The 57,671-nt window shown below is 37.4% G+C and carries 57 protein-coding genes (1 of these 57 running past the window's edge); 47 read left to right on the top strand and 10 right to left on the bottom strand.

Features of this window, described 5'->3' with window-relative positions:
• The 13 genes from infA to sspO form a co-directional block, all read left to right on the top strand.
• Positions 1-83: the end of a translation initiation factor IF-1 gene (gene infA / locus ACHABU_RS18865; protein WP_379498137.1), read on the top strand. 136 nt of this gene lie to the left of the window's left edge; only the last 83 of its 219 coding nucleotides appear in the window; its start codon lies beyond the left edge, outside the window; the stop codon is at positions 81-83.
• Positions 84-114: 31 nt separating this feature from the next.
• Positions 115-228, top strand: coding sequence for a 50S ribosomal protein L36 (gene rpmJ, locus ACHABU_RS18860; protein WP_010095733.1), 114 nt, complete (start codon positions 115-117; stop codon positions 226-228).
• Positions 229-251: 23 nt separating this feature from the next.
• Entirely contained in the window at positions 252-617 is a 366-nt protein-coding gene (gene rpsM / locus ACHABU_RS18855; protein WP_435766511.1) for a 30S ribosomal protein S13, read from the top strand.
• A gap of 21 nt (positions 618-638) precedes the next feature.
• Complete coding sequence (rpsK, locus tag ACHABU_RS18850) at positions 639-1,028, top strand: 30S ribosomal protein S11 (protein WP_435766510.1); 390 nt, start codon at positions 639-641, stop codon at positions 1,026-1,028.
• Positions 1,029-1,228: 200 nt separating this feature from the next.
• Positions 1,229-2,173, top strand: coding sequence for a DNA-directed RNA polymerase subunit alpha (locus ACHABU_RS18845; protein WP_435766509.1), 945 nt, complete (start codon positions 1,229-1,231; stop codon positions 2,171-2,173).
• A gap of 45 nt (positions 2,174-2,218) precedes the next feature.
• Positions 2,219-2,572, top strand: coding sequence for a 50S ribosomal protein L17 (gene rplQ, locus ACHABU_RS18840; RefSeq protein WP_435766508.1), 354 nt, complete (start codon positions 2,219-2,221; stop codon positions 2,570-2,572).
• 336 nt (positions 2,573-2,908) lie between these two features.
• Complete coding sequence (locus ACHABU_RS18835; protein WP_435766507.1) at positions 2,909-3,748, top strand: energy-coupling factor ABC transporter ATP-binding protein; 840 nt, start codon at positions 2,909-2,911, stop codon at positions 3,746-3,748.
• Complete coding sequence (locus ACHABU_RS18830) at positions 3,724-4,593, top strand: energy-coupling factor ABC transporter ATP-binding protein (RefSeq protein ID WP_435766506.1); 870 nt, start codon at positions 3,724-3,726, stop codon at positions 4,591-4,593. The genes ACHABU_RS18835 and ACHABU_RS18830 overlap by 25 nt, the downstream gene beginning before the upstream one ends.
• Positions 4,590-5,387, top strand: a complete 798-nt coding sequence (locus ACHABU_RS18825; protein ID WP_435766505.1) for an energy-coupling factor transporter transmembrane component T family protein — start codon at positions 4,590-4,592, stop codon at positions 5,385-5,387. The genes ACHABU_RS18830 and ACHABU_RS18825 overlap by 4 nt, the downstream gene beginning before the upstream one ends.
• A gap of 22 nt (positions 5,388-5,409) precedes the next feature.
• Positions 5,410-6,171, top strand: a complete 762-nt coding sequence (gene truA, locus ACHABU_RS18820; RefSeq protein ID WP_435766504.1) for a tRNA pseudouridine(38-40) synthase TruA — start codon at positions 5,410-5,412, stop codon at positions 6,169-6,171.
• Positions 6,172-6,337: 166 nt separating this feature from the next.
• The gene (rplM, locus tag ACHABU_RS18815; protein ID WP_379498130.1) at positions 6,338-6,775 is read left to right on the top strand and encodes a 50S ribosomal protein L13; all 438 of its coding nucleotides are present in this window, start codon (positions 6,338-6,340) and stop codon (positions 6,773-6,775) included.
• A 19-nt stretch (positions 6,776-6,794) separates the two neighbouring features.
• Complete coding sequence (rpsI, locus tag ACHABU_RS18810; protein ID WP_435766503.1) at positions 6,795-7,187, top strand: 30S ribosomal protein S9; 393 nt, start codon at positions 6,795-6,797, stop codon at positions 7,185-7,187.
• A 153-nt stretch (positions 7,188-7,340) separates the two neighbouring features.
• Complete coding sequence (gene sspO, locus ACHABU_RS18805; RefSeq protein ID WP_379498129.1) at positions 7,341-7,496, top strand: small acid-soluble spore protein O; 156 nt, start codon at positions 7,341-7,343, stop codon at positions 7,494-7,496.
• A 161-nt stretch (positions 7,497-7,657) separates the two neighbouring features.
• Here the strand turns inward: sspO and ACHABU_RS18800 are convergent, their stop codons facing one another.
• The 3 genes from ACHABU_RS18800 to ACHABU_RS18790 are packed head-to-tail and all read right to left on the bottom strand — an operon-like array spanning position 7,658 to position 10,435.
• Complete coding sequence (locus ACHABU_RS18800) at positions 7,658-8,953, bottom strand: TRAP transporter large permease (RefSeq protein WP_435766502.1); 1,296 nt, start codon at positions 8,951-8,953, stop codon at positions 7,658-7,660.
• Positions 8,953-9,438 carry a TRAP transporter small permease gene (locus ACHABU_RS18795; protein ID WP_435766501.1) on the bottom strand — a complete coding sequence of 162 codons (486 nt, stop codon included), beginning with the start codon at positions 9,436-9,438 and terminating at the stop codon, positions 8,953-8,955. Before ACHABU_RS18795 ends, ACHABU_RS18800 begins: the two co-directional genes overlap by 1 nt.
• Positions 9,431-10,435 (bottom strand): TRAP transporter substrate-binding protein, encoded by a 1,005-nt coding sequence (locus tag ACHABU_RS18790; protein ID WP_435766500.1) that lies wholly within the window; start codon positions 10,433-10,435, stop codon positions 9,431-9,433. The genes ACHABU_RS18795 and ACHABU_RS18790 overlap by 8 nt, the downstream gene beginning before the upstream one ends.
• A gap of 334 nt (positions 10,436-10,769) precedes the next feature.
• Here ACHABU_RS18790 and uxaC point away from each other — a divergent pair, with 334 nt between their 5' ends.
• Positions 10,770-12,167, top strand: coding sequence for a glucuronate isomerase (gene uxaC / locus ACHABU_RS18785; RefSeq protein ID WP_435766499.1), 1,398 nt, complete (start codon positions 10,770-10,772; stop codon positions 12,165-12,167).
• Between the two features lie 81 nt (positions 12,168-12,248).
• A complete protein-coding gene (gene gndA, locus ACHABU_RS18780) occupies positions 12,249-13,655 on the top strand; it encodes an NADP-dependent phosphogluconate dehydrogenase (protein WP_435766498.1) in 1,407 nt (468 codons plus the stop codon).
• Positions 13,656-13,824: 169 nt separating this feature from the next.
• Here the strand turns inward: gndA and ACHABU_RS18775 are convergent, their stop codons facing one another.
• Positions 13,825-15,039 carry an ROK family protein gene (locus ACHABU_RS18775; RefSeq protein WP_435766497.1) on the bottom strand — a complete coding sequence of 405 codons (1,215 nt, stop codon included), beginning with the start codon at positions 15,037-15,039 and terminating at the stop codon, positions 13,825-13,827.
• 291 nt (positions 15,040-15,330) lie between these two features.
• Here ACHABU_RS18775 and ACHABU_RS18770 point away from each other — a divergent pair, with 291 nt between their 5' ends.
• From ACHABU_RS18770 to ACHABU_RS18670, 21 genes are all read left to right on the top strand, one after another.
• Positions 15,331-16,167, top strand: a complete 837-nt coding sequence (locus ACHABU_RS18770) for a LarC family nickel insertion protein (protein ID WP_435766496.1) — start codon at positions 15,331-15,333, stop codon at positions 16,165-16,167.
• A gap of 112 nt (positions 16,168-16,279) precedes the next feature.
• Positions 16,280-16,687, top strand: a complete 408-nt coding sequence (gene mgsA / locus ACHABU_RS18765) for a methylglyoxal synthase (protein ID WP_435766495.1) — start codon at positions 16,280-16,282, stop codon at positions 16,685-16,687.
• A 213-nt stretch (positions 16,688-16,900) separates the two neighbouring features.
• Complete coding sequence (locus ACHABU_RS18760; protein ID WP_435766494.1) at positions 16,901-18,166, top strand: lactate racemase domain-containing protein; 1,266 nt, start codon at positions 16,901-16,903, stop codon at positions 18,164-18,166.
• Between the two features lie 18 nt (positions 18,167-18,184).
• Complete coding sequence (locus tag ACHABU_RS18755) at positions 18,185-18,955, top strand: SDR family oxidoreductase (RefSeq protein WP_435766493.1); 771 nt, start codon at positions 18,185-18,187, stop codon at positions 18,953-18,955.
• A 114-nt stretch (positions 18,956-19,069) separates the two neighbouring features.
• Complete coding sequence (locus ACHABU_RS18750) at positions 19,070-20,548, top strand: gluconokinase (protein WP_435766492.1); 1,479 nt, start codon at positions 19,070-19,072, stop codon at positions 20,546-20,548.
• A gap of 27 nt (positions 20,549-20,575) precedes the next feature.
• Positions 20,576-21,322, top strand: coding sequence for a nickel pincer cofactor biosynthesis protein LarB (gene larB / locus ACHABU_RS18745; RefSeq protein ID WP_435766491.1), 747 nt, complete (start codon positions 20,576-20,578; stop codon positions 21,320-21,322).
• 48 nt (positions 21,323-21,370) lie between these two features.
• Positions 21,371-21,838 carry a nickel insertion protein gene (gene larC, locus ACHABU_RS18740; RefSeq protein ID WP_435766490.1) on the top strand — a complete coding sequence of 156 codons (468 nt, stop codon included), beginning with the start codon at positions 21,371-21,373 and terminating at the stop codon, positions 21,836-21,838.
• Between the two features lie 125 nt (positions 21,839-21,963).
• Positions 21,964-23,337 carry a hypothetical protein gene (locus ACHABU_RS18735; protein ID WP_435766489.1) on the top strand — a complete coding sequence of 458 codons (1,374 nt, stop codon included), beginning with the start codon at positions 21,964-21,966 and terminating at the stop codon, positions 23,335-23,337.
• A gap of 146 nt (positions 23,338-23,483) precedes the next feature.
• A complete protein-coding gene (locus ACHABU_RS18730) occupies positions 23,484-24,347 on the top strand; it encodes an AraC family transcriptional regulator (RefSeq protein WP_435766487.1) in 864 nt (287 codons plus the stop codon).
• Positions 24,344-25,489: a Gfo/Idh/MocA family protein gene (locus ACHABU_RS18725; RefSeq protein ID WP_435766486.1), complete on the top strand. Its 1,146-nt coding sequence runs from the start codon at positions 24,344-24,346 to the stop codon at positions 25,487-25,489. The genes ACHABU_RS18730 and ACHABU_RS18725 overlap by 4 nt, the downstream gene beginning before the upstream one ends.
• Positions 25,490-25,570: 81 nt before the next feature.
• A complete protein-coding gene (locus ACHABU_RS18720) occupies positions 25,571-26,581 on the top strand; it encodes a Gfo/Idh/MocA family protein (protein WP_435766485.1) in 1,011 nt (336 codons plus the stop codon).
• Entirely contained in the window at positions 26,578-27,438 is an 861-nt protein-coding gene (locus tag ACHABU_RS18715) for a sugar phosphate isomerase/epimerase family protein (protein ID WP_435766484.1), read from the top strand. The genes ACHABU_RS18720 and ACHABU_RS18715 overlap by 4 nt, the downstream gene beginning before the upstream one ends.
• Positions 27,439-27,971: 533 nt before the next feature.
• Complete coding sequence (locus ACHABU_RS18710; RefSeq protein WP_435766483.1) at positions 27,972-29,045, top strand: Gfo/Idh/MocA family protein; 1,074 nt, start codon at positions 27,972-27,974, stop codon at positions 29,043-29,045.
• A 93-nt stretch (positions 29,046-29,138) separates the two neighbouring features.
• Entirely contained in the window at positions 29,139-30,062 is a 924-nt protein-coding gene (locus tag ACHABU_RS18705) for an AEC family transporter (protein ID WP_435766482.1), read from the top strand.
• A gap of 208 nt (positions 30,063-30,270) precedes the next feature.
• On the top strand, positions 30,271-31,467 hold the full coding sequence (locus ACHABU_RS18700) for a multidrug effflux MFS transporter (protein ID WP_435766558.1): 1,197 nt from the start codon (positions 30,271-30,273) through the stop codon (positions 31,465-31,467).
• A 465-nt stretch (positions 31,468-31,932) separates the two neighbouring features.
• Positions 31,933-33,408, top strand: coding sequence for an MFS transporter (locus ACHABU_RS18695; RefSeq protein WP_435766481.1), 1,476 nt, complete (start codon positions 31,933-31,935; stop codon positions 33,406-33,408).
• 289 nt (positions 33,409-33,697) lie between these two features.
• Positions 33,698-35,191: an MFS transporter gene (locus tag ACHABU_RS18690; RefSeq protein ID WP_435766480.1), complete on the top strand. Its 1,494-nt coding sequence runs from the start codon at positions 33,698-33,700 to the stop codon at positions 35,189-35,191.
• A 287-nt stretch (positions 35,192-35,478) separates the two neighbouring features.
• Positions 35,479-36,666 carry a hypothetical protein gene (locus ACHABU_RS18685; RefSeq protein WP_435766479.1) on the top strand — a complete coding sequence of 396 codons (1,188 nt, stop codon included), beginning with the start codon at positions 35,479-35,481 and terminating at the stop codon, positions 36,664-36,666.
• Between the two features lie 383 nt (positions 36,667-37,049).
• Positions 37,050-38,087, top strand: a complete 1,038-nt coding sequence (locus tag ACHABU_RS18680) for a TRAP transporter substrate-binding protein (protein ID WP_435766478.1) — start codon at positions 37,050-37,052, stop codon at positions 38,085-38,087.
• Positions 38,088-38,149: 62 nt separating this feature from the next.
• Entirely contained in the window at positions 38,150-38,647 is a 498-nt protein-coding gene (locus ACHABU_RS18675; protein ID WP_435766477.1) for a TRAP transporter small permease, read from the top strand.
• 4 nt (positions 38,648-38,651) lie between these two features.
• The gene (locus ACHABU_RS18670; protein WP_435766476.1) at positions 38,652-39,932 is read left to right on the top strand and encodes a TRAP transporter large permease; all 1,281 of its coding nucleotides are present in this window, start codon (positions 38,652-38,654) and stop codon (positions 39,930-39,932) included.
• Between the two features lie 235 nt (positions 39,933-40,167).
• Here ACHABU_RS18670 and ACHABU_RS18665 read toward each other — a convergent pair whose 3' ends face one another.
• Together ACHABU_RS18665 and ACHABU_RS18660 are read right to left on the bottom strand one after the other, a co-directional pair.
• Positions 40,168-42,462, bottom strand: a complete 2,295-nt coding sequence (locus tag ACHABU_RS18665) for a glycoside hydrolase family 3 N-terminal domain-containing protein (RefSeq protein ID WP_435766475.1) — start codon at positions 42,460-42,462, stop codon at positions 40,168-40,170.
• A gap of 465 nt (positions 42,463-42,927) precedes the next feature.
• Positions 42,928-44,136: a helix-turn-helix domain-containing protein gene (locus ACHABU_RS18660; RefSeq protein WP_435766474.1), complete on the bottom strand. Its 1,209-nt coding sequence runs from the start codon at positions 44,134-44,136 to the stop codon at positions 42,928-42,930.
• A 146-nt stretch (positions 44,137-44,282) separates the two neighbouring features.
• On the opposite strand from ACHABU_RS18660, the gene ACHABU_RS18655 reads away from it, so the two are divergent.
• The 4 genes from ACHABU_RS18655 (at position 44,283) to ACHABU_RS18640 (ending at position 48,974) form a co-directional block, all read left to right on the top strand.
• The gene (locus ACHABU_RS18655) at positions 44,283-45,671 is read left to right on the top strand and encodes a glycoside-pentoside-hexuronide (GPH):cation symporter (protein ID WP_435766473.1); all 1,389 of its coding nucleotides are present in this window, start codon (positions 44,283-44,285) and stop codon (positions 45,669-45,671) included.
• A 132-nt stretch (positions 45,672-45,803) separates the two neighbouring features.
• Positions 45,804-46,970, top strand: a complete 1,167-nt coding sequence (locus ACHABU_RS18650) for a GNAT family N-acetyltransferase (protein WP_435766472.1) — start codon at positions 45,804-45,806, stop codon at positions 46,968-46,970.
• Between the two features lie 106 nt (positions 46,971-47,076).
• Positions 47,077-47,751, top strand: coding sequence for a hypothetical protein (locus ACHABU_RS18645; RefSeq protein WP_435766471.1), 675 nt, complete (start codon positions 47,077-47,079; stop codon positions 47,749-47,751).
• A 2-nt stretch (positions 47,752-47,753) separates the two neighbouring features.
• The gene (locus ACHABU_RS18640) at positions 47,754-48,974 is read left to right on the top strand and encodes an efflux RND transporter periplasmic adaptor subunit (protein WP_435766470.1); all 1,221 of its coding nucleotides are present in this window, start codon (positions 47,754-47,756) and stop codon (positions 48,972-48,974) included.
• Positions 48,975-49,664: 690 nt separating this feature from the next.
• Here the strand turns inward: ACHABU_RS18640 and ACHABU_RS18635 are convergent.
• On the bottom strand, positions 49,665-50,516 hold the full coding sequence (locus ACHABU_RS18635; protein WP_435766469.1) for a YihY/virulence factor BrkB family protein: 852 nt from the start codon (positions 50,514-50,516) through the stop codon (positions 49,665-49,667).
• Positions 50,517-50,654: 138 nt separating this feature from the next.
• On the opposite strand from ACHABU_RS18635, the gene ACHABU_RS18630 reads away from it, so the two are divergent.
• From ACHABU_RS18630 to ACHABU_RS18620, 3 genes are read left to right on the top strand one after another with little or no spacing between them, the layout of a single operon-like run.
• On the top strand, positions 50,655-51,134 hold the full coding sequence (locus ACHABU_RS18630; protein ID WP_435766468.1) for a DUF948 domain-containing protein: 480 nt from the start codon (positions 50,655-50,657) through the stop codon (positions 51,132-51,134).
• Positions 51,135-51,136: 2 nt separating this feature from the next.
• Positions 51,137-51,592, top strand: a complete 456-nt coding sequence (locus tag ACHABU_RS18625) for a DUF948 domain-containing protein (protein WP_435766467.1) — start codon at positions 51,137-51,139, stop codon at positions 51,590-51,592.
• Complete coding sequence (locus ACHABU_RS18620) at positions 51,579-51,800, top strand: hypothetical protein (RefSeq protein WP_435766466.1); 222 nt, start codon at positions 51,579-51,581, stop codon at positions 51,798-51,800. The genes ACHABU_RS18625 and ACHABU_RS18620 overlap by 14 nt, the downstream gene beginning before the upstream one ends.
• Before the next feature lie 95 nt (positions 51,801-51,895).
• On the opposite strand, the gene ACHABU_RS18615 is transcribed toward ACHABU_RS18620, so the two are convergent.
• A complete protein-coding gene (locus ACHABU_RS18615; RefSeq protein WP_435766465.1) occupies positions 51,896-52,342 on the bottom strand; it encodes a DUF948 domain-containing protein in 447 nt (148 codons plus the stop codon).
• A 159-nt stretch (positions 52,343-52,501) separates the two neighbouring features.
• Between ACHABU_RS18615 and cwlD the strand changes: the two genes are divergently transcribed.
• Both cwlD and ACHABU_RS18605 read left to right on the top strand, forming a co-directional pair.
• Complete coding sequence (gene cwlD / locus ACHABU_RS18610; protein WP_435766464.1) at positions 52,502-53,224, top strand: N-acetylmuramoyl-L-alanine amidase CwlD; 723 nt, start codon at positions 52,502-52,504, stop codon at positions 53,222-53,224.
• 90 nt (positions 53,225-53,314) lie between these two features.
• Positions 53,315-54,373 (top strand): Mrp/NBP35 family ATP-binding protein, encoded by a 1,059-nt coding sequence (locus ACHABU_RS18605; protein WP_435766463.1) that lies wholly within the window; start codon positions 53,315-53,317, stop codon positions 54,371-54,373.
• Between the two features lie 57 nt (positions 54,374-54,430).
• Here ACHABU_RS18605 and gerD read toward each other — a convergent pair whose 3' ends face one another.
• Entirely contained in the window at positions 54,431-55,066 is a 636-nt protein-coding gene (gene gerD, locus ACHABU_RS18600; protein ID WP_435766462.1) for a spore germination lipoprotein GerD, read from the bottom strand.
• A gap of 160 nt (positions 55,067-55,226) precedes the next feature.
• Between gerD and ACHABU_RS18595 the strand changes: the two genes are divergently transcribed.
• A complete protein-coding gene (locus tag ACHABU_RS18595) occupies positions 55,227-55,886 on the top strand; it encodes a KinB-signaling pathway activation protein (RefSeq protein ID WP_435766461.1) in 660 nt (219 codons plus the stop codon).
• Between the two features lie 55 nt (positions 55,887-55,941).
• Here the strand turns inward: ACHABU_RS18595 and pdaB are convergent, their stop codons facing one another.
• Positions 55,942-56,697, bottom strand: a complete 756-nt coding sequence (pdaB, locus tag ACHABU_RS18590; RefSeq protein WP_435766460.1) for a polysaccharide deacetylase family sporulation protein PdaB — start codon at positions 56,695-56,697, stop codon at positions 55,942-55,944.
• 388 nt (positions 56,698-57,085) lie between these two features.
• Between pdaB and ACHABU_RS18585 the strand changes: the two genes are divergently transcribed.
• Positions 57,086-57,307, top strand: a complete 222-nt coding sequence (locus ACHABU_RS18585; RefSeq protein ID WP_435766459.1) for a hypothetical protein — start codon at positions 57,086-57,088, stop codon at positions 57,305-57,307.
• The last annotated feature ends 364 nt before the right edge of the window (positions 57,308-57,671 follow it).

Here is a 57,671-nt window from a genome sequence, read left to right as displayed (position 1 = left end):
GCATATTACCGGGTGATAAAGTAACGGTTGAACTTTCTCCGTATGATTTAACCAGAGGGCGAATTACGTACCGTTATAAATAAACGAGCTCCGATATAAAAGGAGGTAAAGATGATGAAAGTAAGAGCATCTGTTAAACCAATTTGCGAAAAATGCAAAGTCATCAAACGCAAAGGCAAAGTAATGGTGATTTGTGAAAATCCGAAACACAAACAAAAACAAGGCTAAAAAACAGGAGGTGCTTATGTTCTATGGCACGTATTGCAGGTATTGATATTCCACGTGATAAACGTGTAGTAATTTCACTCACTTACATTTATGGAATTGGAAAAGTTACCGCACAGAAAGTCCTTAAAGAAGCAGGCGTTTCTGAAGACACTCGTGTACGTGATTTAACAGAAGAAGAGTTAGGTAAAATCCGTCAATCGATGGAAGAGTTTAACACGGAAGGTGATCTTCGTCGTGAAGTTTCACTTAACATCAAACGTCTAATCGAAATTGGTTCTTATAGAGGTATTCGTCACCGTCGTGGTTTACCAGTTCGTGGACAACATACGAAAAACAACTCACGTACTCGTAAAGGTCCACGTCGTACAATGGCTAATAAGAAAAAGTAAAGTAAGGAGGTAAGCTAATCAATGGTACGTAAAACGAATACACGTAAACGTCGTGTGAAAAAGAATATTGAGTCGGGTATAGCACATATCCGTTCTACATTTAATAATACAATTGTTACAATTACAGATACTCACGGTAACGCTGTTGGATGGAGTTCTGCTGGTGCATTAGGCTTCAGAGGTTCTCGTAAATCTACCCCTTTTGCAGCTCAAATGGCAGCTGAATCTGCTGCAAAAACAGCAGTTGAAAATGGCATGAAAACATTAGAAGTTACCGTTAAAGGCCCAGGTGCTGGTCGTGAAGCTGCAATTCGTTCACTTCAAGCGGCAGGTTTGGAAGTTACTGCAATTGTTGATGTAACACCAGTTCCTCATAATGGTTGCCGCCCACCAAAACGTCGTCGTGTTTAATTATACCGTATAGAATTTGTCACCCTGTCTATAATGGGTTATGATAGCTTAAATATAAAGCAACGATCTAACAGCATCCAAGACAGAATTGTACGAAAGAAATACAGGTAGCGCAGAAACGCCAACTGCCTTATTTGAGGAATTTCGGTTAGACAAATGTCTAGCCGGGGTTTCGACGTTTTAAAGGAGGGTTTTATTGAATGATCGAAATAGAAAAGCCAAAAATTGAAACGCTTGAAATCAGCGATGATGCTACATTTGGAAAATTTGTGGTTGAACCGCTTGAACGTGGATATGGTGCCACTCTTGGAAACTCCTTGCGTCGTATCTTATTATCCTCACTTCCAGGTGCTGCAGTTACTACAGTCCAAATTGACGGAGCACTGCATGAGTTTTCAACGATTGATGGTGTTGTTGAAGATGTAACAACAATAATTTTGAATCTGAAAAAACTTGCTTTAAAAATTTATTCTGATGAACCAAAAACATTAGAAATAGATGTACAAGGCGAAGGAAAAGTTACAGCTGCTGATCTAACTTATGATAGTGATGTAGAAGTAATGAATCCTGAACTGCAGATTGCTACGCTAAACAGTAAAGGCAACTTGCATGTGAAATTAACAGCTGAACGTGGCCGTGGTTATCGTCAAGCTGAAGTAAACAATAGTGAGGAACTACCAATTGGCGTTATTCCGGTTGATTCTATCTTCACTCCAGTATCACGTGTAACTTATCAAGTGGAAAATACACGTGTAGGCCAAGTGGCGAACTATGACAAATTAACATTGGATGTTTCAACTGATGGTAGTATTCGTCCTGAAGAAGCCGTTTCTTTAGGTGCTAAAATTATTACAGAACATCTTAATATATTTGTTGGTTTAACGGATGAAGCACAGAATGCTGAAATCATGGTAGAAAAAGAAGAAGATCAAAAAGAGAAAGTCATGGAAATGACAATCGAAGAACTTGATCTATCTGTAAGATCATACAACTGCTTAAAACGAGCTGGAATCAATACTGTTCATGAACTTGCCAACAAGTCTGAAGAGGATATGATGAAAGTACGTAATTTAGGCCGTAAATCTTTAGAAGAAGTAAAAGTAAAATTAGTGGACCTAGGTTTAGGTTTACGTGATGATGACTGATTTATACAGTCACCTTTAACGTTTCAAAAAAGGGAGGGATAGTCCGTGGCTAGAAAGTTAGGACGTACAACAGACAATCGTATGGCGCTACTTCGCAACCTTGCATCTGATTTAATTATTCATGAACGGATCGAAACAACAGAAGCAAAAGCGAAAGAACTTAAATCTACAGTAGAAAAAATGATTACACTTGGAAAACGTGGTGATCTTCATGCACGTCGTCAGGCTGCAGCATTCTTATACAACAAAGAGGCAGATGAAGAAAATAGTGTTCTTCAAAAACTTTTTGATGACGTTGCTGTACGTTATGAAGACAGACAAGGTGGATACACTCGTGTTCTTAAACTAGGTGAACGCCAAGGTGATGGAGCAAAAATGGCAATCATTGAATTGGTTTAATCAGGCTACATGCGGCAAGGGCAGGACTCAATCTCTCTCACGAGGTTAATCCAAGCCCTTTTTTTGTAGATTGAAAGGCGGAGACGACCGATTAGAAGCGAAGGCATAAGCAAGGGATCACAAGTGCAGGTGGGTTTTCCTGCACAGTGTATCTATTGCTTATGACCGCAGCTTCTGGGAGTCAGAGCTGGATCTAGTAAGAAAAGTGAAAGTGCGCGTTCAGCGGCGTTGTCTTACACGAAATGAGATTTACACCTTATTCTTATTCATAATTGAATACATAATACATACATATTTTTTCCTGGATGTCAGCATAGTGGTAGAGGAGGTTTCATGATGAGTAAGAAATTAGTTGAGTTTAGAAATGTATCTTTCAAGTACGGAGATAAAGAACCCTGGGTATTAAGAAACTGTTCATTTGAAATCTATGAAAATGAATGGGTTGCTATTATTGGACATAATGGTTCAGGAAAGTCAACAATAGCCAAATTATTAAACGGATTATTATTCCCTCAGGAAGGCGAGATTATCATAGATGGACAGCAAGTAAATGAAGATTCCATCTGGAATATTCGGAAAGAAGTAGGAATGGTTTTTCAAAATCCGGATAATCAATTTGTTGGAGCCACCGTACAGGATGATGTTGCTTTCGGTATGGAGAATCGAGGATTTCCAAGAGAAGAAATGCAGAAAAGAATTACAGAGACCTTATCTGCGGTACGTATGCAGGACTATCGCCTAACTGAACCACATCGACTATCAGGTGGACAAAAGCAGCGCGTTGCTATTGCGAGTGTGTTGGCAATTTCTCCGAAAGTACTCATTTTAGACGAAGCTACCGCTATGCTGGATCCGAGTGGACGTAAAGAGATTATGGATACGGTCGGGGGGATCCAGGAGAGTAATGGATTATCCCTTATAACGATTACACATGACTTACAGGAAGTGGTTCAAGCTGAACGCGTTATTGTAATGAACAATGGTGAGAAATGGAAGGAAGCTTCCCCAAGGGAGATCTTTTCCGAAAAAGATGCATTGCGCAAAATTGGTTTGGATGTTCCTTTCGTAGCTATCCTGGCAGAAGAGTTAAAACTAGCAGGTGTTAGCCTGAGGGCTGCACCGTTAAATCAAGATGAATTGTTGGAGGACCTATGGACATTACATTCAAGAACGTAACCTATATCTATCAACAAAATACGCCGTTTGCACATAAAGCGATTGAAGATCTTTCCTTTCAAGTAGAGTCAGGATCGTTTGTTGCAATTATTGGGCATACGGGATCAGGTAAATCAACGCTTATTCAGCATTTAAATGGCCTCTCTGTTCCAACTGAGGGAGAAGTTATAATTGGTGACTATCGACTGTCAAAAGATCATAAACCAAAGGATATGAAGGAATTACGAAGCCGGGTAGGTGTCGTCTTTCAATATCCAGAGCATCAACTATTTGAGGAGACGGTTGCAAAAGACATTGCATTCGGGCCCCAGAACTTTGGTGTTTCCGAAGGCGAGATTCAAAAGCGGATAAAAGAAATCATTCCCGCCGTAGGGCTTAATGAAAGTGTCCTTGAACGATCTCCGTTTGATTTAAGTGGTGGTCAGATGCGTAGAGTAGCAATTGCCGGGGTACTGGCTGTAAGTCCTGATGTACTCGTGCTTGATGAACCGACTGCCGGACTCGACCCAAGGGGACAAAAGGAAATCATGGATATGTTCTATAACCTACACAAGGAACAAGGCTTAACGACCATTCTAGTTACACATAGTATGGAAGATGCTTTAAAATATGCAGATCAGGTGCTTATTCTCAACAAAGGGACAAAGTTCATGGAAGGTACTCCGGAAGAAGTTTTTAACGAAAAGGAAGCACTTCAGAGTGTCCATTTGGATGTACCTGAGATGGTGCAATTTTTAAATAGATTCCAGGAAAAATTTGGAACAACTATACCATTTAAAAAACAATCGGTAAAAGAAATTGCACAATCGATTCGGCATATTATTGAAGGAGCTGAATCTAGATGAACAATTCATTGATTATCGGACAATATGTACCAGGGGAGTCATTGGTACACCGCTTGGATCCGAGGACCAAAATTACGATCATCTTTTTCTTTGTATTTATTGTCTTTTTAGCCAATAATGTTGCGAGTTATAGTCTATTAACTATTTTCGCACTGGCATGTATGTTTACCTCTAAAGTTCCTATCCGCTTTATTATAAAGGGTCTGACACCTGTATGGTTTTTAATTATATTTACTTTTATATTGCACTTATTTGTTACAAGAGAAGGCACCGTTATATTTGAGTTCTGGATTTTTGAATTTTATTCTGGTGGCCTTATTCAAGGAATAGCAATTTCTGTGCGATTTTTCTTATTAATTCTTGTGACTTCGTTATTGACATTGACAACTACACCGATTGAAATAACGGATGCGATAGAAGATATGCTTCATCCATTGAAAAGATTTAAGTTTCCAGTTCATGAATTGGCATTAATGATGTCTATTTCTTTAAGGTTCATTCCTACTTTGATGCAGGAAACGGATAAAATTTCAAGAGCACAGGCATCCCGTGGTGTTGATTTCAAAACCGGTCCGATCAAAGAAAGAATTAAAGCTGTTGTACCACTCTTAGTGCCGTTATTTGTTAGTGCATTTAAACGTGCAGAAGAACTGGCAATGGCAATGGAAGCAAGAGGCTATCAGGGGGGCGAAGGTCGTTCAAAGCTTAGAGAGTTAAAAATAGAAAAGCGTGATGTTCTTATTTTTATTTTGTTTGCTTTTGTAATAACGGGGTTACTTCTTGTTAGGTCGTAAAGTTTAGAAAGGCTGGTTGATAATGGCAAGATTAAAATGTGTTGTTAAATATGACGGTTCCGGATTCTACGGATTTCAAGTTCAACCACAAAATCGAACCGTACAGGGGGTTCTGGAGAGAGTCCTTAAGGAGATGCATAAAGGGGCTGAAATACGTCTGCAAGCTTCAGGACGCACTGATACTGGCGTACACGCCATTGGACAAGTGATACACTTCGAATCGACGTATGATATTCCCGAAGAAAACTGGAAACGCGCTCTAAATACGCTTCTCCCCGATGATATTTATATTCAAGAGGTTATCAAGGTATCTGGAGAATTTCATGCAAGATACAGTGTTTCCGAAAAAGAATATCATTATTTTGTTCGGAATGCAGTGGAGCCGGATGTATTTTCGCGTAACTATACGTACCATTTTCCATATGAAATCGATATTGAAAAAGTAACGGAGGCTTGCCGTTATTTGGAAGGGACACATGATTTCACAACCTTTTCTTCAGCAAAATCGACTATTAAGGGAGAGAAAGTTCGAACACTTTATCATGCATCCTGTATAAAGCAGGGCAATGATATAGAGTTTATTTTCCGTGGTAGCGGGTTCTTGTATAACATGGTCCGGATAATGGTCAGTGTTCTTCTGGATATTGGTCAAGGACGAAGAAAACCTGAAGACATTCCTATTCTATTGGAAAAGAGAGATCGCCAACAAGTAGGGAAAACAATATCTCCAAATGGCTTGTACCTATGGAAAGTGAAGTATAATAAAGAATACAAATTAATATAAGGGATTAAATCTCTCAAGCCCTTGACAAATCGCTGTAATTTGTTATATTATGATATATGGCATTTTATTTCTAAACCATGATTAGCCCCGGAATCTAATTATGTTAAGAATATAAAAAACGAATGAAAATAAAAATGAATTATTGATATATGGAGGGAAATCTATCATGCGCACAACTTTCATGGCGAATGAATCAAATATTGAACGCAAATGGCTTGTTGTGGATGCTGAAGGCCAACGTCTTGGTCGTCTAGCAAGTGAAGTTGCAGCTATCCTTCGCGGGAAGCAAAAACCAACTTACACACCACACGCGGATACTGGTGACAATGTTATCATTATCAATGCAGAGAAAATTGAATTAACTGGAAACAAAATTAACGACAAAATGTACTACCGTCACTCTGGCCATCCAGGTGGATTAAAAGAACGTAATGCTGACGAAATGCGTACTAAATACCCTGAACAAATGCTTGAGCTTGCTATCAAAGGCATGCTTCCAAAAGGTCCATTAGGCCGTAAAATGGGTAAAAAATTACACGTATTCAGAGGCGCTGAACATACACATCAAGCACAACAACCTGAAGTTTACGAACTTCGCGGATAATTAAGAGGAGGTTAATCAATTGGCACAAGTAGAATATTACGGCACAGGTCGCCGCAAAAGCTCAACAGCACGTGTACGTCTAATACCAGGCACAGGTAATACCACAATTAATGGTCGCGATGCAAGAGACTATTTCCCATATGAAACTCAATTGTTGATTTTAAATCAGCCATTAGTAACTACAGAAACACAAGGAACTTATGATGTTTTAGTTAACGTTCATGGTGGAGGATTCACTGGTCAAGCTGGTGCAATTCGTCACGGTATCTCTCGTGCGCTTCTTGAAGCAGATCCAGAATACCGTCCAAGCTTAAAGAGCGCAGGATTCTTAACTCGTGATTCACGTATGAAAGAGCGTAAAAAATACGGTCTTAAAGGCGCACGTAAAGCACCTCAGTTCTCAAAACGTTAATTCTATTATCGTTTCAAAGACTCTCACCTTTTGGTTGAGGGTCTTTTTTTGTTCAAAAGATTGATGAAAGATATAAATTGTTTGGATGAGGTACTACATCAGACACATACTATGATGGCTAGCAGACAAAATAAGGGCATGGAGGTGCTTTTTATGAGTAAAAGAGGTAAGAATAAGCTGACGGATGGAATGAGTGATGAACAAGCCGTAAGAGGGAAATTATCTAAGGAATTTGATCATGAATTTGCCAATGAACCTTTGACTCCAGAAGAAAAGTTCAATAACAAGAAGACGAAGAAAAGACAATAATGATTAAGAACTCTCAGACCTTATGTTTGAGAGTTCTTTTTATCTTTGTTCATTTGACAAAAAACGGGAAGTGACAGTGATCGGTTTTCTGTTGGTAACTTATAATAAAACCGCTTTGGGGGCCAGCCCAAAGCGGTTTGTGTTAGTTATGAGATGAAATACTATAGTCCAAATAAATTTGGAAGGAACAAGCTTAATTGTGGGATAAATGTTATAAATAACAGAACCACAATAACTACTGCAAAGAACGGAAGCAGGGTTTTAATAACTTGTTCAATTCTAACGTCTGCCACAGAGGCACCAACAAATAGTGCACTACCAACAGGTGGTGTCATGTTTCCAATACATAAAGCAAAACATAAGACGATTCCAAAGTGAACAGGATCCATTTGGAACGTTTCTGCTACGGGTAAAAATATCGGTGTAAATATGAGTACGGCAGGTGTAATATCCATAAATGTACCGACAAGAAGCAGAATTACTAGCATGATAAGTAGTATTCCGATTTGATTATCTGTTATAGATAACAGCAGATCACTGATTAACTGCGGTAAGTTCATATAGGACATAATCAATGAAAATAATGCAGAAGCGGTAATTAGGAATAGAATCATCCCAGTAATTTCAATGGTTTCCTTTAATATGATTGGAATATCCTTTACCTTTAAGCTTTTATATATCAATGAGAGTACAGTGGAATAAAGTACTGCAACGGCTGCACCCTCTGTTGCTGTAAATATACCGGCAATAATCCCACCAATAACGATAACGATTAATAGTAAACTTGGAATAGCACTCCAGATAATATAGAGCACGTCTTTAAAGGATGGCAAGCTTGATACCGGATAATTTTCTTTTTTGGCCATGAAATAAGCAACAATCATTACCCCGACCCCCCAAAGAATCCCAGGTATATAGCCAGCCATAAATAATGCTGCAATCGAAGTACCGCCACTGACAAGTGAGTATACGATTATTACGGAACTTGGTGGGATGATTAGACCTGTCGGTGCAGATGCAATATTTACTGCTGCAGAGTACGTTCTTTTATATCCTTGATTATCTTGCATCGGTGTCATAATACGCCCCATTGCTGCTGCAGATGCAACACTAGAACCGGCAATCGATCCAAAGAGCATATTCCCGACTACATTCGTATGTGCAAGAGAACCGGGAAGTTTTCCAACAAGTATCTTGGCAAAGTTAACTAATCGGAACGCGATTCCACCCGTACTCATAATAATCCCTGATAGTACGAATAACGGAATGGCAAGCATTGTAAAGTTATCAATTCCAGTAACCATTCGTTGGGCCGAGGTCATGATTGCTACATCAAATGGTAGCACGAGTAAAAAGGTCAATACGGAACTGGCAATGATTGCGATTGCAATTGGAACCCCAAACCACAATAAAAAGAGGAAGCTGGCAAATAATACGATCGCTGCAATTGTTTCCATTATACTCCAACCTCCTGATTATGGTTTTCCTTACTAGTTAACATGCTGTGAATCGTATAAATAATAATTAATATCCCGCAAACTGGTAATGCGGCATAGACGATTCCCATAGAGATTCCAGTTGCTGCAGCAGTTTGTGCAGAAGTTAATAGCACAACTCTTATTCCGCCATAAACCATAAGAATTCCAGTAATTAAAATAATCAGTATATCGGTCATTCGTTCAAATAAAATAACTGTTTTATCCCCTAATTTTTCTCTGAAAAATAGGATGGCAATATGTTTCTTTGCTCCAAATACATATGCAGCTGTCATTAATCCAAACCAAATTAGTAAATATCTTGTTACTTCTTCCGTACCCGGAGACGAAATATTAAATACATATCGCGCCAATATTTGCCATAAGGAAAGGATAACCATCATAATCAGCAAAAAGGATGAAAACGTTAAAAGTGTTTTATCTAGCTTGTCTTTAAATTTAATCATTTGCTTTCCCTCCCATAATTAGCTGATAAATATCTTTTGTTTTTTCATCATTGGCATAAGCTTTATGAAGCGGTTGCACAGCTTCGATAAATGGTTTCTTGTCTACTTCAATAAATTGCACGCCCATTTCATTTTTGGCTGTTTCTGTTTGCTCTTTTATTGCCTTTGCCCATACATCTTCATGGTAGGTGGTTGATTCATCTGCTGCTTCCTGGATAAGAGCTTGTTCGTCTTCGGAAAATTGGTTAAATCGTTCGGCATTCATAATCAACATATCCGGGACGATTTGGTGGCCTGTATACATATAGTACTTGGCGACTTCCCCGTGATTATTTCCGACTAAGGCGGTTTCATTGTTCTCGGCAGCGTCAATGATTCCAGATTGTAGAGATGTATATACTTCACCATAAGCCATTGCTGTCGGTATCCCACCTAAAGCTTCAATCATGTTTACACTTGTCTGGCTTGGCTGTACCCTCACTTTCAATCCACTCATATCTGATAGATCATTTACTTCCCTGTCCTTTGTATAAAGATGACGCATGCCAGCATTATAATAGGTTAGTCCGATAAAACCAATATCCTCTGTATTTTGATAAATTTTATCAGTAATTGACTTCGTGTTCATTACGTGTTCGAATTCTTCATATTCTTCAAAAACATATGGCAGACTAAAAATAGAGTAATCGGATTCAAATCCTTCCAAGGCACTGGCACTCACTTTTGCAACATCAACTGCTCCTGTTTGTGTTAGTTCAATTACTTCTCGTTCACTTCCCAACTGTCCATTCGGGAAAATATCCACTTGGATTGTGTCATTTGACTTTTCCTCTACCAATCTCCCGAATTCAACTAATGAAAGGTGTACAGGATGGTCTAGTGTCTGATTATGTGCAAGCTTTAACTCCTTTGTAACTGAATCACCTGACGCGTTTTGACAACCCGCAATAATCATTATAAATAATGAAACCGCTATTATTCTTAGTGTCTTCTTCATCTTTTAACCTCCCTAGGTGTGTATAATTGTAGTTATAAATAATAGTTCCCTAATTGATCTCAAGTTAATTACATAAATAACTATATTTTAGGTAGATAACGTTTAATTTTTGCCTAATTATAGATCTTATCACTCTAACTTTCAGATTAATTGGTAAACATATAATAAAACGCTTGAAATATAAAACGTTTACATATATTATGAAGTAAGTATAATATATATAGTTTGTTTTGTAAACAAACTAATTGTTTGCCTAGAACTTTAAAAATGAGGTTCTATTATAAATGGATTAGGGAAAAATCATTATATAATAAAAGGGAAGGGATGATTGAAAGTGAAGACCTTTATTACCGACGATTTTTTGCTTTATAATGAAACTGCGAAAGAGCTTTATCACAATACAGCAAAGAATTTACCAATTATTGATTATCATAACCATTTAAACCAGCATGAAATTTTAGAGGATAAGAATTACTCGAATTTGTCTCAAGTTTGGCTAGGTGGAGACCATTATAAATGGCGTGCATTACGTGCAAACGGACTAAGTGAGGATTATATCACTGGTGATAAGAGTGATTATGAGAAGTTTATGGCATGGGCAAAAACAGTGCCTAATACAATCGGAAATCCACTCTATCATTGGACACACTTAGAGTTATTAAGATATTTCGATATTGATCAAGTATTTAATGAGGAATCTGCACCAGCTATCTGGGAAGAGGCAAATGAGAAGTTGGCTGGCCCTGAATTTTCAACAAGATCATTATTAAGAAATAAAAAAGTTGAATTTGTTGGAACAACGGATGACCCTACCGATGATCTTGCAAGCCATCAAGCATTAGCTAAAGAGAATCAAGCTTTAACTGTTTCACCGTCATTTAGACCGGATAAAGGGTTAAGCATTGAAAATGATGACTTTTTAGCTTGGGTAGGGAAACTGGAACAGGCAACAAATACGACGATTGAAACTTACCGTGCCTTTTTAGATGGATTAGCTAGTCGTGTAGAATACTTTGATGAAAATGGCTGCAGAAGCTCTGATCACGGTATCAATGTCATGTTTTATGAAGCTGCAACTGAAAGTGAAGTTGCTAACATTTTCCTTAAACGTTTAAATGGTGAAACATTATCCGAAAAAGAAGTGGAACAATTTAAAACTTACACATTGGTGACACTCGGTGAGTTGTATGCAGATAAAGGCTGGGTTATGCAATTACACATCAATCCATTGCGTAATAATAGTACAAGAAGGTTTAAATTGATAGGACCGGATAGTGGATTTGATTCTGTTGGTGATCAACTGCTAGCGAATAAATTATCGAATTTACTTGATGCGATGGACATCAATGATAAACTTCCGAAAACTATTTTGTATAGCTTGAATTCACGAGATAACAATATACTTGCAGCAATGGCCGGTAATTTCCAAACTAGTGAAATACCTGGTAAAGTTCAATTTGGAACTGCATGGTGGTTTAATGATACAATTGACGGCATGGAAGACCAAATGAAGACACTCGCAAATATGGGGCTTATTAGTAATTTTGTCGGAATGCTTACAGACTCCCGTAGTTTTCTTTCATTTCCTAGACATGAATACTTTAGAAGAATTTTGTGTAATTTATTAGGAACATGGGTAGAGGAAGGCAAAGCACCAAAAGATATGGCATTACTTGAAACATATGTAAAAAACATCTGCTATGAAAATGCAAAACGCTACTTTGGAATATAAGGATTTCAATTTCCGTCCATTATTATGTATAATGTAAATGATTCATTTCAAATAAAGTAGCGAAGAGAGGAAATGATATAAATGACACAACAAATCGGTGTAATTGGATTAGCCGTTATGGGTAAAAATTTAGCTTTAAATATTGAAAGCAGAGGGTACTCTGTTTCCGTATTTAATCGTTCCTATAACAAAACAGAAGATTTTTTGACAAATGAAGCGAAAGGCAAAAACTTTGTCGGATCTGAGACAATCGAGGAATTCGTTAATTCACTTGAAAAACCACGTAAAATCTTACTAATGGTAAAAGCAGGTCCAGCTACAGATGCAACGATTGAATCTTTACAGCCGTATCTTGAAAAAGGCGATATTTTAATAGATGGCGGCAACACATTGTATGAAGATACAATCCGCCGTAATAAAATGCTTGATGAAACAGGTATTCACTTTATCGGAACTGGAGTTTCAGGTGGAGAAGAGGGTGCACTTAATGGACCTTCTATGATGCCTGGTGGTCAGAAAGAAGCGTATGAACTTGTAGCGCCTATATTTGAAGCTATTTCTGCAAAAGTTGATGGTGATCCATGTGTGACCTATATCGGGCCAAATGGTGCTGGTCATTTCGTGAAAATGGTTCATAACGGAATTGAGTATGGCGACATGCAATTAATTGCAGAAGCATATGATATTTTAAAAAATGTCCTTGGTATGGAAGCACAGGAGTTACATGAAGTATTCACCGAATGGAACAAGGGCGAGCTAGACAGCTATTTGGTTGAAATTACTGCGGACATCTTTACAAAAATAGATGATGAAACAGGTAAACCAATGGTTGATGTCATTATGGATAAAGCTGGTCAAAAGGGAACTGGAAAATGGACAAGCAAAAATGCATTGGATCTTGGGGTACCACTACCGTTGATTACAGAGTCTGTATTTGCTCGCTTCATCTCTTCATTGAAAGATGAGCGTGTAAAAGCAAGTAAAGTATTGAGTGGACCACAAACAGGCGCTTATGATGGTAATCGCGAAGAATTAATTGAAGCGGTTCGTAAAGCACTTTATATGAGTAAAATGGTTTCTTATGCACAAGGATTCGCACAATTGCGTGCAGCTTCCGAAGAAAACAACTGGGATCTTCAATACGGAGATATCGCTATGATTTGGCGTGGTGGATGTATTATTCGAGCTAACTTCTTACAAAAAATTAAAGATGCTTATGATAGGGAACCGGCATTGGCTAATTTAATGCTTGATCCATACTTCAAGGAAGTAGTGGAAGGCTATCAATCAGCATTGCGTGAAGTTGTTTCCGTTGCTATTAAAAATGGTATTGCAGTTCCTACATTCTCAAGCGCAGTAGCTTACTATGACAGCTACCGTACGGAAGACTTACCAGCAAACCTAATCCAAGCACAACGTGATTACTTTGGTGCACACACGTATCAACGTAAAGACAAAGAAGGAACTTTCCATACAAACTGGTTCTAAAAAAATCAAATTTAGATTTAAAAAAGGAGCATTCCCTTGATAGATGGGAGTGCTCCTTTTTTGGCAAGTAAGAAAGTATAAACTTTCTTACTTGCATAAGTGCAACTAAGGCATTCGCCGAAAAGGCTTGGCGGATACCAAGTTTTCTAACTAACTTAACTAGAAAGCTTTAATTATTTAATATCTCTATTTTATGATTTGTATATGGAATATGTTTTTCGGAATCAGAAAATATTAATTCAGGGACTTCAAAGAAATTTTGAATTGCTATCGCACATGCTCCCATTATGCAGGCATCTTTCCCAAGCGTTGATAGTACGATTTCACCATATTGACTTACAGAAGAAACTAAATTCCCCTTGATCTTTTCGATTACATTCGGGTACGTTTGTAATACTTCACTGTTGAGTACAATTGTTTCCGGGTTATATAAATTAATAATGTTATTCAGACCAATGGATAAATATTTAATAAATATTTCCATTTCTTCATAAACAATCGGATTCTTTTCGTTTACTAAATTATAAAATTCATTTTGTGTAATAACCGGTTTATCAAGTCTCTTGGCAATTTGTTCATATAAACGAGGCTCTGCTGCATAAAGTTCCCAACAACCATAGTTTCCACATTTGCATAATGCCCCGTCGGGAGAGATAATCATATGCCCCATTTCACCGGCATAACCATGATAACCTTTGTGTATATGCCCATCCACCATAATTCCAGCACCAATACCAGAGGATAAGATTATATTAAGCAGGTTGTCACTTTTATGGTAGTGATAAACTTTTTCTGCATAGGATGATAAATTAGCATTATTATCAATGTGAATATTTAAATCGAAATTTATTTTTTCTTTTATATCAGATTTAAGACTTTTGCTATGCCATTTATATCTTGGAATGAAAAAAATGTTTTCTTCTTTGTTTACAGTTCCATGAATGCCGATTACCGTACTGATTAACCCGTATCGACTATGACTGCAATTTTTATGGTACTTCTGAATCTGCTCTACGAGTAACAGGACGATTTCTTCATAATTTTCACTGTCCAAGAAAATTTTTTCGTGATGGACAGGATATCCGAGTAAATCAGACAAGGTATACTGAATTTCTTTATAATCCAAGTCGATTCCTAGTACATAACCTACATCACGTTTGATGGAAAGCATAATTGGTCTTCTTCCAACTGCGTTATGCTCCTGTTGCGTTTCATAGATTAAATCTTCCTCTAGTAAAGCAGCAACCTGAATAGAGATAGTTGCTTTGTTTAACCCAGTAATTTTTGCTAGTTCTGCCCGGGATATCATACCATGTTCAATAATTGTTTTTAAGATTAGACTCCTATTAATTTTCTTTATGTAAGCCCCATCACCCGTAACCATAACTTGACCCACCCCAATCTAAATTATAAAATAAATGTAAGCGCTTGTTATAACTATTATTAATATACTATAAATTCAAGCCACTTTAAGGAAAAGAAGATTTATTGACGTCCTGTGTATAATAGTGATATTCTTTTCTTGAACTTATGGTTTGTCTATTAAACAAAGTAATATACTAAAATAGTACATTAAAACGTTCCGTATTCAAAATGAAAAGGTTTACATAATTATGAGAGCAAGTATAAGAAATTGCAATATATCTATATTATAACAAAAAAAGGAGCAATTGGAATGAAAATTCTATATTTTGATTGTTTTTCTGGTATAAGCGGGGATATGACAATTGCATCACTCGTTGATGCGGGTGGGGATCCTATATACATGGAGAATGAATTAAAAAAACTTGGTATGGACGATGAATATCAACTAAAATGGAATAAAGTCGTTAAAAATGGCATTACAAGCACCAAATTTGATGTAATTCTATTAAGTGAGGAACACGAACATCAGCATGAGCATCACTCACAGGAACACGATCAACAGGAACATTCACATGAGCATGGACATGATCATACACATGAACATCATGAGCACACGCATACACATAGCCATCACCATAGTCATCGTTCCTATAAAGATATCGTAAATCTCATTCACTCAGCTGGCTTTGAGGAACAGGTACAGAATACGGCATTGAAGATTTTTAAGAAAATTGGAGAAGCAGAGGGACGTATTCATGGAATGCCATTAGAGGATGTACATTTTCATGAAGTAGGTGCGGTGGATTCAATTGTCGATATCGTGGGAACAGCTATTTTAATTCATCAAATGGAAATTGATAAAGTGAAGTCAGCTCCAGTTCCAGTAGGTGGAGGTAAGATACGCATTGATCACGGAGTTTATCCAGTGCCTGCACCAGCAACATTGGAAATTTTACGAGGGATTCCTATTGCGGGGAGTGAATTAAAAGCAGAACTGACGACCCCGACGGGAGCGGCAATCATCGCAGTTCTCGCTGAAGAATTTGGAAGCATGCCATCACTTAAAGTAAATACAATTGGTTATGGGGCAGGGACAAAAACATTTGCCGACCACCCCAATGTATTACGTACCATTATCGGAGAATAACGAAGCAAATATGAAGGCTGTTTTCTAAATAATTGGCGGTGCAGTTAGCAACAATCTATGCGAAAACAGCTAATAAGAAAAAACGTTTTAACGTTTACAGGAGGGCTTTATAATGAAAATTGCATTAATTGCTCATGATAAGAAGAAAGACGATATGGTTCGGTTTACGGAAGCATATCAATATAGTTTGGAAAAACACGAACTATTTGCTACTGGGACAACAGGTTTGAGAATTTCGGAGAATACAGGTCTGGAGATTCATCGTTTCCAGTCTGGCCCACTTGGTGGCGATCAGCAAATAGGAGCCATGGTTGCGGATAATAGTATGGACATGATAATTTTTTTCCGAGATCCATTGACAGCTCAGCCACATGAGCCGGATATATCTGCCCTGATGCGGTTATGTGATGTGTACTCCATTCCTTTAGCAACAAATATGGGTTCAGCTGAGATTCTCATTCATGCATTAGAGCGTGGGGATCTGAAATGGCGCGAGATTATACGTGATAAAAAGGGGTAAATAGTTTGGCGTATCATATGTGGTGGTTGACTAGGAAACGTCATCATGATATTCTATTTATGTAATTAGTTTATCCGACAAACTAATTACATCCCTAGATGAAAGGGATTACAAGTAACGGTGTTAATTATCCTTTTTAAGGGAATAGTAATTATAAAGTATATTCGATAGTTAATTAGTTAAATATAATCTGAAATGGAGTGAATTAGCTGTATGGGTATTTTGCAAGAGCTGCTAAATGATATTCCTGTTCCCAAGATGGCAAAAGTTAAGCAAACGTTTGACAGCACAAGGGAAGAAGATGTTATAGGAACTTTACAGGAACAACTGGAGCGTGTAAAAGATACGGTTAAACCAGGGATGGAAATAGCTGTGGCGGTTGGAAGCAGAGGTGTGGATCGCCTTGTAGATCTAACTGCGTTCACGATTAAGTTTCTTCAGGATTTAGGTGCAAAACCGTTTATTGTTCCATCTATGGGTAGTCATGGAGGAGCAACTGCCCAAGGGCAGGAAGCGGTGCTTGAACACTTAGGTATTACAAAAGAGACCGTTAACGCAGAGATTCGTTCATCCATGGAAGTTATTAAAATTGGTGAACTTCCTAATGGATTACCAGTTTATATTGATAAACTTGCATCTGAAGCGGATGGCATTGTCGTAATTAATCGTGTGAAACCACATACCGCTTTTCGTGGTCCTGTGGAAAGTGGAATTATGAAAATGATCAGTATTGGACTTGGAAAGCAAAAGGGGGCAGAAGCATGTCACCAGCTTGGCTTTAAGCATATGGCAGAACATGTCCCGGCAATGGCCAAGATGATTATGGAGAAAATGCCGATTATTTTTTCGGTTGCAACCGTCGAGAATGCATTTGATAAAGTTGCAAAGCTGGAAGTCCTTCTTCCGGAAGAAGTAGAGAATAAAGAAGTTGAGCTACAAAAGCTATCCAAACAATTGCTTCCAAAACTTTTCTTTGATGAGATCGATGTGCTAGTCATTGATGAAATTGGGAAAAACATTAGTGGAGATGGAATGGACCCGAACGTAACCGGTCGATATCCAACACCATATGCACATGGTGGTCCAGATGTTTCGAAAATGGTTGTCCTTGATGTAACACCTGAATCAGAAGGAAATGCCAATGGCGTAGGAACGGCTGATTTTACTACAGAACGTCTTGTTAATAAAATGGATAAGCATGGGACATATGCCAATGGGCTTACGTCAACGGTTGTGGGACCAACCCATATATCTACCACATTACCAACTGATAAAATGGCGATCCAGGCAGCAGTAAAGACATGTAATATCCTTGATTTTACAAAAGTTAAGCTAGTACGAATTAAAAACACATTGGATATAGGAGAAATTGAAGTCTCTGAATCATTGCTTGAGCATGTGGAAAAGCATCCTAATCTGGAACAGAGTTCAGAGCTGTACGAATTTGATTTTAATGAGCAAGGAAATTTATTCCAATAATAAAATGGGGGAATTGAAATGAGTAAACTATTTGATTTAACTGGGAAAACAGCAGTAGCTATCGGTGGAAACAGTACGTTAGGAAGTTCCATGGCTAAAGGCCTTGCAGCAGAAGGTGCGAAAATTGCTATCGTTGGAAGAAACTTGGAGAAGGCAGAAGTTGTTGTAAAAGAAATTGAAGAAGAAGGCGGTTCTGCAAAAGCCTTTCAAGGAGATGTTAGTGACCTTGAGTCTATCGAACGTGTAGCAAATGAAATTAAAGAATGGTCAGGCGGCTGGGATATTATTTTAAATGCACCTGGTAAGAACAGCTCGACACCATTCATGGAACTTGCAGCAGAAGAGTGGGATGATATTATGGATGTCAACCTAAGAGGGCTTGTTTTCTCAACACAAATTTTTGTGAAAGATATGATTGAACAAAAGAGACAAGGAAGCATTATTAATATTTCATCTGTTTCATCAACAACACCATTATCACGTGTATTCACCTATTCTGCATCAAAAGCTGGCGTGAACAGCGTGACACAATATTTAGCGAAAGAGTTTGCACCACATGGCATTCGAGTAAATGCGATTATCCCAGGATTCTTCCCTGCGGAGCAAAATCGTAAAATATTGGATGAGGATCGTATTGAATCCATTATGAACCATACACCAATGAACCGCTTTGGAGAACCGGAAGAACTACAAGGTGCAGCAGTCTACCTTGCATCTGATAAAGCGTCAGGATTTGTTACCGGGTCATTGCTTCGTGTTGATGGTGGATATGGTAGTATGACAATATAGTAAATACTTATGAAGGCTTTGGAGGAATTAATCACCTTCAAAGTCTTTTTACTTTAGATAAACAAGATGGAATACATTATAATAAAACATAGAGTTGTAAAGGATGTGATTGCATTGAAAAAAAGTTTAGTAATCGGACTTGATATCGGAACAACGAGCGCTAAAGCGGTCGTCTTTGATTTGAAAGGAAAGTTAATTGCTGAAACAGAAGAAATGATTAAGACATATTACCCGAAAACCGACTGGGTGGAACAAAGCCCGCAAGAGGTCGAGAATGCATGTCGTATAGCAATGAAAAATGTTATCCAAAAAGTGGACCTTGAACAATACGAGCTACTTGCAACAGGAATATCATGTGCCATGCACTCATTGATTTGTATGGATGAAAATGTTGAACCTTTATCCAATATGCTTATTTGGTCAGACGGTCGGAGCAGTGAGCAGGCGGAGCGGCTGATTGGAACAGAAAAAGGGAAAGCCATTTATGCCAAGACGGGTACACCAATCCATCCGATGACACCACTCATGAAGTTAGTATGGATGCGTGAAAATAATGATGAAGCATATGAAAATGCGACATATTATATGACATTTAAAGAGTATTTATTACAGAAGTGGTTTGGGAAATCGGCTATCGATTATTCTATGGCGTCATCAACAGGATTATTGAATGTTAAAACATTAGACTGGGATGAAGAAGCATTAGACATGGCAGGAATTAAACGGGAACAACTGTCACCTATCGTTCCACCTACAGAAGTATTTACAAATATCCGTGAAACAGTTGCAAATGAAACAGGAATACCAGCGGAAATGCCATTCGTTATTGGTGCGGCGGATGGCCAATTGGCAAATCTCGGCAGTGGTGCTACCTCACCAGGGGAAGTAAACGTGTCTATGGGAACAAGTGGGGCTATCAGACAATTTGTAGAAGGTGCACCAGTTAACGATGAAATGGAAACTTTTACGTATGCCTTCTCTGAAGACACTTCCATTATTGGAGGGCCAACCAATAATGGTGGAATCGTATTACAGTGGTTTAAAGATATGATTGAGTTCAAAGGTACCCATGATGAACTGCTTGCTGGAGTAGAGAATATAGAACCTGGAGCCGACGGGATTATCTTTCTGCCATATATAAACGGCGAACGTGCCCCATTATGGAATCAACGGGCAAAGGGGAATTTCTACGGACTTAGCATAGGTCATAACAAAGACCATTTGATCCGCGCTGTATTGGAAGGTATTACATTCAATATTTATCAGATTGGTCAAGCATTAGAAGAGATGGCAGGGAAATCTAAGAAAATTACTGTCAATGGTGGTCTCTCTAAATCACGATTTTGGGTTCAAATTATGGCGGATGTCTTCGGTAGTGAGATTTATATTTCCGATACACATCATAATGCTGCATGGGGAGCGGCATGGACTGCGTTGGTAGCTATTCAAAAAGCAGACAGTTTTGATGCGATTAAAGAAAACTTACCTGCCGAAGAAGTCATTCAACCAAATAGAGAAAATCATGAAAAATATTTAACGATATTTGAAAAATATGAAAAACTGGCGAGAGATTTATCAATCTATTTTAAGTAAATTTTAAGTAAACATAGTGGGGGTAACTTGATGGAGGAAATCTTAAAACAACTTCAGAATGGAACATTAAGTGTAGCAGAAGCAAAAGACCAACTTGCTCCATATGAAAATCTGGGGTTTGCTAAAGTGGATCATCACCGGAAGAAACGTCAAGGCTTTCCCGAAATTATTTATGGTGAAGGGAAATCGGCGGAACAAATTACAGCTATTATGGAAGCAATAAAAGCAAAAGGTAACGACATTTTAGTAACACGAATGAATCAAGAAAAAGCCGAGGCGGTTTTAAAACAACATCCGGAATTAATCTATAATGATGTTGCACAAATTCTATATTGGAAACAACAAACCGAAACCGTTCAGAAAACAAATGGTTATATTGCGATTGTTTGTGCTGGTACATCCGATTTAAGGGTAGCGGAAGAGGCAGCTGTTACAGCAGAAGTATTGGGAAGTAAGGTACACCGTATTTATGATGTCGGGGTTGCTGGTATCCATCGCCTATTTGATAATCTGGAAGAAATACAACAAGCAACGGTATCTGTAGTTGTCGCAGGGATGGAAGGTGCGTTGCCAAGTGTTGTTGGAGGTCTTGTTTCCCATCCGGTCATTGCTGTTCCAACAAGTGTAGGATATGGTGCAAACTTTGGCGGAATATCTGCATTACTTTCCATGCTGAATTCCTGTGCATCCGGGATAAGTGTCGTAAATATTGATAATGGATTTGGCGGAGCCTATAACGCAGTAGTTATTGATCGTTTGGCTAATAAAGAATAAACTTTTATGTGTTAGATTGTAGTACTGAAAATAGAGAGGGGGTATTTGATGAATCATCGACCACCAAATCATGAACATATCGATGATCAAATGGTAAAAATGGAAGTCAACCTGGATGATATTTCGGGGGAATGGCTTGGTTATGTCATGGACGTACTGTTTAACGCAGGTGCGAATGATGTCTTCTATACCCCTATTTATATGAAAAAGAATCGCCCAGGAATATTGCTTCAACTACTTTGTAGGAAAGAAGCAATTAATCAAATGAAGGAAATCTTACTTAAAGAGACAACAACACTCGGTATCCGTTATTATCCACTAACCGTCCATCGAATGGAGAGAAAGTTTACTATAGTGGAAACAAAATGGGGACCCGTAACAGTGAAGCAGGGAGTTTCTAGTGACGAAGTTTTTCAAAGCTCACCGGAATATGAAGAATGCAGAAAAATAGCTGAACAATATGACGTGCCATTGAAGAAGGTTTATGAAGAAGTATGGAGAAATACAGAAAAATAAAAATGCTCCTTGGTGGATGACACAGGAGCTACTATATATTACTTTGTTTGGTATACAAATAAAAGGAAATGGTTCTCTCTTTATACGTTGGAGTAAGATGGAATGAGGACATATTAGGAGGGAAAATGAAACAACATTCAATTTTTCGCTATCTTTACATCTTTTATTCTTTTGTATTTTTACTCAATATAATAAATGTATTTCTAGAAAGTGAACGTTTAAATTACATCATTGGTATTTTTGCTATATTAATGTTACTTGTATCCTTTTTTGGTGCTTCTAGGCTCTTTAAAATTCTTGGATGTGCCTTCTTATTCGTAGGGGCTATTGCTTATCTAACAACAGACCTACCGATACGCGCCATTCCGGCATTTTTAACATCCAATATGTCGCTATTGACATTATTAGCAATGCTCCCTTGGATGAACAGTGTAGTAAGAAGTGGTAGGTTCGATCGGAGTCTGAATAACCTATTAAATGTGAATGCTTCTGATTTAGGGAAACTCTATCCGCGTAGTTCCATTACAACATTAACATTGGCATCCTTTTTAAATTTATCTGCAGCATCCATATCTCAGGATGTATTAAAAGAAAATTTAGGTTCCCTTAAAAGGAGTCTGCGAAATTCATTTATTAGTACGGCAACACTTAGAGGTTATACATTAGCGCTATTATGGAGTCCATTAGAAATATTAGTAGCCGTCTCCATCTTTACAACCGGAGTGGACTATGTTTCCTTATTACCTTGGCTTTTATTGATCGCAGGTATTACCTTTATACTTGATTCCATTTGGGGACGTTTTCATTATAAGAAGTACTCCTATGGGAACAATAACTCATTGAAACAGTCTCCGATTAATATGAAGAAATTAACTAAGAAAATTATTCATCTATTAATCGCGCTTGTTTTATTTTTAACCCTTGTTATTTTCCTAGGGAATCAATTTAATTTAGATTTTATTTTTACCGTTACAATCCTTATTTTCCCGTTTGCGTTTCTATGGTCCTTCCTTATGAAAAGAAGCAGGAGTTTCTGGGCTATTGGGTGGAATACATGGAAAATGAAAACAAATACGATGCAGAACTTTATCGTGTTGTTTCTATCATTATCTTTTTTTGAAGTTAGTATCAGTGAGTCAGTATTTTTAGACTTTATTCAACAACCAGTCATTGCTGTTTCTGAATACCCATTGCTTGTTTTTATTTTAATACAGGTAATTTTCATTTTTATGAGTATGTTTGGTGTTCACCCAATTGCGACGATTGGAATTCTAGGTGGAGTCATTGCAACGTTATTGGAAACCATGAATCCAGTAAGTCTTGCCATCGTTTTGGCAACAAGCTCTGTTGCTACATTAACCGTTGGGGCCTATGGTTTAATCGTACAACTAACTTCTTTAAGTACGAATCAAAACCCTTATCGTATTACATTAAATAATCTACCATACGCTTTAGGGTTTGGTTTGGTTGGATCAATTGTTGCATACTTCCTTTTATAGGAAGGCTCATTAATAAATATAGCCTGGAACCCTTAATGAAAAAGCAGTCTCGGATAATTTTAGGGGGAAAATAAGGTGTTTTGGGTAATGAAATTGATTAGGAGAAGTGTATAATGGGAATATAGCCACTAAAGGGGATGGTTTTATTGGATAGCCCATTAGTTGTCGGCTATCACCTTCAACATATGTGGAGCGATATGGATTTTCATTCCCATAGAGAATATGAAATATATGTATTCCATGCTGGCTCTTGCAGGTATTTAATTCACAATCAGATTTATGATTTGGAGCCTGGTGACATTTTACTAATGGATGGAATGGCACTTCATAAGCCTAATGTTCCACCAAACAGTCAATATGTTCGCAGCACCCTACATTTTTCACCACAATGGATTAGCGGTGTTCTGGATAAAGCGGGAGGCTTACATTTACTTCATGTTTTTGAAAAGCTTCATCACTGTTTGATTCGTACAAAAGAAAATCAAGAGTCAAAACAACTCGAAAGGTTAATTTGCCGTATGGCAGAGGTAATAGGAACTTCAGATCCAGATGATATTAATGGAGAGATTGAATTGAAAGGGTTATTGCTGCAAGTATTGACCGTTGTAAATCGTCTTGGTCAATTGGAATCCATTAAGATTTCAGGAGAAAAGGCAGAGACAACGGAACATGCAGAGAAAATAGCAGAGTATATTCAAAAGAATTATATGAACAAGCTGACAATCGATTCCATCTCCCAAGAACTTAATATTAGCAAGTCTTATGTTTCACATATATTTAAGAAAATAACAGGATTTACAATTATGGAATATGTAATGGCGTCACGTTTAACACAAGCAAAATACTTACTTGAAATGGAGCTTGACCAACCAATAAAAAATGTGGCTTATGATAGTGGTTTTGAAAGCGTTTCACACTTCAGTCGTTATTTTAAAAATAATGTAGGAGTGTCTCCAAAAGAGTATCGACGTAATCGTCAAAAAAAATATAGTGAGGAGAATGGAATATGAAAAAAGTTAGATTAGGTATTATTGGTTTAGGTACACAGGGTAGCGCTTATGCAGGATTTATCTTAGAGGGAAGAGTAAAAAATATGGAAATCGGTGCAATTTGTGATATTGACCCGGAAAAGAAAGCGGTTGCTGAAGAAAAATATCCAGACGCACCGTTTTATGATAATTACATCGAAATGATTGAAAGTGGAGATGTAGATGCAGTTGTAACGACAGTACCGCATTATTTCCATCCTGAAATGGGAATTGAAGCACTAAAAAGAGATATCCATGTATTAGGTGAAAAACCAGCTGGTGTTTATACAAAGCAAGTAAAAGAATTAAATGAATTTGCTGCTACGAAACCAGAACTTACTTTTGCAATTATGTTTAATCAAAGAACGAACGAGCTTTATCAAAAAGTAAAAGAAATTGTTGATAATGGAGACATTGGTAATATTCGCCGTACAAACTGGATTATTACAACATGGTGGAGACCTCAAACTTATTATGAACAAAGTGCATGGAGAGCAACTTGGGAAGGTGAAGGCGGCGGTGTCCTTGTAAACCAAGCACCTCACCAATTGGATCTTCTTCAATGGATTGCTGGTATGCCTGAGAAAGTATATTCTAACGTTAAATATGGCTATCAAAGAGATATAGCTGTAGAAGATGAAGTAACAACAATACTTGACTATGGTAACGGTGCAACAGGTGTATTTGTTACTTGTACACATGATGCAATTGGAACAGACCGTTTTGAAATTCTAGGTGACAACGGGAAGATTGTTGTAGACGACAGCAAGAAAGTTACCATTAGGCGCCTTAGAACACCAGAAAGTGAAATGAGCAAAACGATGAGCATGATGGAGGTTGCGAAGCTCGTTATGGGTGGCAATGCCGATGAGCTTTATGAAACAGAAGTTCTTGAATTTGAAAGTGTTTGGGGCGGACAACATACGGCAGTATTAGAAAACTTTGCTGCAAACATTCTTGATGGGGAACCTCTTATCGCACCAGGTAGCGACGGAATTAATGGTGTGGCATTAGCAAACGCTATTCACTTATCTAGCTGGTTAGGTAAAGAAGTAGAACTTCCAGTTGATGAAGACGTTTATTTTGCAGAATTAAACAAAAAGATTGAAGAAGAAAAAGCTTAATCTGCTAAAAAAGTAAGTACATCAAGCTAACCCATTCCAATTTTAAGGAAATGGGTTAGCTTTTAAGGGAGGGTAAAACCCATGTTGAAAATCGCAGTGATCGGACTCGGTGATATATCAAAAATTCATCTCCCAATAATTCAAGATAATCCGAATGTGGAGTTAGTTGCTGTTTGTGATATTGATGAAACATTAAAGACGACAGTATCGGATGCAGTCTTTTATACCGATTACCATGAAATGCTGGAAAAAGAAACCCTTGATTGTATCCATATTTGCCTGCCACACTACCTTCATTATCTTGCGGCAAAAGCTTGTGTTGAAAAAGGTGTCCATGTATTTTTGGAAAAGCCATTAGCCAGAAGTGCGGAAGAAGGTATGTCTCTAGTAGACTTAGAAGAAAAATACAAGGACATTAAACTTTGTGTGTCATTTCAAAACCGCCTGAATGAAACCTTTGAGACACTGCAGGAAATTGTTGAAAGTGGAGAGTATGGTAAGGTTACTGGTTTAAAGGGACTTGTTACCTGGTTTAGACCAAAATCCTATTATGATGTAAAGCCATGGCGGGGTAATATGAAACAGGCCGGTGGTGGCGTTATGATCAACCAAGCAATCCATACCCTGGACCAAATGCAGTTGATCGGTGGAGAAATTAATACGATTAGAGGATCTATTGATAATTTATTTGATTATGGTTATGAAGTTGAGGATACTGCTACAGCTAACATCCAATTTAAAAATGGTGCAACTGGATTGTTTTTTGCGACAGTTACAAATGCAACAAACTCTTCCGTTGAATTTCAGGTTATTCTGGAACATGGTAAATTAACGATCAAAGATAGTATTTTGACAAAAACAAATGATAAAGGTGAGAAGGAAAGAGTTATTGAGGATGCAAAGCTTCCTGGAGCGAAATTCTATTACGGGGCAAGCCACTCAAAACTAATCAATTACTTTTATACTTGCATCGAAAATGACAGCCAGGAATACATCCATGCAAAGGATGCGCAAAAGTCGATGGAAATTATCAGTGCAATTCGTAGATCTTCTGAAATTAAAAGTGAAATTAAAATGGAGGTATATCAATGAATAAAGGAAAAATCGGTGTACAAATGATGATGCTCAAAGAAAAAGTGGAAGAGCTTGGTGCGTATGAAACAATGAAAAAATTGCATGAACTAGGATTTGGTGCAGTAGAAGTCTCACAAATTCCGATGACAGAAGAAAATGTCGAAGAATTAAAAAGAGCAAGTAAAGATTTTGATATCAATATTGCAGCGATGTCAGCACCATTAGAACCAATGCTGCCAGGAGCGCCAGGTGAGACGCTAACAGATGATTTCGATAAGATTGTTAAAGATTGTAAAACGCTTGATTGTAATTTCTTGCGTATAGGGATGCTTCCATTAACAGTGATGGGTGATAAAGATCAAATTATGGCATTTATCGAAAGAGCAGAGGCAATGGCCGGTAAGCTTTCTGAGCACGGAATCGAACTTTACTATCATACACACCATATCGAATTCCAAAAATATGACGGCGAGTATTTACTGGATATTATCAAAAATAATACATCCAAGCTAGGCTTTGAATTGGATGTTCACTGGATCCAACGCGCTGGGGTAAATCCGGTTGAATTTATCAAAGAGTATAAAGGACGCATCTCTCTATTGCATCTGAAAGATTACCGCATTGGCAAACTGGATGTTAATAAAGAGGATCTGGAAGATATGAAGAAATTCTTCGAGAAATTCACGAACTTAATCGAATTTGCTGAGGTTGGTGAAGGAAATCTGGATATAAAATCTATTATCGAAGCAGGTCTTGAGAGTGGTGCACAGTACTTCCTTATCGAGCAGGATGATACGTACGGAAGAGACCCGTTTGATTGTTTGAAACTATCAGCAGAGAACTTAAGAGAACTAGGATACGCTGACTGGTTCTAATTAACTTCTACTTAATCATTGGGACTGCCGGTTGCTCGTCCCATCGAAAAGATTTGTTGCTTTTTAAACCTTCGTAATTTGTATAAAGTAACTGCTAGTTGGTTTCTATCAGTATGTAGAAACTTCGGCGACCGCTCTGGGAAATACACTACGCTTTCCACGGGCGGCTGGTGAGCTTCCCGTAGGAGTCTCCGTGTATTTCCCAGAGCTAGTTATAAGGTTGCGTGAAATTACTATACTGCAATAGCTAAAATAGTAACATACAACTTCACCAGTCCGGGTGAGTGAAGGGTGGTGACTCCTGCGGGAAAAGCACGTGTCCGAAGACCCCGCAGCGGTGGTTTTCCGCGAGGAGGCTGAGGCCGTGCCCGCGGAAAGCATCCGCCCGGAACGATCCCGGACGGCGATAACAGCACCTACTTATTGCAACCTGAAGTTACTTCGCAGTTTATCTCAATCTACGGGGCATAAGGCAACAATTTATGTGTGAAAACAATTTAATAAAAATATATGGAATATAGGAGTGATCATTCATGAGTAAAGATGGGATGACATATGCACCAAAAGGAAAACCGAATCCGGTCGTAAAAGAGGGAGAGTTTCCAATCGCAGCAGTTGCACTTGACCATGGTCATATTAATGGAATGTGCAATGGATTACTGGAAGCAGGTGCAACATTGAAATGGGTATATGACCCAGACGCGGAAAAGGTTAAAGATTTCATTGAACAATTTCCAGGGGTTCAGGCTGCAGAGTCACTTGATCAGGTTTTAAGCGATGAATCAATCAAATTGGTAGCGGCAGCAGCAATACCTTCAGAAAGAAGTGCATTAGGAAACAAAGTAATGGAAGCTGGAAAAGATTACTTTACGGATAAAACACCGTTCACAACGATGGCTCAATTAGAAGAGACAAAACGTGTTGTAGAACGGACCGGTCAAAAGTATATGGTATATTTCAGTGAACGATTGCATGTTGAAGGAGCGGTATTCGCTGGTGATCTTATAAAAGATGGAGCCATTGGTAAGGTCATTCAAGTGACCGGTTTTGGACCGCATCGCCTAAATGCATCAAGTCGTCCAGATTGGTTCTTTAATAAAGAGCAATATGGTGGTATTTTATGTGATATTGGCAGCCATCAGATTGAACAGTTTTTATATTATGCAGGATGTGAAAATGCGGAGATCCTGCACAGTAAAGTAGGAAATTATAATAATCCCGATCATCCAGAATTAGAAGATTATGGTGATGCAACATTAGTTGGGGATAATGGTGCAACGCAAATCTTCAAAGTGGATTGGTTTACACCAGATGGCTTAAGCACCTGGGGTGATGGCCGTACATTTATTACCGGAACAGAAGGAACAATAGAAATCCGTAAATATGTAGATGTAGCCCGAGAAGAAACAGGTGATCATCTATTTCTGGTAAACAAAGACGGCGAGAAGCATTATAAACTGTCAGGTGAAGTAGGCTTTCCATTCTTCGGTGCCTTCATCAAAGATTGTATAAACCGCACAGAGAATGCAATGACACAAGAACATGCATTTAAAGCTGCTGAACTATGTTTGCAAGCACAGGAACAAGCAATCGTAGTTTCAAAATAGGAATTCATAAGCTGTCTTGGACCTCCGTAATCGGCTGATCCAAGACAGCGATTTTTGTGTTTGAAAAGAACTTTTTAGAAAGGAGGATGATGGTTGACTGAATTAATCACTATTCTTAAAGATATTATTCTACCAATCTTTATCATTATGGGTATCGGATTTTTTATGCAAAAAAAGTTTGACTTGAATATACCGACATTGGCAAAATTGAATATTTACTTTCTTGTGCCGGGTTTTATATTTGTTAAATTATACAGTACTACTTTTTCAGCCAATTTATTTATGCAAATACTTTTCTTTTTCTTATTATATGTTGCTGTTCTTTACATCTTATCTATTATTGTGGCTAAGTGGATAGGATTAGACAAAAGGAAAAAGATCACCTTTTCCAATAGTGTTATGTTTTTTAACTCAGGTAATTATGGTGTTCCGGTAAATGATTTAGTGTTCAAGAGTGATCCATTTGCAATGTCAATTCAAGTTATTGTTTTAACTTTACAAAATATATTTTTATTTTCTTATGGCATTTTCTCTTTGCAATCTGTAAATACAAGTAAGTTAAAAGCTTTACTCGGTTACTTTAAAATGCCAGTCTTGTACGCGATGCTATCAGGGATCTTGTTAAATGTATTTCAAGTTCCGATTCCAAATTTCATCTGGATTCCAGCCAATTATATTGCAGATGCCATGATCTCGTTAGCTCTGTTGACACTTGGTGCACAAGTCGCAAATATTACATTTAAATCGGGTCTATCTTCTGTATATTTGAGTATGATCATCCGACTTTTGATAGGTCCTATGATTGCTTTAGGAATTATTTTTATCTTTGGTGTTGAAGGGATTATCGCGCAAGCATTATTAATTGCCTCAGCAATGCCAACGTCTGTAAATAGTGCAGTTATTGCACAGGAATATAATAATCATCCTAATTTGGCAGCGCAAATTGTATTGTTTTCAACGCTAGCCAGTGCATTCACAGTTACAATCGTAATCTATGTAGGCCGGATTCTATTTTGAAAAGCACGCTCTTTTTGTAAACTTTGGGACTGCCGTAACTCGTCGCTAAATTTTCAAATGAGTGGTCAAAATCTACCGGAAAAGGATATTACTGTGTAAAAAGTGCAGTAATATTTTTGAGCATTTTTGGATTGTTTTTACATTGGTATGCACCATGCTATAATAATTTGTAATACTATTATTTTTGGGAGAATTCTAATTGGAAAATATCTTATCAAAAGAAAGAAAAACGGACAAATACAAGCTTCGACTAGTTTTTGTTTTAGGATTATTAACGGCTTTCGGGGCAGTGTCAATGGATATGTATTTACCTGCGCTCCCAAACGTCGCTGCTGATTTAGATGCATCAACATCTCTAGTGCAAATGAGCTTAACAGCATGTTTAGTCGGCCTTGGTTTAGGGCAAGTTTTTTTTGGTCCATTAAGTGATATTTACGGACGCCGCAATCTATTGATTCTTACATTGATAGGTTATACGATAGCTTCTTTACTCATTGCTTGGAGTACTACGATTGCCTTTTTTATTACGCTTCGTTTTATCCAAGGATTTACAGGAGCAGCTGGGGTTGTCATTGCACGTGCAGCGGCAAGGGATTTATATTCAGGTAAAGATTTGACAAAGTTCCTTGCTTTACTCGCACTCGTTAACGGGGCAGCACCTATCTTAGCACCAGTAATTGGAGGGGTTGTGTTAAATTTTACAACCTGGATCGGCGTCTTTTATGTATTAGCTTTTATTGGCATCGTTGCTTTATTAGCAGTACTTTTATTTTTGCCAGAAACATTAGCTGACGAAAATCGTGCAGAACGAGGTCTGTTTTCGGTCCTTAAAACATTTAGCAAATTACTTAGGAACCGATATTTTATGGGAATAGCACTTACACAGGGATTGGTAATGGCTAGTATGTTCGCCTATATAGCAGGTTCACCATTTATACTGCAAAATATATATGGGGTCTCACCACAACAATTTTCTCTGCTTTTCGCCTTAAATGGTATCGGAATCATTATTGCGGCACAATTAACTGGGCGATTAGCAAGTTACTTTAAAGAAATGCACTTGCTTTGTGCTGGTACCCTTTTATCGTTTATCGGAAGTTTATTTTTAGTATTTGTCGTCTGGCAGCAACTCTCATTACTGTATATGGCTATTGCTTTATTTCTTATTGTTTCAAGTGTCGGAATCGTAACGACCACCGGCTTTTCGCTAGCCATGGAAACACAGGGAAAATCCGCGGGGAGTGCATCCGCATTTCTAGGACTGCTTCCATTTGTCTTTGGTGGTATCGTTGCTCCTCTCGTTGGACTAGCTGGAGAAGCATCCGCCATACCAATGGCAATTGTTATTTTTACATGTAGTACAATTGCTGTCATTACGTTCTTTATTGCTTTTAAAAAGGATTAACTAAAGGGCGACTGCATTTTCTATTAGATTAGAAGATGCAGTCGTTTTCTAGTTGCATTAGAAAGGTATGGAAATATGAAAATGATAGCTTAAAATCTCAACATAAAATTTTGGTTTTTGTTGAGATTTTTCCTATTATTTGCTTATTTAAAAATAATTGATAAATTAAAAAAATAGTTGTTGCTTTTTAAAGCGCTTACAATTATTTTTAGTAAAAGATAGTTTGTTTTGCAAACAAAATATATCTTTTAGTGATTAAGCAGAAACGTTTGAAACGGTGTTTTGTAAACGCTCTAAATCGATTGAACAGGGGGGATGGGGTTTTAGTTGACGCAAGGGAGTATTGTACGTCGATTAAAAAAACATTGAATGATTATAATCGGTAAACAAGAAGTAGTTTTATCAGTATATTTCAGAAGATTTTGTTTGTTTCAGTGGCTATATTAAAATTAAGGGGGATGTCTCATGTCTAGTAAAACGATTGAAAGTAACCAACAATATAACACAGCTAAATTATGGCAAATTGGTTTTTTTGCATTAAATAATACTGCAACAAATTTATACATGTTTGCTTTAGCATTTGTATCTTATTATGCAACAGGAATAGCTGGACTGACAGTTGTGATAGTAAGTACGATTTTAACAGCAATGCGGGTATTTGATGGGTTTACAGATCCAATTATAGGCTTTATTATCGATAAAACAGAATCAAAATTTGGTAAGTTTCGACCACTGATGATTTTAGGAAATGTTATATTAGCGGGTTCTATCTTACTTATGTATAATGTAACCCATTTACTGCCGGAGTCATTACAGATATTTTTCTTTATTGCTATCTATGCAGTTTATATTATAGGTTATACATTTCAAACAGCTTGTACAAAAGCTGCTCAAACTGTTTTGACAAATAGTCCAAAACAACGGCCCCTTTTCGCTATTTTTGATGGCGTCTATAATACTGTACTATTTGCTGGTGGTCAAATTTTTGTTGCTTCTTATCTTGTAGCAAAACACGGCGGTTTTACGATGTCCTTATTTACAGAATTAAACACCTATGCTATTATTCTTTCCGGTATATTTACTGTTTTAGCTGTAACTGGTATTGGATCAAAAGACCGTAAAGAGTACTTTGGTTTGGCGGATAGTAATGTGAAAACTAGATTTCGTGATTACTGGCCAATTCTAAAAGGAAACAGGCCAATGCAAATGCTTGTTATTGCTGCTGCATCTGATAAACTAACCCTCAGCGTTCTTCGACATGCAGTGGTAGTAGTAATGTTATTCGGAATTTTGATAGGGGACTATGAGTTAAGTGGCACCGTATCATTAGTTACTATGGTACCAACTGTGTTGATAGTATTTGTAGGGGTTTGGTATGCAAGAAAAACAGGTCTGAAAAAATCCTTAGTCCTGTCAACTTGGATTGGATTGATAGCTTTTAGTATTCTAGCTGCATTTTTATTTATGATTGATCCTACAACAATTTCACTTGAAAATATTGGATTTGCTACAATAGTATTTTTAGTTTTATATACGTTGGGTATGGGGTTCGGTGGACTTCCATCTGCACTAGTAATTCCAATGATTGCAGATATATCAGACTATGAAACATATAAGTCAGGGCGTTATGTACCCGGAATGATGGGAACCATATTCTCGTTTGTTGATAAGTTAATTTCTTCTTTAGCGCCAGCAGTCGTCGGATTTGCTGTAGCTCTAATTGGATATCGTTCAGAATTTCCACAGATAGAGGATACATTGACAACTTCTTTATATGGAATGACAATTTTTCTAGCATTTGGTGTACCAATAATTGGGTGGATCATCTCACTTATAGCGATGAAATTCTATAATTTAGATTACAAAAAAATGGAAGAGATTCAAGAAGCAATTGCAGAAATTAAGGAAAAGTCAGAAGAAAAAAAGAAAACTGTTGTATAGCAAAGGGTTGATTAGTTAAAAGAGGACATCTCATTTATCATTTAAATGAGATGTCCTCTTTTTTCTATTACATTTCTATTTTGATTATGAATACATGTTATATTGCGAATAACATTTTTTTTAAAATTTAATAAAAAAGCGCTTGCATTATTTGTCGAATTGACATATTATAAATTTATAGGTAATTAGTTTGTTTAGCAAACAAACGGCTTTAGGCATAATTTTACATTCATAAAGGGAAATTTTTTTATTCATCAATGTAAGCGGTTTAATAAAAGGAGGAAAAATAATGTCAACATCATCTATAGGAAAAGAACAACAATATAACACAGCAAAGTTATGGCAGATTGGCTTTTTTGCACTCAATAATACGGCAACAAATCTATATATGTTTATTTTAACATTCGTCTCTTATTATGCAGCAGGGGTAGCAGGTCTAACCGTTGCATTAGTAAGTATCGTGTTAACAGCAATGCGTGTATTTGATGGAATTACCGATCCAGTTGTAGGATTTATTATTGATAAAACGGAATCAAAATTTGGTAAGTTCAGGCCATTAATGATTTTAGGAAACGCAATCTTAGCTACTTCGATTATACTCATGTATAGCATCACACATACCTTACCACAAGAATTTCAATTAATTTTCTTTATATTGACATATGCACTTTATGTTATCGGTTACACTTTTCAAACTGCTGTAACAAAAGCAGCGCAAACAGTATTGACGAACAGTCCAAAACAAAGACCGTTGTTTTCTGTTTTTGATGGTGTATACAACACGGTGGTATTCACATTAGGTCAAGTTTATGTAGCATCTTACCTGATTGCAAAACACGGGGACTTTAATATGGGGTTATTCGTGGAGTTAAATACACTAGCAATCATTTTTGCCGCTATTTGTACAATCTTAGCTGTAATTGGTATATCTGGTAAAGACCGTAAAGAGTTTTACGGTTTAGCAAATTTAACAGTAAATACGAGTTTTCGAGATTATTGGCCAATTCTAAAAGGCAACAGGCCATTAAAATTGCTAATAACTGCTGTTACAGCAGATAAATTAGCTTTTAGCCTCTTGAGGCAATCTGTAGTTATGGTAATGATCTTTGGAATTCTAATAGGTGATTATGCACTAAGTGGTACAGTATCCATGATTACGGTTATCCCAATTTTACTAATCACATTTATTGCAGTTGCAATTGCTAGAAAACGTGGTATGAGAAATTCATTTATAAAATCAACTTGGATTTCCTTTCTATCCTTAGTAGGATTGGTTGTTCTATTCTTAGTCATTAGTGATCCAACTTCCATGTCTGGTAACATTGGTATCGGTATTGTACTATTTGTTATTTTATACTCGCTCGCAATGGGATTTGGTGCAATACCTTCAACATTGGTAAACCCAATGATTGCAGACATTTCCGATTATGAAACTTACAAATCAGGACGCTATGTACCAGGGATGTTAGGGACACTTTTCTCCTTTGTTGATAAGTTAGTTACATCATTAGCTCCTGCTATTGTTGGATTAGGAGTGGCACTTATTGGATTTACAGCTGAGTTCCCAACGGTTAATGATCCATTAACAACACCTTTGTTTGGAATGACATTATTACTAGGATTTGGTCTACCAGCACTAATGTTAGTAGTGTCACTTGTAGCAATGAAATTTTATAGTTTAGATGATAAGAGAATGGAAGAAATACAAACAGAACTAGCAAGATTAAAAGCAGAAGGAAAAATTAAAGAAACAGAAAGTGATAGTAAAGTAGATGCAGTATAATGATTGATACTGCAACTTAAATTCTTTAGAAATTGATGCTATACCATATATTAAAAAGCAACTCTATCTTTTAATAGATAGAGTTGCTTTTTGTTATGGATAGAAGTTAAAGGCATCTTGCTATAACAAGCGCTTACATGTATGATAATTATCTTATACATATAATCAACCATTTTACTAATCTATTTCTGGTTGTATTTAAGAAATCTTATAGGAGGAAAAATGAAACAACATCCAATTTTTCGCTATCTGTACATTTTTTATTCTTTTGTATTTTTACTATTTTAATGTTACTTGTATCTTTTTTTGGTGCTTCAAGGCTTTTTAAAATTCTTGGATGTGCCTTCTTAGCCGTAGGAGCTATCGCTTATCTTACCTCAGGCCAATCGATACTCGCCATTCCAGCATTTTTAACATCCAATATGTCGCTATTGACATTATTAGCAATGCTTCCTTGGATGAATAGTGTTGTAAGAAGTGGCAGGTTCGATCGGAGTCTGAATAACTTATTAAATGTAAATGCTTCTGATCTAGGAAAACTTTATCCACGTAGCTCTATTACAACATTAACATTGGCATCTTTTTTAAACTTGTCAGCGGCTACGATTTCTCAGGATGTATTGAAAAATAACTTGAGTTCGCTTGATAAAAGACTACGAAACTCTTTTATAACTACCGCAACACTTCGAGGGTTTACATTAGCGCTATTGTGGAGTCCATTAGAAATATTGCTAGCCGTTTCCATATTTACAACAGGGGTGGACTATGTTTCCTTATTACCTTGGCTTCTATTGATCGCAGGTATTACCTTTATACTTGATTCCATTTGGGGTCGTTATCATTATAAGAGTTACTCCTATGGGGATAGTAAACTATTGAAACAGTCTCCAATTGATAGGAAGAAATTAACCAAGAAAATTATTCATCTCTTAGTCGCGCTTGTTCTATTTTTAACCCTCGTTATTTTTCTAGGTAATCAATTTAATTTAGATTTCATCTTTACTGTTACAATCCTTATTTTCCCATTTGCGCTCCTATGGTCCTTCCTTATAAAACGAAGCAGGAGTTTCTGGGCTATTGGGTGGAATACATGGAAGATGAAAACAAATACGATGCAGAATTTCGTTGTGTTATTTTTATCATTATCCTTTTTTGAAGTTAGTATTAGTGGGACAGCATTTTTAGATTTTATTCAACAACCAGTCATTGCTGTTTCTGAATACCCATTGCTTGTTTTTATTTTAATACAGGTTATTTTCATTTTTATGAGTATGTTTGGTGTTCACCCAATTGCGACGATTGGAATTCTAGGTGGAGTCATTGCAACGTTATTGGAAACCATGAATCCAGTAAGTCTTGCCATCGTTTTGGCAACAAGCTCTGTTGCTACATTAACCGTTGGGGGCTTATGGTTTAATCGTACAGCTGACCTCTCAAAGTACGGGGCAAAATCCATATCGTATTACACTAAGTAATTTACCATATGCCTTAGGGCTTGGTTTTGTTGGGTCAATTGTTGCGTATTTCCTCTTATAGAGAAGGAGAAGGGACCAGATGAGAAGAGCGTCAAATCTCATCTTTATCATGAGTTTGATAATAGGATATATCGTCGATGCTGTTTTAAACTAAATGGCGTAGTTATCACCTATCAAGAAAGTTTAAATTAAGTATTATCTATTTATTTAAAAAAATACTTGATTAATAAACCGCTTACAATTACAATGATAATAACAAATATCAATTAGTTTGTCTGTTGAACAAAATAACATTTAAAGGAGGGTAATTTACTTAAAGTAATTTTAACTTTGGAAGCGGTTTCTAATATTAGAAAATTAACATATTTAAGGGGGAAAATAGGATGAATAAAAAATTACTAGCATTAATTTTAGTTATGTTTCTAGCTACAATCGTTTTAGTTGCTTGTGGTGATGAAGACGAAGGAACAACAGATAGCGCAGAAGATTCGACAGATTCTAATGAAGGCGAAGAAAATGCAGAAGCAATCACATTGCGTCTAGCAGAAAACCATCCAGAAGATTATCCAACAACAGTAGGCGATAAAGAGTTTGCTAAACTCGTTGAAGAAAAAACAGATGGTCGCTATAAAATTGAAGTATACTCTGGTGGTCAATTAGGGGAAGAATCGGAAGTGCTTGAACAAGTACAATTAGGTACGATCGAATTAGCAAGAGTTAATGCAATTCCATTAACACAGTTCTCTGAACAAATTGGTGTTTTATCTATGCCTTATTTATTTGAAGATGAAGTTGCAAAATGGGAGAAACTAAATGGTGAAGTTGGTCAGGAACTTTTAGGTACATTAGATGGTTCTGGTTTAAAAGGACTAGCATTCTATGATTCTGGTGAAAGAAGTTTCTACAATACATCACATCCCGTAGCAACTCCTGCAGACATGGAAGGGTTACAAATTCGTGTACAATCATCAGATTTGGCCATCGCAATTGTTGAGTCTTTAGGTGCACAAGCTACACCGATGGAATATGGCGAAGTATACTCTGCACTGCAAACAGGAGTTATTGATGGTGCAGAAAATAACTTCCCAAGCTATTATACTGCAGGGCATTATGAAGTATCTCCATATTTTACAGTTAATGGGTATCAAGGTACTCCAGAAGTATTGATGGCATCCCAAGGTTTATGGGATGAGCTGAGTGAAGAAGACCAGCAAGCATTCCAGGAAGCTGCTCTAGAATCAGTGGCAGTTCAACGCGAAGCATGGGCAGAGTTAACAGAGGAAGCGAAAGTAGCAGTTCAAGAGGCTGGATCTGAATTAACAGAAGTAGAAGATATTTCAGTATGGAGAGATGCTGTTCAACCGGTTTACGACGAATTTGGCTCTCAATATCAAGAATGGATTGACAAACTAACACAATAATAAATAGGTGTGGGGAAGTGAGGTCCTCACTTCCCTATTAAATTTAGGAGGGGGACTGTACCGTGAAAGCCTTTAAAACGATTACAGATGTCCTAAATCGGATTCTGCTGGTGTTCTCATTAACTGTACTAGCAATGATGGTTATCATTATTATCTATCAAGTATTTGCACGTCAGATACTACAAGCTGCTCCAGCATGGACCGAAGAAATATCACGTCTTCTTTTTGTATGGGTGAGTTTTTTGGGAGTTGCTTATGGTTTTAAAGAAAAACTACATATTGCTGTAGGGCTAGTCGTGAATGCACTACCCGATAAAGTTCAGGATATTTTTGATTATTTTGCGAAGATCTTAATCATTGGTTTTGGGGTTATTTTAATATATTATGGTTGGCAATTTACAATATTAACTGGTAATTCCACGATGCCAGCAACAGGATTGCCTTCGAGTGCGTTATATGTGATTATTCCTGTATCTGGTTTTTTTGTTGTTTTAAATGGAATCGATTTATTACTTAAGAAAGGTTTGCATCAAGAGCTAGAAGATGTAAGTGAGGGGTGAGAATATGGAGGTATGGATCTTATTAGGCAGTTTTTTATTAATGATTTTATTTAGAGTTCCAATCGCACTTTCACTTATATTATCTTCTCTTGTAACTGGTATATACATGGATATTGATTTAGCTGCTATCATTCAACGGATGGCAGCGGGATTAAATTCATTTTCATTACTGGCAATACCTTTCTTTATCATTGCTGGGGAAATCATGAATGAAGGTGGAATTTCAAGGAGACTGATCAATTTAGCCAATGTTCTTATTGGGAAAATCAGAGGCGGTCTCGCTATGGTTAACGTATTGGCGAGTACCTTTTTCGGTGGTATTTCAGGATCAGCTATTGCTGATACGTCTTCAGTCGGTTCGGTAATGATCCCGATGATGAAAAAGCAAGGATATGATTCCAATTTCTCTGTAGCTGTTACTATTTCTAGTTCGGCACAGGGGGTAATGATTCCACCGAGCCACAACATGATTATTTACTCGACAGCCGCTGGTGGTGTTTCCATTGGGGGATTATTCATGGGGGGGCTTGTCCCTGGATTGCTGCTAGGTTTAATATTAATGATTTTAACCTATGTAATTGCGGTAAAAAGGAAATACCCAATTGGTGAGCCTGTAAAAAAGGAAGAAATCCCTAGAATCATTTGGGAAGGTTTATTAGGTCTATTTACAGTTGTTATCATCCTTGGTGGTATCCTCAGTGGGTTTTTCACGGTTACGGAGTCTGCTGCTATCGGTACCCTATATGCATTTATTATTACATTTTTTGTGTACCGTGATATTAAGATTCCTAGAATGGGAGTTATACTGCACAGGTCATTTAAAACACTATCAATGGTATTATTCTTAATTGCTGCTTCTTCTGCATTTGGCTGGTTATTAGCACTGTTAAAGGTCCCAGCTATGGTAGCAGAAGCATTAATTAGCCTTTCACCAAATGACGGAATTACCATTCTACTAATTGTCATTATATTGCTTCTACTAGGTATGATTATGGACATGGCGCCACTTATTTTAATTGCAACCCCAATTCTATTACCGGTTGCAACAAGTGTGGGGATGGATCCGGTTCATTTTGGTGTAATGATGATTTTATGTTTGGGTATTGGTTTAATTACGCCACCAGTTGGTACGGTGCTCTTCGTAGGGTCAGCAATTGGGAAAATATCGATTGAAAATGCTACGAAAGGCCTGTTCCCTTTCTATGTTGTTATGATTGTCGTGTTATTACTCGTTGCCTTTATCCCAGAGCTTGTGCTTTGGTTACCGAATATGTTAGGACAATAGATGAATCACTCTCATCACATTTTGTGAACTGAGGGTGATTTTTTAATGAATAAACCAAACAGTGCCATCACAATAACCATCAAACTTAGCAAAACGTTACCAATTCGATAGCAAAACTAAAACCAGTTCTGATTTATTATTGATACTTTTGCTATCACTACTCCAATGTAAAATCCCCCATGGCAACAACAGTCAGGGGGATTATCACATCAATTAAGGAAACTCTCTATTACTATTATTTTGTTAAATTACTAGCATCTTTCTTAAGTTCCTCATATCCGCTTTTAGATATGAATCCCTTTCCTTCTAGTTGAATAAGTTTCTTATTGAATTTTTCCATATGCTTAATAACCTTTTGTGACTCCCCTTGTTTCTCAAATTCCTCCACTGGATTCAATTTGGCCTTTAAGGATTGAGCTGCACCATGATTAGCAAACTCTCCATCTTCTTCTAAACGGTCAATTTTTGATTTTAAATAGGAGGTATTCTTATAGGAAAGACCAAAACCAAGCGCGTATTCATCACCTACTTCATTGGTATAAGCATAATCAAATGTTTCCGCATAACCAGGAACATCCGAAAGATTATTTTCCACGGCTTCTTTATCAGCAGGAACGGTGTATGGCAGCTTTCCTGATGGGTTAAATTTGCCGCGAATGATGTCAACTATCGCATCTGGAGTGGTATTAAATGTAGCTAATACCGCATCCGCCCCAGGCTCAATATCGTTAATCAACCATGGGTTTGTCATATTTACACCAAGAATCGTTGTTTCCACCTGTTCTTGCAATTCAAGAATGCGTTCAGAATCTATCCCTGTATCGGAGTCCTTGATCAGCTCAATGGATGGTGGATCATTTTCGGTATCATCTTCTCTCCAGCTCAATGCAGGCAAAACAGCGAGATAGGCGTGTGTTGCTTCTTCCGGAGAATCAACTACATTGATTGATGAGTCTGCCAGCTTAATGGACTCAGCCAAGCCTTTACTTGCTTCGGCTGCTGCTTCTTCATCTTCCTCAAAAACTTCCACATAAAGCTTAACATCTTCTACTTCCTTATCTGAAATTGGCAATACTTGACCAGTATCATCGTTACCATTTCTCAACAATACAATAGACTTACGATGTGCTTCATCTGCCAAAGCTTGAGATTCTGGATCATCTCCAATTTCCTGAGCCCGCTCCGGATCGACATAAGGATTTTCAAACAGTCCAAGTTCAAACATCTCTATAAGTAGGAATGAAATCGAATTATCAATAGCAGATTCATCTACAAGTCCAGAATTAACGGACTCCAACAGTGGGTCAACATCTGTACCACCGGAGAATATATTTGTTCCTGCTTCGATTGCCTTAGCATAACGCTCTGGCTCTGTTAAATGTTCCACACCCCATGGGCGAGCGCTATCTTTAATTATACCGGTATCAGAGTTAACGTAACCTTCAAACCCAAGCTCATCACGAAGGAGCCCCTGCAACAACCCCTCATTATATGCAAAAGCAACTTCCTCAAATTGTTGTTCCTCTGTATACCACAGATGCTCTGGAAGCTGTAGTGCGCTACCTTCATTAACAGGCTTTGCATAGTACGGCATAATTGATGTTGTACCAGCCTCTATCGCAGCTTCAAATGGTGGTAAGTGATACGTATACAAGCTACCCTCGGTTGGATATACATTTGTACTTCCCCACTCGTGGTGTGGGTCGGTACCATTCAGCCTAGGACCACCACCAGCAAAGTGTTTAATCGTGAGTGAGACACTGTTTTCGTCTAATTCTTCACCTTGAAATCCCTCGACGATGGAAGTTATCATCGCGGAAACTAGTTCAGGATCTTCTCCAAATGTACCATCCGTTCTGGTCCATCGTGGTTCGGTCAGTACATCTGCCATGTAACCATAAATCTTATGCATACCGGCAGCTCGCCATTCCTTGGCTGCAATCTGTGCAAATTCTTTTACAAGCTCAGGATCCTGTGTGGCAGCAAGTCCTAGTTCACCCGGCCAGGTCGACAGTTGCCCTCCAGCCTCTGCATGTCCGTATGTTTGATTAGGATTTACATGATTACGCGGATTGGAAGTCATTACAACTGGAATCCCCAACCGTGAAGCCTCTCCAAGTTCCTGAAAATCATTGTTGCGGGAAGCCAGGTCGCTGGGCTCCGGGTCATCACGAACAATGAAATAGCGTAAATGATCTTCTGCCAGCGATGTCCGGCTGGATTCGTTATTAAAGGTGGAAATCAGCATCATACCTACTTTTTCTTCCACTGTCATTTGAGAGACCAGGTTGTCCACTCGCTCTTCAACAGGTAACCTCCAGTCCTCATAAACATCCAATTCATCATTTGCATTCAAGTCTCGAAATCTTTCACCATCTACTTCGATGATGTCCTTCACTCTTGTTTCTATATCCACTGCAGAACCTTCTCCACTTACTATACCTGATGAAGGTGTAACGGGAACAATTACTAATACTAAAACTAGTGCGCAAATAATAACCTTACTAAGGGTATTCTTTCTTAATTGCATTTTCTTCCTCCTTCTCAACTTTAGTCAGAAATCATGAAACACTATCGAGATAAACCGCTTTCATAATAACGTTACTACAAATAACCACCCCCTTAAAGTCACTGGGTAAATAATACTCCTCAAACGTTAAAGCGCTTCCAAAAGGCTGGAAAAGCGTTAACCTAACTCGGGAAAATTAATTTGGATATTGAACCAACTAATCAATATATTTATATTTTAGATATAAGCGGTTTAATATTCAAGTAGTTTTCTGTATATTTCTAAAAATGAGATAATAGGCTGGTGAAAATGGAGCTATCAAACAAACTAAATAGGAATAAAGCCGCAATAAAAATATTACAGGGAATATAGTAGCATCACTGTCGCTCTCCGAATTTAAAGATGCAAGATACTTATCAGTCGTATTATTTGTTTAAAAGGAAGCAAAAGAACCGTCCCCACGCTTCCTCTCAGACTGTTCGGTTTTTATGCATTTTCTCTGTAATAGGACGGGGTATAACCTGTTTCTTTCTTAAACACCCTTGTAAAGTAGGAGGAATCATCATATCCGACAATCCAGGCTATTTCTTCAATGGAGATGGTTTCGGATTTTAGCAGATACTTTGCTTTATTAATACGTAACATTTGCTGATATCCTGTAATTGTCATACTTGTTTCTTTTTTAAATTTCCGGGCCAAATGACTTAGATTTGTAAATGTAAGTTCTGCTAGTTCATTTTTATCAATTTGCTTGTCAAAGAAACTTACCAGGTGTTCGATTACCTTTTGCGTCACTTTTGAATACTGGTTTAGAGCATTGCTTTGAATTACATTTACATAATCATCAATCATATCGTCATTCAATTGATGCAATTGGGCGATTTGATTCGTTAATTCAATTTCATAAGCATATTTTTCAGAGATACGATGAATGAGTATTGGCGGAACATCTCTCTTTCTGGCAGCAGTACGTAATAACGTGTTTAAAACAATAGCCAAGTTTTTTACTCTACGTAATGGCTGATTTGGAAAACGCTCAGAAAAAGAAAGCAAAATAGGATTGGAATTAAATAGTTTTTTTGCTGCCTTTTTATCCCCCGTTTCCACGGTATGTATAAAATCTTCCTCAATCTTATATCTCATTTTAATAATTTCTGTATCTTCTTCCGCGTTCATTTTGTTGTCGCTATTTTTGTCTCTACCGATTTGCTTATCCGAAGTAATAGTTTCTGGAATTTGATCTTCTTCTAATAATATTTCGAATTGTTTTAGAACGCTAGAAAAACTAAGTACTTTATCAACTGTTAAAATATGGAACTGATCATATACAACACGTAAATCCTCACTTTCATGATTGGTAAGATTATATTCTCTAGATAGACTGTAAAGATTTAGAGTTGTATCTAAGTAGGGGCCAATGATAACGGTATACGTATCGTTTTTTGAAAAAGATATTCCCAAATAGTGCAATCCCCATTCGTTTATATAAATAAATAACTTATTTGTCTCATAACTTATCTTCCTGGCTAAGTACAAAACATCTTCTCCATCAGACCCGGGCATGAAGTTCGGGATGGAGATCTCTTTCTGTTGAAAAGTAAATTTTTCATTTTCATCAACTACATATGTATTGAGATTTGTAATATGGTTTAGCTTTATAGCCGCAGCAATAATAGGTGCATGTATAGATTCCATTGCTCGTATCCCCCTTTAAAAAGAAAGCGTTTAATGAAAACGCTATATATGTCCTATTTTATGATGAAATAGTCCTTATAAAAATGTTTATAATTTTATTATAATAAGGATATGGAAACGATTGCAACTAATATGGAGGGTTGACGATGGAGAATATACAAACGAATCATAATCCAATCGTAGAAGAAAACAATGCATCTGGAAAAATAAGTATGAAGGAAAAACTTTCCTACGGTTTAGGTGATACAGCGAATAATTTAGCATTTTCAATGGTTACTACTTACTTAATGGTATTTTATACAGATGTTTTTGGAATCACTGCAGCTGCAGTTGGGACGCTGTTTTTAATTGCGCGCATATTGGATGCGTTTACAGATACATTTATGGGTGTAATCGTCGACCGTTTTGGAGGAAACAATCCAAATGGTAGATTTAGACCATTTCTGAGATGGGCTGGTATTCCACTCGTAGTGATGTCCGTATTACTATTCTTATCTCCTGACTTTTCGGATGGAGGAAAACTTGTGTATGCTTATGTAACCTATATTTTATTTGGGATGGCTTATACGGTGATTAATATTCCATATGGTTCATTAGCATCTGTAATGACTAGAGATTCAGGAGATCGTTCTGCGTTATCGTCTTACCGAGGTTTAGGCTCTATGATTGGAATTTTTGCGGTAGGAGTACTTGTGGTCCCGATGGTTAATATGTTTCCATCCCCAAGGATAGGTTATCCTGCTGTCGTATCAATTATGGGTGTTATCGCTTTAGTATTATATTATATCACTTATAAGAATACGAGAGAGAGAATCAAACCTGTTCAATCAGCTAAACCAGAAAAAATAAATATTAACATGATTACTAGAATTTTGAAAAATGGTCCGTTTCTAGCACTTTGCGGTATGTCATTTTTTGTTTTAGCAGCGATGTGGATCAACCAATCAGTAGGTATGTATTATTTTACGTATGTTTTAGGAAACCAAATGTTATTTCCGATATTTAATATGATAAATATCGCAGCAATGGTCATTCTTGTTATGTTCATACCAAAACTTACCGTGAAATATGGCAAGAAGAAACTCTCGCTATTTGGATTTTTACTGGGTGCAGTAGCGTTTGGTTTACTATTTATTGTTCCAATACATGAAGTAACTGTTATCGTTTTGCTTGTGACTGGTATGACAGGGATTACACTGCCAAACATGCTAATGTGGGCTTTTGTGTCAGATGTTATCGATTACGGCGAGTGGAAATCTGGATACAGGCAAGAAGGTACAACTTATTCTTTGTATAGCTTTATGCGTAAAGTATCTCAGGCAATAGCAGGCTTCGTTGGAGCAATGGGACTTACAGTGATCGGATATATTCCGAATGCAGTTCAAAGCCCAGATACCATCTTAGGTCTGGAAATATTAATGGTTCTCCTCCCTGCAATCGCATGTCTTATAAGCTTTATTGTATTTAAATTCGGTTACCACCTTTCCGAAGAAAAAGTAGCAGGTATCGCAGCAGATCTTGATGCGAAACAATAGGTCACAAAACGACTCCCCTTTATTCTTAGAGGGAGTCTTTTTTTTGATAGATATAATTTTGAAGAAGGTCAGCGATAATGTTACTATCAATTTAAAATAAACGATAAATTTAAGGGAGAGAAGTGAAACAAGATGGAAATCCAACAGTTATACTCAAAAGATTACGACCAAATTTTTAGGTTATCTCAATTTGCTTTTCAGTATAAACTTACAGAAGAAGCTTTGATTAAAAAGAAAGAAGAGGCAGACCGACATATCATATGGGGATGGATGGATAAGGAAAAGCTAGCAGCAAAGCTCCATTTAATCCCGCTGTCCGTCTATATAAATGGTAAAACATTTAAAATGGGGGGGATCAGTTCGGTATCTACATGGCCGGAGTATCGTAGAAATGGAATGGTAAAACAACTTCTTTCCCATGCTTTAAAATATATGAAGGAAAATGGTCAAATGGTTTCCTATTTACATCCTTTTTCTGTCCCTTTTTATCGCAAATTTGGTTGGGAAATAGCTTTTAATGAAAAACATTATACGATCCCAATGGAAAAGCTGCAAAGAAATTGGGAGGCGGATGGGTATGTTCGAAGAGTCGAAGCAGATATCGAGCTTCTTCATCCTATTTATAGTGAGTTTGCATTGAAATTCAATGGTATGCTTACCCGTGATAAAAAGTGGTGGGAACAGCGTATTTTGACGGATGATGAGCTGGTAGCTGTTTGTTATAATACTAACGATGAAGCAGATGGATATATGGTCTACACGGTAAAAGATAATCTACTACAAGTAGAAGAGCTTGTTTATAACTCGTTAAATAGCTGGAAGTTGCTGCTGGAGTTTATTGCTAATCACGACTCGATGGCAAAGGAAGTTAAAATGGCCGTTTCTGAGAATGATAACTTGCCATTATTGGTCAATGAGCCAAGATTTAAACAGGAAAATACTCCTTATTTCATGGCGCGTATTGTAGACGTGTTGGCATTCCTAAAAGAATTTCCATTTGAACAAGTTCCAGGCACTTCGCTAGTTATCCATGTGGAGGATACCTTCTTACCAGAAAATAGTGGATTCTATTGGATTAATCAAAAGAATGGTAATACAAGGGTATCTCATCAGGATGATAATTCAATAGAAACGGCTGACATAAGTTGTACGGTTCAACAGCTTGCGGCACTGTTAATTGGATACAAGCGCCCCCTGGAATTATATAGAGCAGGGCTTATCCAAGGCAATGATGAAACGATGTTACATCTGGAGAAACTTGTTCCTGTTAGACAAACATTTTTTTCGGATTTCTTCTAATAGGACTAAAAGCTCGTTATTACGAAAAAATCCAAAATTTATAGTATTTCTACAAATTCTGCGTTAAAATTAAGGCAATAGGGTAAGTAGAAAAGGAATGTAGCAGATGACATATCATGTTCACTTATTTAAGATTCTTTTTTCAATGGAAGACGATTTATTCAGGATACAAAAAGCCGAACGAATTCAAAACTTATGGAAAGTAAATATTTTACTCATTCTTTCGGCAATTGGGCTATATGCTTGGATGGCATTTCTTGGATTGGGGTCAGAAAGTATATCAAGTATTGCGGTTTCTCTAACACAGCCGGCATATGAAACTAGTAAACTATGGTTTATGATAGGGAGATCCTTCTATGGCTTGGTTTTTGCAATGTTTATCTTGTTTGTACCGAGTCTTTTATTTTATTTACTAACGGGAATTCCGTATAAGAAACTAATTATTATGCAACAGATTGTACTAGTAGTTATGCTGTTGGAACGAGTTTTATGGGTTCCAATTGTAATCTTTGCAGGTCTGAACTGGCAGGTATCTCCACTATCTTTTGGAATTATTGCTTCCTACATAACAGAAACACCATGGATAATTTACTTTTTTGGAGCAATAACATTGTTTCAGTTGTGGATTATCTGGTTTCAGGTCAAATATATAATGTCGTTTTCAGAAATGAAAAAAGCATTCATCTGGATTAATGTAGTATTATTGCATTTCCTTGGCTGGTGTCTTACTGCGCTTACCGCTTTTACTGATTCATACATATTAAGTGGGTGGTTCGGATGAGGATGAAGAGATTAATCCGGGTATTAATAATACTATTAATTGGAGTTAATTTTCTTCTTGTATATCTTGATGATGAAGGGAAAATTGATAGAACAGCATATATCAATAATTGGTCCGAAAGCTTTGAGACAGATATTGTGGAAAAATTGTACAAACCCGGCGTACTGAAGGCAACCGGAGAGGAACATATTTATTTTGATGAAAATCTTGGTAGCTTTCAAACGTTTTTAGTAGAAGAGGGGGCTCCAATAAATACTGGGGATCCGCTTTATAACTACCTCGTCGATAATTATTATGAGGCCGAAGCTAACCTGACGAATCAAATGGATCGGATTAACGGGGAGATTGCAGCAATTGAAACAGCAATTTCACAAATGGAAATGTACCAGCTCCCCTTGAATACGACTGGAGAGCCGAGTACATTTACTCTGACAGAAGAACAACTTGAAGTCGAGTTCCCACAGACTTCCATTGATGCAGAACTGATAAAGCAACAATATATCGTAGAAAAAGAAATGGAGCTATCACAAAAAAAGATACAACTGGAGACGCATCAAAACCAATTAACAGAGCTACAGACTTCGGGGGATATGATAACAGTAGGAAGTCCTTATGCGGGTATAATAACGGATACAAACGAAACGTTGGAAAACCCGGTAGTTACAATTCAAAATGCAGACTTGCAAGTAGTTGGGGAATTAACGGAAAAAGAACGAACACAAATGCAACTGGGTCTCGATGCGGAAGTTCAAATTGAAGAGATGAGTCTGAAACTGGATGGGACGGTTCAAGAAGTAAGTGATAGGCCAATGTCCATCGATATTGGAAGTGAGAGTATTTACCCTTTCCAAATTGCTTTTAATGAAGATTCGGAAGTGGAGGAATTGCTTTCTGGTTATCATGCCGATATTGCCATAATAATGGAAGAATCACTAGGTGCAACCGCACTCTATGAGGAAGCTATTTTTACATCTTCTGTCTGGAAAATGACAAATGAGGGGAAACTTGTCAAACAGAATATTGAAACCGGATTATATGTAGACAGTTTGGTGGAACTTGTTGATGGAGTGGAAACCGGTGACTGGGTTGCTGTCGATCCACCAAGTTTGTTTCATGACGGAGCAGATTTCATTACACCATTACAAGTAAAAGAGATAACAAAAGATTCCTTTTCAGTTGAGAATTGGGCCGAAAACTTGATGACAGGTTTATTGTCCAGATAAAAGAGGTCGGCACAATGCCGACCTCTTTGTTTTCTTATATACTCAACGTTCGTAACAATAAAATAAGTTTGAACAGTTAGGATTAAACTTAAAATGTTTTTAATAATCACCTTGCTAACCTTAATAAGAAAAAGGCTGTTATCTAAAGGCTATTTTCGTAATGTTTATTTCTTTTAATCATTGCAGAGTTGAGATAAAATGCGAACTAACTGCTTTCCCGCCGTCCGGGTTCGCTCTGGGCGGATGCTTTCCACGGGCACGGCCTCAGCCCCGAAGAGAAAACCATTCTTCAGGTCTTCGGACACGTGCTGTTTCCGCAGGAGTCACCGCCCGCCGCTCACCCGGACTGGTAAGGCTGTGTGATATGATTTTTATAAAGCACTAATGCAGTTAGCAGTTTGTAAGCTTAAAACCAGCTCTGGGGAAATATACGAAGACTCCAGCGGGAGGAAAGGCATAGGTGAGACTCTGAAATGCGTTAGCATGAAGGGGCTCACCAGCCGCCCGCGGAAAGCGAGTATATTTCCCCAGAGCGGTCGCCGAAGTTTCTACATACTGATAGAAATTAACCAGTAGTTACTTCACAATTTATAGAAAATGCGATGGTCAAAAGTCAACTGGAGCAGTGTATCACGAGTCTTCCTAATTATACCAAGGCTTATTTGTCCATTTTGCTCTGCGGAGGTTGAGTTATATATTTGCAGCTTTATGAAGTTCTGTGTCCTGTCCTATTTCTTTTTTATGATACATCACATTAACGATGGCTCCAATCATCAGGATAATGCCTGTAAGGAAGAACCAAATCATTAAAACAATAATGCCTCCAAGACTTCCATACGTAGCAGAATAGTTTCCAAAATTGCTTATATAAATGGAAAATCCAAATGAAATAACTTGCCAAAGGATACTCGCTGTCAATGCTCCCGGAATAATATGCTTGAAAGGTATTTTCTTATTAGGGGCAAAGCGGTAAAGCATTAATAGTAAAGCAGTAATAACGATTATGCTAATGACATATCTAAGGATTTGGAGTAAGATGGTCATTTCTGAACCTATTCCAAGGAAAGATGTAATAAATCCGAGTATGGCATCTCCAAATACAGGAAGCAAAATGGCAATAACAACAGCTAGAATCATTCCCAGTGTTAGACCGAATGCTATCAAACGAACAACGATAAAGGACCTGCTTTCCTCCACATCATAGGCCTCATTTGATGCCTTTATAAAAGCGTTAATACCATTCGAAGCAGACCACAATGCACCGATAATACCGACTGTGAGCAATCCTCCTCTAGGAGTTTCAACGAGACCTACGATACTATCTTCAAAGACAGAAGCTAATTCTCCGGGCAGGATGGACGTGATGAATCCCATCGCATCATCCGGACTAATATTAAAGTATGGAATAATTGCAAATGCTACGATTAATAAAGGGAAAATGGACAATAGAAAATAATATGCAAGTGAAGCCGCAAGTAATGTCACATTATTTTCCTTAAATCTTTCCATGAAATTTTTTGAAATTTTTTTAACCTTCGCCATGACAAACCTCCATCATAAAAACATTTACTCTGTGTATACCCTGGTACGATAGATATCAATCTTATTAACGAAGAAGTGGAAAACGTTTTATTTATGGGGGCAGGTGGTATAATATTATCAAAAGGGAGGGTTTTACATATGGATATCATTTATGTGGGTGTTCTATTATGCTCAATTGCTTTTGCGATTGTAGTCATTTATATATCCTTGGTACTGAAACGGCTTGCAGATACGATGAAATCACTTGGGACATCAGTGGGCGAATTGGAGAAGGAACTGAATTATATTACACCATATCTAACGCAAACGGTGCGTGAGACAGATAAACTTGTTGATGACATTGGAGAAAAGGTCAGGGCTACAGACAGCCTGTTTGATTCGGTAGAAGAAATTGGGGTTACAGTCAATTCGCTAAATGAAGTGTACAGTCAAAAAAGCAAAGGCCTATCCGATGTTGAATTAGAAAAGAAAATGAAACCTTTCGTAGGAGGTATTACGTGGAGTGAAGCAGCTGTTCAAATTTACTCCAAATGGAAAGCGACAAAGCGGACGAATAAGAATGAATTAATGGTTCAACAAACAAATGTTGTACCGGTAAATACTGGAAGAGAGGGATAGAGATGACTTTAGTTGGTATTGGAGTATTACTCATAGGAGTGGCATTTATTATTTTGGCAATATTTATTGGACATGCTCTGAATAATCTGGCGGGCGTGTTAAGTGGTATTGATAAAACTGTAAAGCAGCTTCCGAATCAATTGGATAATGTTTTTAAAGAAACGGGTAACATGATTAGTGAGAGTAACAATACATTGGCAGATGTAAATGACAAACTTCATCAATTAAGCCCATTATTTTACATTGTAGGAGACGTAGGAAGCGCAACTAGGAAATTTTCTTCCTCATTGGTTGATGTGACAGACTCCTTGAAAACAAAAACAGATGGTGGAAAAGAAGTTTCAGACGGGAATAAACTTGGGGGTCTTTACGGATCATTTGCTTTAGGCTATTACTGGCTGAAAAAACGTCAAGAAATGAAGGTAGCACAAGGGGAATCAGCGAATGGAAACCAATAAAGAGAACGCATCACTGATAGCCGGTGCTATTGGAGGATTAACTATCGGATGGGTAGTAAAAACGTATCTTTCCAACCAGCAGCAATTGGAAGAACATCGATCAGTCATTCAACGACTTAAAGATTTTGAAAATCATTTATATGAAGACGGGAAAAAGCGTGCGAATGTTATTGAAGGTATCAAACAGGAAGTAAATCGTAAAACCTGATTAGAATACTTTTGCAGATAGTTTCCTATCTGCAAAAAAAGGTCAGCCATCGATGGCTGACCTTTTTTGCAATAATAGAGAAGTATATTGACGAATTACATATTTATTGTATTTTTTTCATTTTTCATTTCCTTATTCTTCTGAAAAAGAATATATCCAAGCGTTAATGCTCCATAAAAACCTTCTAGATTTTTCCGTGTAGCAAAGTCATTTCCATTCTGTGTATTTACTTTCATATCATCGACTGCATTCACCATAGTTGAAGTCAATTGGTTGGTTGCTCTGCCAGCATCTCCTACGATATGAAATAGAGGGCTCAACTCTTTGACCTGGTTATTTACCTGATCAAGGGTTTCCACACTCGTACCCATGGTTTTCGTTGCTTGTAATGTTATTTCATCGACTGTTTTTGGTAATTCATCAGTTGTTTTTTGAAGGCTGCTGAAAACACCAGCCAAATTATTAAGCGGCTTGATAAGAAAAACAACCAAAGCCATAAACGCAATTCCGATGATAATTAGACCAATACCTACCCAAATCATTCTGTCACTTCCCTCTTAAATTTCCTGTTTCTCTTCTAATACCACTTCTGTAATTTTAATAAACGTTTCTTGCATATTAGCATACCACAAATGGGGAGTCATAATCCTGTATCTTGTCCCATAAATTGAATAAGAGAATATACTTAAGGGGCGGATCAAATGGGTCGTGGGAAGAAGATGATGTACTGGTTACTTGGAGCTTTTCTGTTAGCTTTCTTAATTCAATTTCCTCTTAGTCAAAGTGAGTTTAATACGAACAATGCATGGTCACTTCCCCTATCCGGGAAAACAATCGTACTAGACCCGGGACATGGCGGACCTGACGGGGGAGCGGTTGGAGCAGATGAAACGTTAGAAAAGGATATAGCACTTGAGGTTGCAAAAATGCTGCAAAAGTATTTGCAACAAAATGGAGCACTTGTTTATTTGACGAGAGAAGAGGATAAAGACCTTGCAGATGAAAGTACAAAGGGGCTAGCTAGAAGGAAAGCAGAGGATATCCGTAATCGTCTGGAGTTTATTCAAGATAAGAATCCAGATTTCTTTTTGACTTTACATTTAAATGCATTGCCTTCATCCCAGTGGAGAGGAGCGCAAACGTTTTACTATCCCGAATTTGAAGAAAGTAAGCATCTAGCGAAAATGATACAGGATGAGATTATTCGTAACATGGAAAACACAAATCGTTCCCCATTGGTTATAAATGGAATTTACTTACTGAAACATGCTAAGGCTCCGGGTGCTCTTTTGGAAATTGGCTTTTTATCGAATGTTGAAGAAAGAGAATTGCTTAAACAGGAAGACTACCAGCGTAGAATGGCAGCAAGTATTTATGAAGGAATTTTGAGGTATTTGACCGAGGATGTAGATGAGGAGGATTGAAAACGTAACCATAGTACATATCACTTAGAATTTATGCGATTTATGTTATACTAACAGATGGAGTATAAAGATAAGGGATGGTGACTTACAATGCTAAAGCAAGAGGAAGTTGTTCAACTGCTTAATCCTGTTAAAGATCCTTTTTTACATACAACACTGGAAGAAACCGGTGGAATTACAAATGTAACGATTAAGGAAGATAAGAAGCATGTCAGTGTCAAAATTGGCATTTCTAAGACAAATACTGCGGAGCAAATGGAATTGCAGCAGGAAATTGTCGGTATTTTAAAAAGAAACGGTGCCAATACGGTAGGTTTACGTTTTGAACCGTTGCCCGATGAAGTTATCCAAAAATATCAGCCAGCTGCCGAAGAGGCACAAACAGAATCATTGATGGGCGGTAACTCGAATACAAAATTTATCGCAATTGCCAGTGGTAAGGGTGGTGTAGGTAAATCGACGGTTACCGTTAACCTTGCAGTAGCTCTAATGCGACTTGGTAAAAAAGTAGGTATTATTGATGCCGATATCTACGGATTCAGTGTTCCAGACATGATGGGTGTGGAAGAACGGCCGGTTGTACGTGGCGAAAAGATTATTCCGGTTGAGCGCTTTGGTATACAAGTAATATCAATGGGTTTCTTTGTAGAGGATAACTCACCAATCATCTGGCGTGGACCAATGCTAGGTAAAATGATTAACAGCTTCTTTTCAGAAGTGGAATGGGGCGATTTGGACTATCTGCTCTTGGATCTCCCACCGGGCACTGGAGATATTGCAATGGATGTCCATGAACTTCTGCCAACATGTAAAGAAATCATTGTAACAACTCCGCACCCTACAGCTGCATTTGTAGCGGCTAGGGCAGGGCAAATGGCAATAAAGGCAGACCATGAAATTTTAGGTGTTATTGAAAACATGGCCTACTTTGAAAGTAAAAAGACTGGTGAAAAAGAATTTGTATTTGGTGAAGGCGGAGGTACGAAGCTAGCTGAGGTTTTGAAAACAAAAGTACTTGGTCAGTTACCGATCCAACAGCCTTACGAAGAAGAGGGTGTATTCGCACCTTCTGTTTATCAGGAAGATCATCCAAATGGAAAGCAATTCCACAAAATTGCAGCAAAAGTTATCGCGAAAATGGAAGAATAGGGAAGAGGGCATCCTAAATGGGGTGCCCTCTGCTTATTCATGAGATGGTTAGAGGCATTATTGCCCCCCACTGCCACCACCGCCACCTTCACTACCACCGGTGCCACCACCTGATTCTCCACCACCACCGCCACCTTCTTCTTTCTTACTTTGTTCTTCAGCAGCTTTCAACAATATTTTCTGTATTTTTGCCTGAAACAAAGGAGTTTCCAGTGTTTGAGTGATTGTCTCTTCCAAATGTGCCTTGAATTGCTGACTCTTTAGAAGGCTGAGCATTTGGTCTGTAATTTCAGGGTTTTTCATTAGTTCTAGCATTTGTTTCTGATATTCCGCATCTTTCATAAGATCTTTCATTAGTTTCTTGTGTTCTTCCGACATGGATTTTGCAAAACCCTCGACAAACTTCGGATCTTCAAATAAGGTCGTCCACATTTCTTTACCCTTTTCTGAAACAAGGGTTTCATTAATGGCTGATTTTACCACGTCGGATTGGATGACCAATTCCTGTTTTACTTTTTCATCTTTCAGTATTTCTGTTAATGCTTTCTTACCATCTTCTGTCTGTAATATATCAACGACCATTTTCTTCGTTGTTTCATAATCTCCCTCTTTACCGGCGGTGTTCTCACCATTACAAGCAGCAAGCAAAGTAAAGGATATTCCAAGGAGTGTAATAAATACAAAACGTTTCATTAGGTATTGTACCTCCTTCCTATATCCTTTAATATGAGTGACAAATTTATAAAATATTCACTTCCTAGGGGAAAATTAATGCACTTCATGATAAAATACCTACTATAGAAGACGTACATCGCAAAAGTGTTAATTGTTGGAGATATTAGGAGGATTTATATTGAATAGTCGTAAATTGGTGAATTTCTTGTTCAAAACATTTATAATCGGAGGTATTACTGGTCTCATCATTAGCTTTTTCATTAAATCGGAGGATTACGCTACCTACATAAGCCCGTTCGATTTTATGGAGGTTCTAGGCCTTTTTTTATTTTTTTTTGGTCTAGGATTAACTTTCAGTGTAGTTAGTATGACCGGCTTCTTTGCATATTTATTTATTCACCGTATGGGATTGAACCTATTTCGTTCGTTTTGGCCTACAATACAGGTGTTACTGATCGCATTTGTACTCTTTGACCTGGTTTATTTCCCATACCAAGCCACAAATGGCGAGGTGGCCGTATATTGGTATATTCTCATGGCTGCAGCTTTACTCAGTGTTGGTTGGATTGTTGCTAAGCAAAAAGCAAAAGAAACAAATAAGCATGCTTTTATTCCAGCCTTATTTTTTATGGTCGTCATTACTACTGTGGAATGGGTGCCTGGATTACAGGTAGAAGGTACGGATTATGCATGGCTAATGATTGCTCCATTGCTGGCATGTAATACTTACCAATTACTTACACTGCATCGAATCACGAAGTCTGACGAAGCAACACAGAATGAAAATCAAAAAGGTACAAAAGCACCTAAAAAACAAGCCGGTGCCAAAAAAGCATAAAAGGATACCTCTGGGCCACAATGGTACAGAGGTATTTTATTTCGAGTTAGGATTATTATTCAATAATCTTTGTTTCTGCATGCGCCTGGTTAATCAATTCTGAAATGCTAACGAATTGAAAGCCTTTGTTCTTCAGGCCAGGTATGATTGTTTTTAAAGCATCTGCAGTTTGCTTGGCAGCATCTGAGGCATGCAGCAAAATGATGTCGCCATTCGTTGTATCTTTCATCACCGTATCAACGATTTTAGTTGTACCAGGGTTTTGCCAGTCATTCGGGTTAAGATTCCAATGAATCACTTCAAATTCCAACCCCTCTGCAAGTTCAATGATTTCTTCGTTAAAATGACCATTTGGTGTTCGTAGCAGATTTACTTCTTCGTAACCCAGTTTCTTAAAAATGTCCCTTGCGTAAAGAAGATCCTTTCTCACTTGATCAATTTCCTGATCAAGGTAACTTTTATAACGGTAGCCCAACATTCCTAATTCATGCTGTCCTTCTGTTATTTTTTCAAGTATCTCCGGATGACGCTCTGCCCATTCCCCGCTAACAAAGAAGGTGGCTTGCACTTGCTCATTTTTAAGCTGATCCAAAATATCCAAAGCTTTTTCTTCACCCCAGCTAATATTAAATGTTAATGCAATGTTTGGTTCATCTGCATTTCCTTTTGATAAAGCGACAGGACGGTCATTGGAGAAAACGGAAAAAACGATATCCTTCTGAGTCCAAAATAAGAGAGCAGTGAAAAATGCAAATCCAATTATTAACCAACTTCTTCTTTTCTTAAGACCTATTACATAAAAATGATCCATATATTTTCCTCCCACTATTCAGTAGTTCTAACATTATATTTATGACAAGGGTAAAGAAATATGAACAAGCCCTTCAAAGGGCCAAAAACTTTACAATGAATTTTTCAGGAAAAAATTGATGAAAGTGGATGAAAAATGTAGGAATTAGGGAATAGTAATTTTATTAACCGATTTTCTAATGATTGAAAGTTATTACTTAGAATTAATTCCGACAATAACCGACAAAATCCTCTTTTATTGACGAATGAATGTGGTGTAACCTTCTAAGAGAGAATATATATGAATGGGAATGTATATTGAAGAGAATTATTCTCTACTTTCAAATAGGAATTTATAAATGGAATTAGAATTATCGAATGTAGATTAGAGAACGCATGAGGTGAATAAAATGCTGGGATTGTTAATCAATGAAATGGAACAAAAAGAAATTGAGTATCTATTAAAGAGGGAACTTGAAGAATTATTGATGGATTTAGAAGACAATAGGATTGACCATATGGTGAAACGGGCAATGAGAGAAAGGTACCGCACTCTATTTCAATTATTAAGACGTGTAGCAAGTGAACAGGATTGTATGAAATATATTCCGAAACGTAGAGAGAACCCATAAAAATTTATAATCCCCAATTTCAAACACAATTATTCTTGAGATTGGGGATTATATTATCCTCTTAGTAAGTGCCAACTTTATCAGATACTAATTTAATTTTAATTTGTGATTTTCTATTGCTCTTGGGAATGATTTATGATATATTAATTTCTGTTGTCGATTTATGAAACAACTTCGAGAAAAGAAGAAGCAAAATATTTCATAAAACATATTGACAACAACTGATATGCGTGTTATATTATATCTTGTCGCAAAAAACGACAAAACAAAAAAATTGATCTTTGAAAACTGAACAAAACAACCAGTATGTCGAAAGAAAGAAAACTTGTTTTTCTTTCTGAAACAACTCATTAAGTTTTACTTA

Source organism: Oceanobacillus sp. CF4.6 (genome assembly GCF_051262635.1).
Lineage (GTDB): Bacteria > Bacillota > Bacilli > Bacillales > Amphibacillaceae > Oceanobacillus.
This window is presented reverse-complemented; position numbering and strand designations above follow the sequence as displayed.

Coding starts and splice junctions, on each gene's coding strand:
- rpmJ (WP_010095733.1), top strand. CDS start 115: ATGAAAGTAAGAGCATCTGTTAAACCAATTTGCGAAAAATGCAAAGTC.
- rpsM (WP_435766511.1), top strand. CDS start 252: ATGGCACGTATTGCAGGTATTGATATTCCACGTGATAAACGTGTAGTA.
- rpsK (WP_435766510.1), top strand. CDS start 639: ATGGTACGTAAAACGAATACACGTAAACGTCGTGTGAAAAAGAATATT.
- ACHABU_RS18845 (WP_435766509.1), top strand. CDS start 1,229: ATGATCGAAATAGAAAAGCCAAAAATTGAAACGCTTGAAATCAGCGAT.
- ACHABU_RS18835 (WP_435766507.1), top strand. CDS start 2,909: ATGAGTAAGAAATTAGTTGAGTTTAGAAATGTATCTTTCAAGTACGGA.
- ACHABU_RS18830 (WP_435766506.1), top strand. CDS start 3,724: ATGGACATTACATTCAAGAACGTAACCTATATCTATCAACAAAATACG.
- ACHABU_RS18825 (WP_435766505.1), top strand. CDS start 4,590: ATGAACAATTCATTGATTATCGGACAATATGTACCAGGGGAGTCATTG.
- truA (WP_435766504.1), top strand. CDS start 5,410: ATGGCAAGATTAAAATGTGTTGTTAAATATGACGGTTCCGGATTCTAC.
- rplM (WP_379498130.1), top strand. CDS start 6,338: ATGCGCACAACTTTCATGGCGAATGAATCAAATATTGAACGCAAATGG.
- sspO (WP_379498129.1), top strand. CDS start 7,341: ATGAGTAAAAGAGGTAAGAATAAGCTGACGGATGGAATGAGTGATGAA.
- ACHABU_RS18800 (WP_435766502.1), bottom strand. CDS start 8,953: ATGGAAACAATTGCAGCGATCGTATTATTTGCCAGCTTCCTCTTTTTA.
- ACHABU_RS18795 (WP_435766501.1), bottom strand. CDS start 9,438: ATGATTAAATTTAAAGACAAGCTAGATAAAACACTTTTAACGTTTTCA.
- ACHABU_RS18790 (WP_435766500.1), bottom strand. CDS start 10,435: ATGAAGAAGACACTAAGAATAATAGCGGTTTCATTATTTATAATGATT.
- gndA (WP_435766498.1), top strand. CDS start 12,249: ATGACACAACAAATCGGTGTAATTGGATTAGCCGTTATGGGTAAAAAT.
- ACHABU_RS18775 (WP_435766497.1), bottom strand. CDS start 15,039: ATGGTTACGGGTGATGGGGCTTACATAAAGAAAATTAATAGGAGTCTA.
- ACHABU_RS18770 (WP_435766496.1), top strand. CDS start 15,331: ATGAAAATTCTATATTTTGATTGTTTTTCTGGTATAAGCGGGGATATG.
- mgsA (WP_435766495.1), top strand. CDS start 16,280: ATGAAAATTGCATTAATTGCTCATGATAAGAAGAAAGACGATATGGTT.
- ACHABU_RS18760 (WP_435766494.1), top strand. CDS start 16,901: ATGGGTATTTTGCAAGAGCTGCTAAATGATATTCCTGTTCCCAAGATG.
- ACHABU_RS18755 (WP_435766493.1), top strand. CDS start 18,185: ATGAGTAAACTATTTGATTTAACTGGGAAAACAGCAGTAGCTATCGGT.
- larC (WP_435766490.1), top strand. CDS start 21,371: ATGAATCATCGACCACCAAATCATGAACATATCGATGATCAAATGGTA.
- ACHABU_RS18735 (WP_435766489.1), top strand. CDS start 21,964: ATGAAACAACATTCAATTTTTCGCTATCTTTACATCTTTTATTCTTTT.
- ACHABU_RS18725 (WP_435766486.1), top strand. CDS start 24,344: ATGAAAAAAGTTAGATTAGGTATTATTGGTTTAGGTACACAGGGTAGC.
- ACHABU_RS18720 (WP_435766485.1), top strand. CDS start 25,571: ATGTTGAAAATCGCAGTGATCGGACTCGGTGATATATCAAAAATTCAT.
- ACHABU_RS18715 (WP_435766484.1), top strand. CDS start 26,578: ATGAATAAAGGAAAAATCGGTGTACAAATGATGATGCTCAAAGAAAAA.
- ACHABU_RS18710 (WP_435766483.1), top strand. CDS start 27,972: ATGAGTAAAGATGGGATGACATATGCACCAAAAGGAAAACCGAATCCG.
- ACHABU_RS18695 (WP_435766481.1), top strand. CDS start 31,933: ATGTCTAGTAAAACGATTGAAAGTAACCAACAATATAACACAGCTAAA.
- ACHABU_RS18690 (WP_435766480.1), top strand. CDS start 33,698: ATGTCAACATCATCTATAGGAAAAGAACAACAATATAACACAGCAAAG.
- ACHABU_RS18685 (WP_435766479.1), top strand. CDS start 35,479: ATGTTACTTGTATCTTTTTTTGGTGCTTCAAGGCTTTTTAAAATTCTT.
- ACHABU_RS18680 (WP_435766478.1), top strand. CDS start 37,050: ATGAATAAAAAATTACTAGCATTAATTTTAGTTATGTTTCTAGCTACA.
- ACHABU_RS18670 (WP_435766476.1), top strand. CDS start 38,652: ATGGAGGTATGGATCTTATTAGGCAGTTTTTTATTAATGATTTTATTT.
- ACHABU_RS18665 (WP_435766475.1), bottom strand. CDS start 42,462: ATGCAATTAAGAAAGAATACCCTTAGTAAGGTTATTATTTGCGCACTA.
- ACHABU_RS18660 (WP_435766474.1), bottom strand. CDS start 44,136: ATGGAATCTATACATGCACCTATTATTGCTGCGGCTATAAAGCTAAAC.
- ACHABU_RS18655 (WP_435766473.1), top strand. CDS start 44,283: ATGGAGAATATACAAACGAATCATAATCCAATCGTAGAAGAAAACAAT.
- ACHABU_RS18650 (WP_435766472.1), top strand. CDS start 45,804: ATGGAAATCCAACAGTTATACTCAAAAGATTACGACCAAATTTTTAGG.
- ACHABU_RS18645 (WP_435766471.1), top strand. CDS start 47,077: ATGACATATCATGTTCACTTATTTAAGATTCTTTTTTCAATGGAAGAC.
- ACHABU_RS18640 (WP_435766470.1), top strand. CDS start 47,754: ATGAAGAGATTAATCCGGGTATTAATAATACTATTAATTGGAGTTAAT.
- ACHABU_RS18635 (WP_435766469.1), bottom strand. CDS start 50,516: ATGGCGAAGGTTAAAAAAATTTCAAAAAATTTCATGGAAAGATTTAAG.
- ACHABU_RS18630 (WP_435766468.1), top strand. CDS start 50,655: ATGGATATCATTTATGTGGGTGTTCTATTATGCTCAATTGCTTTTGCG.
- ACHABU_RS18625 (WP_435766467.1), top strand. CDS start 51,137: ATGACTTTAGTTGGTATTGGAGTATTACTCATAGGAGTGGCATTTATT.
- ACHABU_RS18620 (WP_435766466.1), top strand. CDS start 51,579: ATGGAAACCAATAAAGAGAACGCATCACTGATAGCCGGTGCTATTGGA.
- ACHABU_RS18615 (WP_435766465.1), bottom strand. CDS start 52,342: ATGATTTGGGTAGGTATTGGTCTAATTATCATCGGAATTGCGTTTATG.
- cwlD (WP_435766464.1), top strand. CDS start 52,502: ATGGGTCGTGGGAAGAAGATGATGTACTGGTTACTTGGAGCTTTTCTG.
- ACHABU_RS18605 (WP_435766463.1), top strand. CDS start 53,315: ATGCTAAAGCAAGAGGAAGTTGTTCAACTGCTTAATCCTGTTAAAGAT.
- gerD (WP_435766462.1), bottom strand. CDS start 55,066: ATGAAACGTTTTGTATTTATTACACTCCTTGGAATATCCTTTACTTTG.
- pdaB (WP_435766460.1), bottom strand. CDS start 56,697: ATGGATCATTTTTATGTAATAGGTCTTAAGAAAAGAAGAAGTTGGTTA.
- ACHABU_RS18585 (WP_435766459.1), top strand. CDS start 57,086: ATGCTGGGATTGTTAATCAATGAAATGGAACAAAAAGAAATTGAGTAT.